This is a genomic window from Enterobacter sp. BRE11 (genome assembly GCF_031844285.1).
Lineage (GTDB): Bacteria > Pseudomonadota > Gammaproteobacteria > Enterobacterales > Enterobacteriaceae > Pantoea.
The window spans coordinates 1-56,334 of sequence record NZ_JAUZUX010000001.1 but is presented as its reverse complement, the minus strand read 5'-3'; the positions used below and the strand labels follow the sequence as shown (position 1 = coordinate 56,334).

Annotated in this window: 53 protein-coding genes (1 of these 53 only partly in view); 33 read left to right on the top strand and 20 right to left on the bottom strand. The window is 59.8% G+C overall.

What is annotated here, in order from left to right; translation table 11 throughout:
* A protein-coding gene (ybiB, locus tag Q9R34_RS00265; protein WP_485891977.1) for a DNA-binding protein YbiB crosses the window boundary here: on the top strand, positions 1 to 54 show its final stretch. It extends 915 nt beyond the left edge of the window; the window shows 54 of its 969 coding nt (coding positions 916-969); its start codon lies off the left edge, out of view; its stop codon occupies positions 52 to 54.
* Position 55: 1 nt separating this feature from the next.
* Here the strand turns inward: ybiB and Q9R34_RS00260 are convergent, their stop codons facing one another.
* From Q9R34_RS00260 to hutH, 3 genes are all read right to left on the bottom strand, one after another.
* Positions 56 to 1,213 carry a M20 aminoacylase family protein gene (locus Q9R34_RS00260; protein WP_434126647.1) on the bottom strand — a complete coding sequence of 386 codons (1,158 nt, stop codon included), beginning with the start codon at positions 1,211 to 1,213 and terminating at the stop codon, positions 56 to 58.
* 1,119 nt (positions 1,214 to 2,332) lie between these two features.
* Positions 2,333 to 4,018 (bottom strand): urocanate hydratase, encoded by a 1,686-nt coding sequence (gene hutU, locus Q9R34_RS00255; RefSeq protein WP_485891976.1) that lies wholly within the window; start codon positions 4,016 to 4,018, stop codon positions 2,333 to 2,335.
* Positions 4,019 to 4,028: 10 nt separating this feature from the next.
* Complete coding sequence (gene hutH, locus Q9R34_RS00250; protein WP_485891975.1) at positions 4,029 to 5,588, bottom strand: histidine ammonia-lyase; 1,560 nt, start codon at positions 5,586 to 5,588, stop codon at positions 4,029 to 4,031.
* A 263-nt stretch (positions 5,589 to 5,851) separates the two neighbouring features.
* Here hutH and hutC point away from each other — a divergent pair, with 263 nt between their 5' ends.
* Complete coding sequence (gene hutC / locus Q9R34_RS00245) at positions 5,852 to 6,607, top strand: histidine utilization transcriptional repressor HutC (protein ID WP_434124431.1); 756 nt, start codon at positions 5,852 to 5,854, stop codon at positions 6,605 to 6,607.
* Here the strand turns inward: hutC and Q9R34_RS00240 are convergent.
* The gene (locus Q9R34_RS00240) at positions 6,591 to 7,130 is read right to left on the bottom strand and encodes a HutD/Ves family protein (RefSeq protein ID WP_434124433.1); all 540 of its coding nucleotides are present in this window, start codon (positions 7,128 to 7,130) and stop codon (positions 6,591 to 6,593) included. The genes hutC and Q9R34_RS00240 overlap by 17 nt on opposite strands.
* Positions 7,127 to 8,482, bottom strand: a complete 1,356-nt coding sequence (locus Q9R34_RS00235) for a formimidoylglutamate deiminase (RefSeq protein WP_485891974.1) — start codon at positions 8,480 to 8,482, stop codon at positions 7,127 to 7,129. Before Q9R34_RS00235 ends, Q9R34_RS00240 begins: the two co-directional genes overlap by 4 nt.
* A gap of 84 nt (positions 8,483 to 8,566) precedes the next feature.
* Between Q9R34_RS00235 and hutI the strand changes: the two genes are divergently transcribed.
* Both hutI and hutG read left to right on the top strand, forming a co-directional pair.
* Positions 8,567 to 9,784 (top strand): imidazolonepropionase, encoded by a 1,218-nt coding sequence (gene hutI, locus Q9R34_RS00230; protein WP_485891973.1) that lies wholly within the window; start codon positions 8,567 to 8,569, stop codon positions 9,782 to 9,784.
* On the top strand, positions 9,781 to 10,572 hold the full coding sequence (hutG, locus tag Q9R34_RS00225; RefSeq protein ID WP_434124439.1) for an N-formylglutamate deformylase: 792 nt from the start codon (positions 9,781 to 9,783) through the stop codon (positions 10,570 to 10,572). Before hutI ends, hutG begins: the two co-directional genes overlap by 4 nt.
* Here the strand turns inward: hutG and Q9R34_RS00220 are convergent.
* Entirely contained in the window at positions 10,569 to 11,198 is a 630-nt protein-coding gene (locus Q9R34_RS00220) for a flavin reductase family protein (protein WP_434124440.1), read from the bottom strand. The two genes, hutG and Q9R34_RS00220, sit on opposite strands and share 4 nt — an antisense overlap.
* Before the next feature lie 141 nt (positions 11,199 to 11,339).
* Here Q9R34_RS00220 and rlmF point away from each other — a divergent pair, with 141 nt between their 5' ends.
* The gene (gene rlmF / locus Q9R34_RS00215; protein ID WP_485891972.1) at positions 11,340 to 12,260 is read left to right on the top strand and encodes a 23S rRNA (adenine(1618)-N(6))-methyltransferase RlmF; all 921 of its coding nucleotides are present in this window, start codon (positions 11,340 to 11,342) and stop codon (positions 12,258 to 12,260) included.
* A gap of 2 nt (positions 12,261 to 12,262) precedes the next feature.
* Here rlmF and ybiO read toward each other — a convergent pair whose 3' ends face one another.
* The 6 genes from ybiO to rhtA all read right to left on the bottom strand — a co-directional run bounded on the left by ybiO (position 12,263) and on the right by rhtA (position 18,971).
* Positions 12,263 to 14,536, bottom strand: a complete 2,274-nt coding sequence (gene ybiO / locus Q9R34_RS00210) for a mechanosensitive channel protein (RefSeq protein ID WP_485891971.1) — start codon at positions 14,534 to 14,536, stop codon at positions 12,263 to 12,265.
* A 174-nt stretch (positions 14,537 to 14,710) separates the two neighbouring features.
* Entirely contained in the window at positions 14,711 to 15,433 is a 723-nt protein-coding gene (glnQ, locus tag Q9R34_RS00205) for a glutamine ABC transporter ATP-binding protein GlnQ (RefSeq protein WP_434124444.1), read from the bottom strand.
* On the bottom strand, positions 15,430 to 16,089 hold the full coding sequence (gene glnP, locus Q9R34_RS00200; protein WP_434124445.1) for a glutamine ABC transporter permease GlnP: 660 nt from the start codon (positions 16,087 to 16,089) through the stop codon (positions 15,430 to 15,432). The genes glnQ and glnP overlap by 4 nt, the downstream gene beginning before the upstream one ends.
* A gap of 72 nt (positions 16,090 to 16,161) precedes the next feature.
* Complete coding sequence (glnH, locus tag Q9R34_RS00195) at positions 16,162 to 16,908, bottom strand: glutamine ABC transporter substrate-binding protein GlnH (protein WP_434124446.1); 747 nt, start codon at positions 16,906 to 16,908, stop codon at positions 16,162 to 16,164.
* Between the two features lie 322 nt (positions 16,909 to 17,230).
* On the bottom strand, positions 17,231 to 17,734 hold the full coding sequence (gene dps / locus Q9R34_RS00190) for a DNA starvation/stationary phase protection protein Dps (protein ID WP_434124447.1): 504 nt from the start codon (positions 17,732 to 17,734) through the stop codon (positions 17,231 to 17,233).
* Positions 17,735 to 18,059: 325 nt separating this feature from the next.
* The gene (rhtA, locus tag Q9R34_RS00185) at positions 18,060 to 18,971 is read right to left on the bottom strand and encodes a threonine/homoserine exporter RhtA (RefSeq protein WP_485891970.1); all 912 of its coding nucleotides are present in this window, start codon (positions 18,969 to 18,971) and stop codon (positions 18,060 to 18,062) included.
* A gap of 375 nt (positions 18,972 to 19,346) precedes the next feature.
* Here rhtA and ompX point away from each other — a divergent pair, with 375 nt between their 5' ends.
* A complete protein-coding gene (gene ompX / locus Q9R34_RS00180) occupies positions 19,347 to 19,859 on the top strand; it encodes an outer membrane protein OmpX (protein ID WP_434124451.1) in 513 nt (170 codons plus the stop codon).
* 193 nt (positions 19,860 to 20,052) lie between these two features.
* On the opposite strand, the gene Q9R34_RS00175 is transcribed toward ompX, so the two are convergent.
* Positions 20,053 to 20,247, bottom strand: coding sequence for a hypothetical protein (locus tag Q9R34_RS00175; protein WP_033751444.1), 195 nt, complete (start codon positions 20,245 to 20,247; stop codon positions 20,053 to 20,055).
* Between the two features lie 266 nt (positions 20,248 to 20,513).
* On the opposite strand from Q9R34_RS00175, the gene mntR reads away from it, so the two are divergent.
* From mntR to Q9R34_RS00135, 8 genes are all read left to right on the top strand, one after another.
* Positions 20,514 to 20,975, top strand: coding sequence for a manganese-binding transcriptional regulator MntR (gene mntR / locus Q9R34_RS00170; protein WP_434124453.1), 462 nt, complete (start codon positions 20,514 to 20,516; stop codon positions 20,973 to 20,975).
* Positions 20,976 to 20,992: 17 nt separating this feature from the next.
* Entirely contained in the window at positions 20,993 to 22,102 is a 1,110-nt protein-coding gene (locus Q9R34_RS00165) for an SLC13 family permease (protein WP_434124455.1), read from the top strand.
* Between the two features lie 146 nt (positions 22,103 to 22,248).
* Entirely contained in the window at positions 22,249 to 23,388 is a 1,140-nt protein-coding gene (locus tag Q9R34_RS00160) for an HlyD family secretion protein (protein WP_485891969.1), read from the top strand.
* Entirely contained in the window at positions 23,385 to 24,953 is a 1,569-nt protein-coding gene (locus Q9R34_RS00155; protein ID WP_434124457.1) for a DHA2 family efflux MFS transporter permease subunit, read from the top strand. The genes Q9R34_RS00160 and Q9R34_RS00155 overlap by 4 nt, the downstream gene beginning before the upstream one ends.
* Position 24,954: 1 nt before the next feature.
* Entirely contained in the window at positions 24,955 to 26,490 is a 1,536-nt protein-coding gene (locus Q9R34_RS00150) for an efflux transporter outer membrane subunit (protein ID WP_434124459.1), read from the top strand.
* A gap of 287 nt (positions 26,491 to 26,777) precedes the next feature.
* Complete coding sequence (locus Q9R34_RS00145) at positions 26,778 to 28,262, top strand: sugar porter family MFS transporter (RefSeq protein ID WP_434124461.1); 1,485 nt, start codon at positions 26,778 to 26,780, stop codon at positions 28,260 to 28,262.
* Between the two features lie 416 nt (positions 28,263 to 28,678).
* Positions 28,679 to 29,080, top strand: a complete 402-nt coding sequence (locus tag Q9R34_RS00140) for an H-NS family histone-like protein (protein WP_033751426.1) — start codon at positions 28,679 to 28,681, stop codon at positions 29,078 to 29,080.
* A 175-nt stretch (positions 29,081 to 29,255) separates the two neighbouring features.
* Positions 29,256 to 30,848, top strand: a complete 1,593-nt coding sequence (locus Q9R34_RS00135; protein WP_434124464.1) for an ABC-F family ATPase — start codon at positions 29,256 to 29,258, stop codon at positions 30,846 to 30,848.
* A 173-nt stretch (positions 30,849 to 31,021) separates the two neighbouring features.
* Here Q9R34_RS00135 and moeB read toward each other — a convergent pair whose 3' ends face one another.
* On the bottom strand, positions 31,022 to 31,786 hold the full coding sequence (moeB, locus tag Q9R34_RS00130; RefSeq protein ID WP_485891968.1) for a molybdopterin-synthase adenylyltransferase MoeB: 765 nt from the start codon (positions 31,784 to 31,786) through the stop codon (positions 31,022 to 31,024).
* A complete protein-coding gene (gene moeA / locus Q9R34_RS00125) occupies positions 31,786 to 33,021 on the bottom strand; it encodes a molybdopterin molybdotransferase MoeA (RefSeq protein WP_485891967.1) in 1,236 nt (411 codons plus the stop codon). Before moeA ends, moeB begins: the two co-directional genes overlap by 1 nt.
* Positions 33,022 to 33,246: 225 nt before the next feature.
* Between moeA and Q9R34_RS00120 the strand changes: the two genes are divergently transcribed.
* The 8 genes from Q9R34_RS00120 to Q9R34_RS00085 all read left to right on the top strand — a co-directional run bounded on the left by Q9R34_RS00120 (position 33,247) and on the right by Q9R34_RS00085 (position 42,400).
* On the top strand, positions 33,247 to 34,206 hold the full coding sequence (locus Q9R34_RS00120) for an isoaspartyl peptidase/L-asparaginase family protein (protein ID WP_485891966.1): 960 nt from the start codon (positions 33,247 to 33,249) through the stop codon (positions 34,204 to 34,206).
* 9 nt (positions 34,207 to 34,215) lie between these two features.
* Entirely contained in the window at positions 34,216 to 36,063 is a 1,848-nt protein-coding gene (gene gsiA / locus Q9R34_RS00115; RefSeq protein ID WP_485891965.1) for a glutathione ABC transporter ATP-binding protein GsiA, read from the top strand.
* 38 nt (positions 36,064 to 36,101) lie between these two features.
* On the top strand, positions 36,102 to 37,637 hold the full coding sequence (gene gsiB, locus Q9R34_RS00110) for a glutathione ABC transporter substrate-binding protein GsiB (protein ID WP_434124472.1): 1,536 nt from the start codon (positions 36,102 to 36,104) through the stop codon (positions 37,635 to 37,637).
* A 49-nt stretch (positions 37,638 to 37,686) separates the two neighbouring features.
* Positions 37,687 to 38,607: a glutathione ABC transporter permease GsiC gene (gene gsiC / locus Q9R34_RS00105; RefSeq protein ID WP_434124474.1), complete on the top strand. Its 921-nt coding sequence runs from the start codon at positions 37,687 to 37,689 to the stop codon at positions 38,605 to 38,607.
* A 9-nt stretch (positions 38,608 to 38,616) separates the two neighbouring features.
* Positions 38,617 to 39,522 carry a glutathione ABC transporter permease GsiD gene (gene gsiD, locus Q9R34_RS00100; protein ID WP_485891964.1) on the top strand — a complete coding sequence of 302 codons (906 nt, stop codon included), beginning with the start codon at positions 38,617 to 38,619 and terminating at the stop codon, positions 39,520 to 39,522.
* The gene (locus Q9R34_RS00095; protein ID WP_434124476.1) at positions 39,519 to 39,968 is read left to right on the top strand and encodes a DUF4385 domain-containing protein; all 450 of its coding nucleotides are present in this window, start codon (positions 39,519 to 39,521) and stop codon (positions 39,966 to 39,968) included. Before gsiD ends, Q9R34_RS00095 begins: the two co-directional genes overlap by 4 nt.
* 426 nt (positions 39,969 to 40,394) lie before the next feature.
* A complete protein-coding gene (locus Q9R34_RS00090) occupies positions 40,395 to 41,030 on the top strand; it encodes a carbonic anhydrase (protein WP_485892211.1) in 636 nt (211 codons plus the stop codon).
* Positions 41,031 to 41,266: 236 nt separating this feature from the next.
* Complete coding sequence (locus Q9R34_RS00085) at positions 41,267 to 42,400, top strand: PQQ-dependent sugar dehydrogenase (protein ID WP_485891963.1); 1,134 nt, start codon at positions 41,267 to 41,269, stop codon at positions 42,398 to 42,400.
* Here Q9R34_RS00085 and Q9R34_RS00080 read toward each other — a convergent pair whose 3' ends face one another.
* Positions 42,401 to 43,057, bottom strand: coding sequence for an HAD family hydrolase (locus Q9R34_RS00080; protein WP_434124479.1), 657 nt, complete (start codon positions 43,055 to 43,057; stop codon positions 42,401 to 42,403).
* Positions 43,058 to 43,324: 267 nt separating this feature from the next.
* Between Q9R34_RS00080 and Q9R34_RS00075 the strand changes: the two genes are divergently transcribed.
* The gene (locus Q9R34_RS00075; protein WP_485891962.1) at positions 43,325 to 44,524 is read left to right on the top strand and encodes a serine hydrolase; all 1,200 of its coding nucleotides are present in this window, start codon (positions 43,325 to 43,327) and stop codon (positions 44,522 to 44,524) included.
* Between the two features lie 146 nt (positions 44,525 to 44,670).
* On the opposite strand, the gene ybjG is transcribed toward Q9R34_RS00075, so the two are convergent.
* Both ybjG and Q9R34_RS00065 read right to left on the bottom strand, forming a co-directional pair.
* A complete protein-coding gene (gene ybjG, locus Q9R34_RS00070; RefSeq protein WP_434124481.1) occupies positions 44,671 to 45,276 on the bottom strand; it encodes an undecaprenyl-diphosphate phosphatase in 606 nt (201 codons plus the stop codon).
* Between the two features lie 327 nt (positions 45,277 to 45,603).
* Positions 45,604 to 47,292: an aspartate:alanine antiporter gene (locus Q9R34_RS00065; RefSeq protein ID WP_434124482.1), complete on the bottom strand. Its 1,689-nt coding sequence runs from the start codon at positions 47,290 to 47,292 to the stop codon at positions 45,604 to 45,606.
* A gap of 250 nt (positions 47,293 to 47,542) precedes the next feature.
* On the opposite strand from Q9R34_RS00065, the gene ybjM reads away from it, so the two are divergent.
* A complete protein-coding gene (gene ybjM / locus Q9R34_RS00060; RefSeq protein ID WP_434124483.1) occupies positions 47,543 to 47,899 on the top strand; it encodes an inner membrane protein YbjM in 357 nt (118 codons plus the stop codon).
* A 51-nt stretch (positions 47,900 to 47,950) separates the two neighbouring features.
* Here ybjM and Q9R34_RS00055 read toward each other — a convergent pair whose 3' ends face one another.
* Positions 47,951 to 48,208 (bottom strand): GrxA family glutaredoxin, encoded by a 258-nt coding sequence (locus tag Q9R34_RS00055; RefSeq protein WP_434124484.1) that lies wholly within the window; start codon positions 48,206 to 48,208, stop codon positions 47,951 to 47,953.
* Positions 48,209 to 48,403: 195 nt separating this feature from the next.
* Here Q9R34_RS00055 and Q9R34_RS00050 point away from each other — a divergent pair, with 195 nt between their 5' ends.
* The 9 genes from Q9R34_RS00050 (at position 48,404) to Q9R34_RS00010 (ending at position 55,980) form a co-directional block, all read left to right on the top strand.
* A complete protein-coding gene (locus Q9R34_RS00050) occupies positions 48,404 to 48,673 on the top strand; it encodes a DUF1418 family protein (RefSeq protein WP_485891961.1) in 270 nt (89 codons plus the stop codon).
* Complete coding sequence (gene nfsA / locus Q9R34_RS00045) at positions 48,673 to 49,395, top strand: oxygen-insensitive NADPH nitroreductase (RefSeq protein ID WP_485891960.1); 723 nt, start codon at positions 48,673 to 48,675, stop codon at positions 49,393 to 49,395. Before Q9R34_RS00050 ends, nfsA begins: the two co-directional genes overlap by 1 nt.
* An 18-nt stretch (positions 49,396 to 49,413) precedes the next feature.
* Positions 49,414 to 50,316 (top strand): 30S ribosomal protein S6--L-glutamate ligase, encoded by a 903-nt coding sequence (gene rimK, locus Q9R34_RS00040; RefSeq protein WP_485892210.1) that lies wholly within the window; start codon positions 49,414 to 49,416, stop codon positions 50,314 to 50,316.
* Positions 50,317 to 50,403: 87 nt separating this feature from the next.
* Positions 50,404 to 50,883: a YbjN domain-containing protein gene (locus tag Q9R34_RS00035; RefSeq protein WP_033789230.1), complete on the top strand. Its 480-nt coding sequence runs from the start codon at positions 50,404 to 50,406 to the stop codon at positions 50,881 to 50,883.
* A 380-nt stretch (positions 50,884 to 51,263) separates the two neighbouring features.
* Positions 51,264 to 52,370: a spermidine/putrescine ABC transporter substrate-binding protein PotF gene (gene potF, locus Q9R34_RS00030; RefSeq protein ID WP_033789231.1), complete on the top strand. Its 1,107-nt coding sequence runs from the start codon at positions 51,264 to 51,266 to the stop codon at positions 52,368 to 52,370.
* 117 nt (positions 52,371 to 52,487) lie between these two features.
* The gene (gene potG / locus Q9R34_RS00025; protein WP_485891959.1) at positions 52,488 to 53,621 is read left to right on the top strand and encodes a putrescine ABC transporter ATP-binding subunit PotG; all 1,134 of its coding nucleotides are present in this window, start codon (positions 52,488 to 52,490) and stop codon (positions 53,619 to 53,621) included.
* A gap of 9 nt (positions 53,622 to 53,630) precedes the next feature.
* On the top strand, positions 53,631 to 54,596 hold the full coding sequence (gene potH / locus Q9R34_RS00020; RefSeq protein ID WP_485891958.1) for a putrescine ABC transporter permease PotH: 966 nt from the start codon (positions 53,631 to 53,633) through the stop codon (positions 54,594 to 54,596).
* Positions 54,593 to 55,438 (top strand): putrescine ABC transporter permease PotI, encoded by an 846-nt coding sequence (gene potI, locus Q9R34_RS00015; protein WP_485891957.1) that lies wholly within the window; start codon positions 54,593 to 54,595, stop codon positions 55,436 to 55,438. The genes potH and potI overlap by 4 nt, the downstream gene beginning before the upstream one ends.
* A 74-nt stretch (positions 55,439 to 55,512) precedes the next feature.
* Positions 55,513 to 55,980 (top strand): YbjO family protein, encoded by a 468-nt coding sequence (locus Q9R34_RS00010; protein WP_485891956.1) that lies wholly within the window; start codon positions 55,513 to 55,515, stop codon positions 55,978 to 55,980.
* A 30-nt stretch (positions 55,981 to 56,010) separates the two neighbouring features.
* Here Q9R34_RS00010 and Q9R34_RS00005 read toward each other — a convergent pair.
* Positions 56,011 to 56,334 (bottom strand): glycosyltransferase family 9 protein (locus tag Q9R34_RS00005; RefSeq protein WP_485891955.1); only part of this gene is annotated, 324 nt, incomplete at its 5' end.

Here is a 56,334-nt window from a genome sequence, read left to right as displayed (position 1 = left end):
GAGAGCGCGTCGCTGGAGGCGGGCCTGGCACGCCTCAGCGCTGCCGGATATTAAGTTAGCCTTGCGGCAGCGCCTGTTCGACCAGGCGCTGCCAGAACGTCACGCCCAGCGGGATGAGCGCGTCGTTAAAGTCATACTCGGCATTGTGCAGCGGCGCAGAAGGCGTCGCGCCATCGGCGCCCAGCCAGAAATAGGCGCCAGGACAGACATCAAGCATGCAGGCAAAATCTTCTGAGGCCATGGAGGGATTGACCTGCCAGTGGACCTGCTCTTCGCCCAGCATCTGCTGCGCCGCCATGCGGACCTGCTCAGCGGGGTCGGCGTGGTTAGCGGTAACCGGATAGCCAGGAAACCAGTGAATCGCGCCGCTGACGCCGAACGGGCGCGGCAGGGTAGTGACAAATTCCTCGATCAGACCGCGCACCTTGTTGCGTACGTCGGTCTGCAAACACCGCACCGTACCGCGCAGCACCAGGGTCTCCGGAATGACGTTAATCGCTTCGCCGCCGTGGATCTGCGTGACGCTGACCACCGCCGAGGCGAGCGGCGAGAGGCGACGCGACGGAATGGTTTGCAGCGCCAGAATCAGTTCGGCGGCCACCACCATCGGATCGGCGCCGCTTTCCGGCATCGCCGCGTGGCAGCTCTTGCCGGTCAGGGTAATTTCAAACGAGTCGAGCGATGCCATCATCGCGCCGGGGTTGACTGCCAGCGATCCTACCGGCAAGCCCGGCCAGTTATGCAGCGCATAGACTGCATCCATGGGGAAGCGCTGAAACAGGCCTTCTTCGACCATTTTGCGCGCGCCGCCCAGATTCTCCTCGGCGGGCTGAAAGATAAAGTGCACCGTGCCGCGAAAGCGACGCGTGGCCGCCAGCTGCAGCGCCGCCGCCAGCAGTATCGAGGTATGGCCGTCGTGGCCGCAGGCGTGCATCACGCCCTGACGCGCAGAGCGCCATTGCGGGCAGCCTTTTTCGGTGATGGGCAGGGCGTCCATATCGGCGCGCAGCCCGATAACCGGGCCGTCGCCGTTGCGCAGCGTGCCAACCACGCCAGTGCCAGCCAGCCCGCGATGCACCTGCAATCCCGCCATCTCCAGCTCCTGCGCCACCAGATCGCTGGTTTTGTGCTCCTGATAACCGAGTTCCGGTTCGCGGTGCAGCTGATGACGCCAGTGTTGGGCTTTGTCGAGCAGGGCAGGGGATAGGGTCATGCGGGATCGCGCTCCTGTAGTGATGAGTCTCCACTTTAGTGGCAAGGCGCAGGCGCGTCTATCTTCCGGACTGGGAATTTGGCTATAGGTCAGAACCAAAGGGAATAAGGGGCAGCAGGGCGGCTGCGGGCGGTGCAGGTTTCGTTCGCCAGGCGGCGGCGCAGGTTTCGCTCGCTCGGCTGCAGCGCAGGTTTCGTTCGCCTGGCGGCGGCGCGGGTTTCGCTCGCTCAGCTGCAGCGCAGGTTTCGTTCGCCTGGCGGCGGCGCGGGTTTCGTTCGCTCGGCTGTAGCGCAGGTTTCGTTCGCCAGGCGGCGGCGCAGGTTTCGCTCGCTCGGCTGCAGCGCAGGTTTCGCTCGCTCGGCTGCAGCGCAGGTTTCGTTCGCCTGACAGGCGGACAGTTTCATTTCGCCCGCTGCGGGCGACCGAGCAGGGCCGGTGGCGCCGGCCCTGCACCCGCGCCCCGGGCCAGCTCACCCGCCCGCTGCGCGGGTCCCTTCGCTCCGGCAGGATTTCTGACGGACCGCGCAGGACAGGCCATCCCTGGCCTGGCCCGCGCTTTCGGCGACGTCCCGTCGCCTCATCCTGAAATCCTTCCTTCGCTCAGCGGCTGCGATGGCCCCCACAACCCCCGCTGCAAATCTTGATTATTGAAGGCGCAGCCTCATCGCTGAAAGCGCAAGCCATGTGCTCAGACGACACCGTCGTTAATAAAAAATAAGGAAACTCACAGGCGGGGCAGTCAGAGGCATCCGACACGCTGAGGCGCGCACGGCGGCCAGGACGAGCCGACAGGAGGTCGGCGAGAGGGAGGGCCAGGCCAGGACGGCCTGTCCCGACGGGTCCGTGCGGCCGACGTAAGCAACGAAGGCACCGCGCGCAGCGCGGCGTGGAGGCTGCCGGAAGCGGGGATTGTTAAGGGGCTGGCGAGCCCCTTAACACGCACGCCAGCAGCGGAGCGGCTGAAACTCCCTGCCGTCTGGCGGGCGGGACCCGCTCAGCCCCGCCTGCGCAGCAGGCCAACTACCCAGCGGGCGGAACCCGCTCAGCCCCGCCTGCGCAGCAGGCAACCCCGTCAGGCGGGACGGAACCCGCCGCCGCCCGCGCCCGGCCCGGCGTCCCTCACCTCATCATCGGCAGATTAAGCCCGTGCTCGGCCGCGCAGGCCTGCGCGCGCTCATACCCGGCATCCGCATGACGCATCACGCCCGTAGCGGGATCGTTCCACAGCACGCGCCCCAGACGCTGGTCAGCCTGTTCGCTGCCGTCGCAGACAATCACCACGCCCGCATGCTGCGAAAAGCCCATGCCGACGCCGCCGCCGTGATGCAGGCTCACCCAGGTCGCGCCGCCCGCGGTATTCAGCAGGGCGTTAAGCAGCGGCCAGTCAGACACCGCGTCGGAGCCATCCTTCATTGATTCGGTTTCGCGGTTCGGCGAGGCGACGGAACCGCAGTCAAGATGATCGCGGCCAATGACAACCGGCGCTTTCAGCTCGCCGTTGCGCACCATCTCGTTGAACGCCAGCCCGGCCAGGTGACGCTCGCCCAGCCCCAGCCAGCAGATGCGCGCCGGCAGCCCCTGAAAGGCGATGCGCGCCTGCGCCATATCGAGCCAGCGATGCAGGCTTTTATGCTGCGGAAACAGCTCCTTGAGCTTCGCGTCTGTTTTGTAGATATCTTCCGGATCGCCCGACAGCGCCACCCAGCGGAACGGCCCTTTGCCCTCGCAGAAGAGTGGGCGAATATAGGCCGGCACGAAGCCCGGGAAATCAAAGGCGTTCGCGACGCCCTCATCCAGCGCCACCTGACGAATATTGTTACCGTAGTCCACCGTGGGGATGCCCATATGGCAGAAGTCGAGCATCGCCTGCACGTGCACTGCCATCGAGGCGCGCGCCGCTTTTTCTACCGCCTTCGGCGCGCTGGCGCGTTCAGACTGCCAGCGCGCCACGTCCCAGCCGATCGGCAGATAGCCGTTTACCGGGTCGTGCGCGGAGGTCTGATCGGTCACGATATCGGGCCTGAGGCCGCCCGCGCGGGCGCGTTTTACCATCTCCGGCAGGATCTCGGCGGCGTTGCCCAGCAGGCCGACGGAGATCGCCTGTTTCGCCTGCGTCGCCTCTTCAATCAGCCTCAGCGCCTCGTCCAGCGTGTAGGCTTTATGATCGACATAGCGGGTGCGCAGACGAAAATCGATGCGCGACTCCTGACATTCGATGGCCAGCACGCAGGCGCCCGCCAGCACGCCCGCCAGCGGCTGCGCGCCGCCCATGCCGCCCAGACCGGCGGTTAGGATCCAGCGTCCGGTCAGATCGCCGTTATAGTGCTGGCGACCCGCTTCGACGAAGGTTTCATAGGTGCCCTGCACGATGCCCTGCGCGCCGATATAGATCCACGAGCCGGCGGTCATCTGGCCGTACATCATCAGCCCGGCCTTATCCAGCTCGTGAAAATGATCCCAGTTGGCCCAGTGCGGCACCAGGTTGGAGTTCGCCAGCAGCACGCGCGGTGCGTCGGCATGGGTGCGGAAGACGCCCACGGGCTTGCCCGACTGGATTAGCAGGGTTTCATCAGGCTGCAGCAGCTCCAGCGAGCGCAGGATCTGTTCAAAGCATTCCCAGTTGCGCGCCGCTTTGCCGATGCCGCCGTAAACCACCAGATCCTCAGGCCGCTCGGCCACGTCGGGATCGAGGTTATTCTGGATCATGCGCCAGGCGGCTTCGATCAGCCAGTTGGCGCAGTGCAGCGTAGTGCCGTGCGGCGCACGCACTTCGCGCGCCACGGCCTGGGAGAGAGTTTCGCTCATAGCAGATTCCTTATTCACCAGAAGAGACGGTCTGCTGGCTGGGCAGCAGTGCCGCGAGAAAATCGGGCCAGTCGCTACGGCTGGCCCACAGACGCATGGCGTCGATATCGGGCGCCAGCAGACGGTCTTCCTCAAGGAAGGCGACCTGCTGACGAATATGGCTAATCTCACGCTCGAGCAGCGCGGAGCTTTGCAGCGGACGGTGAAACTCGATGCCCTGCGCCGCCGCCATCGCTTCGATGCCGACGACCGCAGCGGTGTTAAAGCACATGCTGCCGAGGCGCCGCGCCGCATAGGTTGCCATTGAGACGTGATCTTCCTGATTGGCGGAGGTCGGCAGGCTGTCGACGCTGCCCGGATGCGCCAGCGATTTATTCTCTGAGGCCAGCGCGGCGGCGGTGACCTGCGCAATCATAAACCCGGAGTTGACGCCGCCGTCGCGCACCAGAAAAGGCGGCAGGCCAGAAAGGCCGGTGTCGAGCAGCAGCGCCATGCGGCGTTCGGAAATGGCACCGATCTCCGCTACCGCCAGCGCGATAATATCGGCGGCGAAGGCCACCGGTTCGGCGTGGAAATTGCCGCCGGAGATGACGTCGCCGCTGTCGCTGAACACCAGCGGGTTATCCGAGGCAGCGTTGGCTTCAATTTGCAGCACGCGCGCGGCGTGGGTGAGATTGTCGAGGCAGGCGCCCATCACCTGCGGCACGCAGCGCACCGAGTAGGGGTCCTGCACCCGGCCGCAGTTAGTGTGTGAGCCGAGAATTTCGCTGCCGGTGACCAGCGTCTCGACGGCGGCGGCCACCGCGATCTGCCCGCGCTGGCCGCGCGCCTGATGAATGCGCGCGTCGTAAGGTTTCAGCGAGCCTTTAATCGCCTCCAGCGACAGCGCGCCCGCTACCAGCCCGGCGGCCATCAGGTTTTCCGCCTCAAACAGGCCGCGCAGCGCCAGCGCGGTCGACACCTGGGTGCCGTTGAGCAGCGCCAGACCCTCTTTCGGGCCGAGCACGAAGGGTTCCAGCCCAACGGAGGCGAGGGCGTCGCGCGCGGGGATCAGCGCGCCCTCGACGCGCGCCTGGCCTTCGCCCAGCAGCATCAGCGAGAGATGCGCGAGCGGCGCCAGATCGCCGGAGGCACCAACCGAGCCTTTTTCCGGAATGCAGGGCATCACGCCCGCGTTAAACAGCGTCAGCAGCGCCTCGATCAGCGCGATACGCACGCCGGAGTGGCCGCGCGCCAGGCTGATAATTTTGGTCGCCATCACCAGGCGCGTGACGTTGTCGGGCAGCAGATCGCCCAGGCCGACGCTGTGCGACAGCACCAGGTTACGCTGCAGATCCGCAAGGCGGGCGGCGGGAATTTGCGTCTGCGCCAGCTTGCCGAAGCCGGTATTAATGCCGTATACCACCTTGCCGGAGGCGACGATCTCCTCCACGGTCTGCTGCGCGCGCAGGATCGCCTCCTGCGCCTGCTCATCGAGCATGAGCGTTACGCCGCCCTGATAAATCCTGCGCAGCGCGGCAAGATCCACTTCACCGGGAACCAGGCGCACCGCCTGAGCCAAACCTGACATAGTCTACTCCTGTCTATACAAGTAAGCGCGTTATGCGAAAAGCCAAACCGTTTTCACTCTGCGCAGCGAATGAAATCGAGTGAAACACAAGTGTCTATTCTTGTCTATACAACTGGCAAGCTATAAGCATTTGCTATGCCAGTGCGATCACAAATTAGCGCGCTCAGGCGGTGTGCAGGAGCAGGGCGAGGGGGCTGAGGATGTATATACATTCAGGCCGCGAGCCAGTAAACTTCAGGCATTATTGTGATAAGGAAATGAATATGGTCGAGCATTCGGCAATAGCACAGCTGGCGGCGGCGATGAGCGATGAGCCCGCCCCAATCTACCAGCGCGTCAAGCAGGCGATCGTCAGCCAGATCCGCGCGGGCAGCTGGAAGGCGAACCAGCGCGTGCCGTCCGAAAGCGAGCTGGTCAACGAGCTGGGCGTCAGCCGCATGACCATTAACCGCGCGCTGCGCGAGCTGACCAGCGAAGGTTTTCTGGTGCGTATGCAGGGCGTCGGCACCTTTGTCGCGGAGATGAAAGGCTACACGGCAATGCTCGAAGTGCATAACATCGCGGACGAGATCGCCCAGCGCGGCCACCAGCACCGCTGCCAGATCCTCGCCATCGGCCAGAATAAAGCCGATCCCGAGCAGGCGGCGGTGCTCGGCTTAAGCACCGGTCAGACCCTCTTTCATTCGCTGATCGTGCACTACGAGAACGATTTGCCGGTACAGCTGGAGGATCGCCTGGTCAATCCGCTGGTGGCGCCCGATTACCTGAGTCAGGATTACCATCGGCTTACGCCCTATACCTATCTGATGCAGGTAGCGCCGCTGACCGCAGGCGAGCATATCGTCGAGGCGGTGCTGCCGGACGCGCGCCAGCGTAAATATCTGTCGCTGGATGAGCACGAGCCCTGCCTGCTGATTCGACGCCAGACCTGGAGCGACACCAAAATCGTCACCTATGCACGGCTGCTCTATCCGGGATCGCGCTATAAGCTGCTCGGCCGCTTTAAGGGACACGGCTAAGGCGCGTCAGCAGCAGCTGCGCGTCCGGCGTGACTGGCGTCAGGCGCGTCTCCTCATCCAGCCACCAGACGCCCTGCGCGGCGCCTAGCCGTTTACCGTCATCCAGCCGCCATTCGCCGGCGATCGCCCAGGCGACGCCGTGCAGGCTGGCCTCCGGCTGTGCGGTCACCGCGACCTCCGCCGTCCAGCTGTCGCGCCGCGTCATGATGTTAAAGTCTCTGCTTTCCCCCTGCAGCGCGGCGTGGATCGCCCATTCGCCGGGAAAGCGCCAGGGCTGAAGCGGCGTCAGCCGGTGCGTGGCGGCGGGCGCGCTGAGCTGCACCTCATCGCCGCGCAGCAGGGTTATCACCCGATCGATGCCGGGAAAGCGCGAGAAATCGCCGTCGTGGGCGAGGGTGGCGATACTGGCGCGCCAGGCAAAATCCGCCTCGCCGGGCGGATAGCTGACGATTTCGCGCGTCTCGCCGCCGCCGTTGCGCCAGCGGCTGACCGGCAGATCGGCGTAGCAGAAATGCGTTCTCATCGCAGCGCCGCCATCGCCTGGCGAAACGCGGCCGCGCAGCGCGCTTCCGCGGCGTGGCGTCCCCCCTCGATTACCGCGCGGCCCGCGACCCACACATCGCGGATCTGTTCGCGCCGTCCGGCAAAGAGCCAGCGGTTGAGCAGCGCCTCATCGCCCACGCTGTCGAGCCATTCATCCTCCGCCAGCACCAGCCAGTCGGCGCGTTTACCGGGCGACAGTTCGCCGAGCGCGACGCCGCACGCCTGCGCGCCGCCGAGTGCCGCACCGCGCCACAGCAGATCGCCTACCGAGGGCTGTTCCGCCGTGGTGATGCGGTTGCGGCGGCGATCGCGCAGCCGCTGGCCATATTCGAGCCAGCGCAGCTCCTCCAGCGCGCTGAGGGAAACATGGCTGTCGGAGCCGATGCCCCAGCGTCCGCCCTGGGCGATAAAATCCGCCGCCGGGAAGATGCCGTCGCCAAGATTGGCTTCGGTGGTCGGGCAGAGACCGGCCACCGCGCGGCTGGCGGCGAGCTGCGCGATTTCGCGCGCGTCGAGATGCGTGGCGTGGATCAGGCACCAGCGCGCATCGACCTCAAAGCGGTTAAGCAGCCACTCCACCGGCCGCTCACCGCTCCAGGCCAGGCAGTCGTTAACCTCTTTCTCCTGCTCGGCGATGTGGATATGCACCGGCAGGGCGGTATCGCTCGCGGCCAGCGCCTCGCGCATCTGCGCTTCGCTCACCGCGCGCAGCGAGTGAAAACAGAGGCCGCGATTAAGCAGCGGCTTATCGCGCACGCTCGCCGCCAGCCGTTCCTGCTGCCGCAGCCAGGCGTCGGTCTGCTGAATAAAGCGTTTTTGTCCCGGCAGCGGCGGCTGCGCGCCAAAGCCGCTGTGGCTGTAGAGCACCGGCAGCAGCGTCTGGCCGATGCCGGCGATCTCGGCGGCCTGCATCAGCTGCTGCAGCATCGCGTCCTGCGCGTAGGGCGCGCCGCTGGGATCGTGATGGAGATAGTGAAACTCCGCCACCTGGGTATAGCCCCCTTTCAGCATGTCGATATAGAGACAGGCGGCGATAGCGCCGACCTGCTCCGGCGTCAGGCGCTGCACCATGCGATACATCAGGTCGCGCCAGGTCCAGAAGCTGTCCTGGGGATCGCCCGCGACCTCCGCCAGCCCGGCCATAGCGCGTTGAAAGGCGTGCGAGTGCAGGTTGGCGACAGAGGGAATAGTGGCGCCGGGCAGGCGGATAGCGTCGTGCGCGTCGCTGTCGGGCGTGACGCGCTCAATCACGCCAGCGTCGTTAACGGTAATGCGCACCTGATGTCGCCAGCCGTCGGCCAGCAGCGCGCGTGGAGCAAAAAAGGTTGCCATAGTTGATCCTCACCGGCGGTAGTTGTATATACATATACATACTTTAAAAGGCGGAGTAAATCGTCCGCAACGGGAGAGAGCGCAATGGCGGAAAGTAAAGCGATCGACAGCCTGTGGCTGGGGGCCGATCTGGTCACGATGCGCGAAGGCAATTATCACCTCATCGAGGATGGCGCGCTGGCGGTGGCGGGCGACCGGCTGGTGTGGGTGGGACCGCGCGCGGAGATGCCCGATTTTACGCCGCGTCGCCAGCACCGCTTCGACGGCGGTATCCTGACGCCGGGCCTGATTGACTGCCATACCCACCTGGTGTTCGGCGGCGACCGCAGCGCGGAGTTCGAGCAGCGCCTCAACGGCGTCAGCTACGCGGAGATCGCCGCGCAGGGCGGCGGCATTCTCTCGACGGTGCGCGCCACGCGCGAGGCGAGCGAGGCGTCGCTGGTGGCGTCGGCGCGCTGGCGGCTCGACCGATTGCGGGCGGAAGGGGTCACCACGGTAGAGATCAAATCGGGCTACGGGCTGGATGAGGCGAGCGAGCTGCGCATGCTGAGCGCCATCCGCCAGTTAGGCGAGAGCGCGCCCGTCGACGTGCTGGCGACCTGCCTGGCGGCGCACGCTTTTCCGCCGGAGTTTAAACAGGATCCCGATGGCTGGGTCGATCTGATTTGCCAGCGCATTCTGCCGCAGGTGAAAGCCAACGGGCTGGCGGACGCAGTGGACGCCTTCTGCGAGCATCTGGCCTTTTCGCCGGCGCAGGTGGCGCGCGTGTTTGATAAGGCCGTGGAGCTTGGCCTGCCGGTGAAGCTCCACGCCGAGCAGCTCTCTTCGCTGGGCGGCGCGCGGCTGGCGGCGGGCTACGGCGCGCTCTCCGCCGATCATCTGGAATACGCCACCGAAGAGGATGCGCGGGCGATGGGCGAGCGGGGCACGGTGGCGGTGCTGCTGCCCGGCGCCTTCTATCTGCTGCGCGAAACCCAGCGGCCGCCGGTGGCGCTGTTTCGTCAGCACGGCGTGCCCATGGCGCTGGCCAGCGACGCCAATCCCGGCACCTCGCCTGCGCTGTCGCTGCGCCTGATGCTCAATATGGGCTGCACGCTGTTTGGCATGACGCCGGAAGAGGCGCTGGCGGGCGTCACGCTCTGGGGGGCGAAAGCGCTGGGGCTGCAGCAGACGCACGGCTCGCTGGAGGCGGGCAAAGTGGCGAACTTCGTCCACTGGCCGCTGGCGCGTCCGGCGGAGCTGGTTTACTGGCTGGGCGGCGAGCTGCCCTGTACCGTTATCTATCGCGGAGAAGCGCAATGACACCTTTCGACTTTACGCCAGGCAGCCTGCCGCTGCTGGTAAGCATCCCTCACGCCGGCACGCAGCTGACGCCGGAGGTGGAGGCGGGGCTGAGCGAGGCGGCGCGCGGCCTGCCCGACACCGACTGGCATATTCCGCTGCTGTTCGATTTTGTGCGCGATCTCGGCGCCAGCGTGCTGATCGGCCGCTATTCGCGTTTCGTTATCGACCTGAATCGTCCACCGGACAATCAGCCGCTCTACGCCACGGCCACCACCGGCCTCTTTCCGGAAACCCTGTTCGACGGCTCGCCGACCTTCGCGCCGGGCAAAACGCCCTCTGCGGCGCAGCGCGAAGGCTATCTCCACGATATCTGGCAGCCCTATCATCAGCAGATCCAGCAGGAGCTGGCGCGCCTGAAGGCGGAACACGGCTACGCGCTGCTGTTTGACGCTCACTCCATCGCCAGCGTCATCCCGCGCCTCTTTGAAGGGCGTCTGCCGGATCTCAATATCGGCACCAACGACGGCAAAAGCTGTCGCCCTGAGGTGGCGCAGGGGCTGGAGGCGGTCTGCGCGGCGCAGAGCGACTACAGCTGGGTGGTGAACGGGCGCTTTAAGGGCGGCTACATTACCCGCGCCTATGGTCAGCCGGAAGAGCGGGTCGAGGCGGTGCAGCTGGAGCTGGCGCAGCGCAACTATATGGAGGAGAGATCGCCGTTTGCCTGGCGGCAGGAGCGGGCTTCAGCGCTGCAGAAGGTGCTGAAGCCGCTTGTGCAGTGTTTTATCGCGGGCGGCAAAACCCGCTAGCGGCGCGCGTCCGGACGCGTCAGGTTGAAGCGCTCGTTTTCGCTGATGCCATAATAGGCGCTCGGCCCGCCGGCGCGCAGAACAGGCTGCGCGCGCGCCGTCTGGTAAATTCCCTCATCCAGCAGCGACTCGTCGATATGAATGGCGATCGCTTCGCCCAGTACCAGCCAGCTGTCAAGCGGGTTGCCCTCGGCATCCTGCAGCTGGATCAGCTGCGTCAGGCGACATTCGAAGTTCACCGGGCTTTCCGCCACCAGGCTCGCCTTCACCTGCGAAGCGGCCAGCGGCGTGACGCCCGCCAGCGCGAACTCATCCTGCTCCGGCGGCACCGACGCCGAACTCTCGTTCATCGCTTCCGCCAGCGGGCGCGTCGCCAGGTTCCAGACGAACTCTTTGCTTTCACTGATATTGCGTACGCTGTCTTTCCAGCCGCTGCTGGCGAAGCCGATGATGGGCGGATGATAGTTAAAGCAGTTGAAGAAGCTGTAAGGCGCCAGATTGCGCTGGCCCGCCGCGGAAACCGAGCTGATCCAGCCGATTGGGCGCGGCCCGATGATGGCGTTCAGCGGGTCGTGCGGCAGGCCGTGGCCAGCGCGCGGCTGGTAGGAGTAGCGTTTATGCGTCATCTTTTATCCCGTAGCGAAGTGTTAACACTATCTTAGCGTGACAGCATCGGCCGCACTGGAAAGAAATGTGTAAGCGGATTGTGCGGCTTTCTTTTCCCGGCGCTGCGGCGTATTGTACGCGCCTGCAAAACGGGAGACGCCATGAACAAGCCAGCCAGTAATTTATTCCACGCCCGCAACCGCCATCAGGGCGAATATGACTTTGCCGCCCTGACCGCCGCGCATCCGCCGCTGGCGGCCAAAGTACGGCCCAACGGCTACGGCACGCAGTCGATCGATTTTGCTGATGCGGAGGCGGTCATGCTGCTCAACCAGGCGCTGCTGAAGCTTTTTTACGGCATCGAGTGGCAGCTGGCGCCCGGCGCGCTCTGCCCGCCGGTGCCGGGGCGCGCTGACTACCTGCACTATCTGGCCGATCTGCTGGCGCTGGACAATCGCGGCGCCATCCCGCAGGCGGATATTCTGGATATCGGCTGCGGCGCGAACTGCATCTACCCGCTGATTGGCCAGGCGGAGTATGGCTGGCGCTTTACCGGCACTGATATCGACGAGGCGGCGCTGAAAGCGGCAAATCGTATCGTGTCGGCCAATCCCGGTTTGCAGCGTGCGATTCGCCTGCGTCGGCAAAAAGATCCGCAGGCGGTGCTGGCGGGCGTAGTGAATAAAAATGAATTTTTTCACGCCGCGATCTGCAACCCACCGTTCCACGCCTCGGCGGCGGAAGCGGCGGGCGCCTCGCAGCGTAAAACGCGCAATCTGAAGCTGGAGAGCACGACGCCGCTCAACTTCGGCGGGCAGCATAACGAGCTGTGGTGCGAAGGCGGCGAAAAAGCCTTTGTCGGCAAGATGATCGCCGAGAGCGCGGCGCTGGCGCGCCAGTGCGTCTGGTTCACCTCGCTGGTGTCGCGCCGCGAGAACCTGCCCGCGCTGGAAAAACAGCTGCAGGCGCTCGACGCGGCAGAGGTGCGGGTGGTGAATATGGCGCAGGGGCAGAAGCAGAGCCGTTTTCTCGCCTGGAGCTTTATGCCAGCCGCAACGCGCGCGCAGCGGCTGGCGAAATAGCCTTACTCCGGGGCGGGCAGCGCGGGCAGGGCAGCCGCGCTCGCCACGCTGCTGCCGGTCTGCACCACCTCGACCGTCTGGCGCGGCGCCTTAATCCCGGCGGCATCGAAATGTTTCTTCACCATGCTGTCCAGCGCGAAGCGCACCGTCCACTGCTTCAGCGGCTGGGTGGTAAAGGAGACGCGCACGGTAAAGGCCTGGTTGGTTAAGCCCACCAGACCGGCGAAGTTCGGTTCGCCAATCACCATGCCGCGAATATCCGCGTTCTTCAGTAGCTCATCCACTGCCTCCTGCAGCACGCGGTTTACCCGCTCGCTCTCCTCGCCGCGCTCGACGTCATAGTTCGCCACAAAAGAGCCGATGCCGCGCACGAAGTTGGCAAAGGTGGTGATCGAAGACCAGGGAATAATGTGATAGGCGCCGGTATCCTGACGCACGCCGACTGAGCGAATCGACATCCGCTCTACTGTGCCGGTGATGGCGCCGATAGTCACCAGATCGCCGGTATTCATGCCGTTCTCGAACTGGATAAAGATGCCGGTGATAATATCCTTCACCAGGGTTTGCGAACCGAATGAGACCGCCAGGCCAAGTGCGCCGGCGCCCGCCAGCAGCGGCGCGATATTGACGCCGATTTCTGAGAGCAGAATCATGATGGTAATGGTGCTGATCACCACCGCCAGCGCGTTGCGGAACAGCGTCAGCAGCGTGCGGGTACGGGCGCTCGGCATCGGGCGGCCGTGCGAGTCGGAGGCGAGCCGGCTCTCAATCAGGCTCGCCAGCAGCGTCCAGCCTATTGCTGAGAGCAGCAGGATCATCACGATACGGATCAGCACATCCACCATCTTCTCTCCGGCGCCCGCCGTGAGCCAGTGCCAGAGATCGAACAGGTTCCAGGCGTTAAGCAGCAGCAGCAGCGTGGCGAACACCGTGACAACGCGCGCCAGCATCAGCAGCGCCTTTACCCAGTCGTTGACGCGCTTTTGCAGCGCCGGATAGTTGCGGCGCAGGTCGGCCGACAGCGTAATGGTTTTGCCTATCCAGCGCGTCAGGAGGCCGGAGACGAGGGCGGCGATGCCGATAATCGCCAGCGTGCGCACCGTGGCCGCCATCATAAATTTCAGGCTATCGCCGGGATTGAAAATAGAGAGCAGGAACAGCGCGATAAAGTAGGCGCTCGCCAGCCAGTGCCACACCAGCGCGAAGGCGCGGATAAAAAAGGCGAAAAAGGCCAGGCTGCGATCCGACAGCGCCTGCAGTGCGGCGTGGATCGCGCGGCGATTGGTAAAGATAAGAAACAGCGCCCAGCCGGTCATGATCCCCATAATCACCACGTTGGCCAGGGCCGCGATTTGCACGTTAACCTGACTGGACACAATCGGCACGATCACCAGCAGCCCGTAGCCAATCAGGCCGGAGAGCCAGCTTAAGCGCGTACTCCAGTAGCGGGCGCGCCCGTCGCTGAGATGAAAAAAGCGCAGGTCGGCGAAGCCGGGACAAAAAATCAGGCGCAACACCGCTTTAAAAAACTCAATCAGCGCGAAGGCGTTGAGGAACAACCCCTGCTGCCTGGCGATAGTGCGGCTGTCGCCGTGATAGTTGTCGCTAAGTATCTGACCGATAAACAGCGTCAGCGCCAGCATTATCAGGTCGATAACGAAGGCGCCGATAATCGCCGCCGGCAGCTGCAGCCAGTTATGCTGCTCGTGATTCTTTGCGCGCCCCCAGCGCCCCATACGGCGATAGAGCGGCGACACCGCGCGGCGCAGCAGCCAGTATAAGGCGAACAGGGCTGCTGCCAGCGCCATAAAATGGTGCAGCGCGTTAAAGAAGGTGTCCGGGTTGAACGCCTTGTGCGGCGCGGCGACGATACTGTCATGCAGGCGGGCGAACTTTTGCACCACGCTGCCGCCGAACGCGCGGGTGACGTCCGTCACGCCCTGCAGCACGGTTTTATCCTCATCTTCGGTCGGCGGCGTCAGCACAGGCGCGTTGTCTTTCGCCGCTGCGCTGGAGGCGCCGCGCAGCTGGTTAATCAGCTCTGCGCGTGACCGATCGTCTTCCAGAATATTCGCCAGCGCGGCGTAAGCGGCTTTTTTTTCGTCGAGCGTCGGCGCATTTTGCGCGCTGCTGGCGCCGCCGGACGACTGCTGTGCCGCCACCGCCGCCTGCGGCAGCGTGACCGCCTGTGCGGCGGGCAGCAGCGTAATACAGCAAAGCAGCAGCAGGGCGATCCCTTGCCGCACCCGGCGACAATAATTGTGGGCTGACGACATGGCTTTCTCCTTAGCAACCTCTGGCTCACAGGTGGAGAAGTATAGTCAGGCGTCGGGCGTGAAAGGGTTGAAAGGCATTAATCGTACGGTTCAGGAAAGGCGGGGGCAGGGTCCGATCGCAAAGTCGCTCAAGGGGGAATAAAGCGACGGGCCGACAGATGCCGGCCCGGAAACTCAGGAGACGTGCTGCAGGAACTCGCGCAGGCGATCGCTCGGCGGCTGGGTGATCAGCGCGTCGGGATCGCCATCTTCCGCGATGGTGCCTTTATCAATAAAGATGAGGCGCGATGCGACTTTTTGCGCAAAGCCGACTTCATGGGTGACGATCACCATGGTCATGCCTTCCTCGGCCAGATCCTGCATGACCTTCAGTACCTCGTGGCGCAGTTCAGGATCGAGCGCGGAGGTCGGCTCGTCGAACAGCATCAGCTTCGGCTTTACCGCCAGCGCGCGGGCGATAGCAACGCGCTGCTGCTGCCCACCGGAGAGTTCAGAAGGGAAATGATTTGCGCGCTCGGCCAGGCCGACCTTCGCCAGCAACTCGCGCGCCAGCTTATGCGCATCCTCTTTCTTTGTGCCGCGCACGCGAATCGGGCCGAACGCCACGTTGTCCAGCGCGCTCATCTGGGGGAACAGATGAAACTGCTGAAACACCATGCCCGCTTCCTGACGGATCAGGCGCTCGTCCACGTTGGGATCGTTAACCTTCAGGCCATCAACAATGAGATCGCCGCTGGAGATCTCTTCCAGCTTATTGATGCAGCGCAGCAGCGTCGATTTGCCGGAGCCGGACGGCCCGATAATCACCACCACTTCGCCCTGGTTAATTTTCAGGTTGATATCGTGCAGCACATGGGTGGTGCCGAAGCTCTTTGAGACGTTTTTAAATTCAATCACAGGATTTTCATCCTTTTTTCGATGCGGCGCAGCACAAAGCTCAGCACCAGCGTAATCACAAGGTAGATAATCGCCACGGCGCTCCAGATCTCCAGCGCGCGGAAGTTGCCGGCGATGATCTCTTGGCCCTGACGCGTCAGTTCCGCCACGCCGATAACGATAAACAGTGAGGTATCTTTGATGCTGACTATCCACTGGTTGCCGAGCGGCGGCAGCATACGGCGCAGCGCCAGCGGCATAATAACGTAGCGCAGGGTTTCGCGACGCGACAGTCCCAGCGCCAGGCCCGCTTCGCGGAAGCCTTTATTGATCGACAGCACCGCGCCGCGCGTGATCTCGGCGATATAGGCGCCGGAATTGATCATAATGGTCACCACCGCGGCGGTGAAGGGATCGATGCGTAGATCGGGGAAGGCCATCGGCAGCGCGAAGTAGATAAACATCACCTGCACGACGATGGGGGTGCCGCGGATAATCTCAATAAAAACCAGCGCGAGATTGTTGGCGATCCAGCCGCCGTAGGCGCGGGCAAAGCCGGCGACCAGGCCAATGATCAGTCCGCCGACCAGGCCGAGCACCGAGATCAGCAGGGTCATTTTTGCGCCTTCAATCAGCGCTGGCATCGCGGGCCAGATGGCGCTCCAGTCAAACTCCATGGTGTGACTCCAGTTGTGTTGCGGTGGAAAAAGCAGGGCACGCGTCCCTGCTCAAAAAGAAGCAAAAATTTATTATTTAGGTTCGCTGCCGAACCATTTTTTGTAGATCTGGTTGTAGGTGCCGTTCTCTTTCAGGGTCTTCAGCGCGCCGTTGACTTTCTCACGCAGCTCGTCGCTGCCTTTCGGGAATGCGACGCCGTACTGCTGCGCTTCGATAGAGTCGCCTACCGCTTTAAAGCGGCCTTTGCCTGCGGTGTTGATAAAGTAAAGGATATTCGGCGTATCATGCAGTACCGCGTCGGCGCGGTTGGTGCCCAGTTCCATATAGGCATTATCAATGTTCGGGAACTGGCGCAGATCTTTGGTTTTGATATGCGCTTTAGCGTAATCCACTGAACCGGTGCCGCTCTTCACTGCGACCACTTTGCCGTTCAGGTCGTTGATGCCTTTAATGTCATTTTCATTGTTGCGAACCATCACCAGCAGACCACTTTTGTAGTAGCCGTCAGAAAATTCGATCGCTTTTTTACGCTCGTCGGTAATGGTAATGCCCGCCAGCGCCAGGTCGATATTGCGCGTTTGCAGGGCAGGGATAATGCCGCTGAAGTCCATTGGCTTCAGGGTATAGTCCAGCTTCAGCTCTTTAGCGATGGCGTCCCACAGATCGATATCGAAGCCGACATACTTATCACCCTGTTTGAATTCAAAGGGAACAAACGCGGTATCGGTGGCAACGATCAGTTTTTTTTCTGCTGCGGTGGAAGAGAGTGAGAAGGCCAGCGCCAGCGCGGCCACAGAGACTTTAAACAGTGACTTCATCATTTTTCCTTATTGCTACCCGACCTGAAGGCGGTGTTTACGGCTTACCATATGAAAAAATTATGCCAACTTTTCATTTTCACCATAATCAATGGGTTAAACCTTAAAGCTGACACGATTTTGCACAGGTAAAAACTTTTGCACCAAAATAGATCACCAAAATGGTGCATAGGATTATTCTGGTGCAATGCACCTTTGCATGCAGCATTCGGCGTGGGAAGAAGAGGCGTTCAGAAATGTTATGAAGGTCAAAAAATAGTAATTTTGCTGTTAAGCGAACATAAAAAAGGCGGGTTTCCCCGCCTGATGCATATGTTTATGATTATTCAATGTTGGACTCGATAAACCACAGGAATTTATCCAGGTCGCGCGATGCTGCAGTGAAAATATCTGCGGTGTCTTCATCTTTCACTTCAGTGATCGCTTTACGGGTATCGTTCGCCACGATGGCGTAGCGGTCGGCCAGCGCTTTCAGATGATCCTGCACGCTGTGAATATTTAGCGGATAGCTTTGCAGCGGCGTTCTGTCGTTAACGACCTGAGTCGTACCCAGCGCCACGCCGCCTAACTGCACAACGCGTTCAGCGATGGTGTCCTGATGATCGGTAATGGTGGTACGGAAACCGTCCAGCATTTCATGTACGCCGATAAAATTAGCGCCGCGCATGTTCCAGTGCGCCTGCTTGGTGATCAGCGACAGATCGATAAATTCCACTACCAGACGGTTGAGCACCTCAATGGTGGCTTTTTTCTCGTCGTCAGCCACATCGTTACGGGTGTAAAGCAGATCGGAAGCGTTCGTTTTAACCAGTTTTGCGGTACTCATCGTATGAATCCTCTCTTTGATGGGTTGTCCTAATCAAGCACGGGAATAAGTATAGCAGCGATTTATTGGGTTGCAGGATTGAGCTTATCAATGGCTGAAATAGATAGCATTTACGGATAAATCGTAAGGGGCAATAACGGCGAACAGGCATATCGTCGCAGTGAGTGAGAAAAAAAGATTAAATATCTGTTACTTAGATATTAGCCCGAGCTTTGATCATTGGGTGTGTTTCAGAATGATAATAATTATGTTTACCATTGGTTAAAATAAATCCGCCCGCTGCGACGAAATAATATCCGCCTGTGTTATACGCAGGCGGAATAGGTTATTGCGGCGGTGGTGAGGTTATTTCAACTTCTTTAAGCGCCTTATTTCTGGGCCTGAGCGTCAGCGTCGCGCCAGCTGACGCCAGTATGATCGCCAGTAAGCCGAGGCTCTGCGTCAGCGACAGCGTTTCACCCAGGAACAAAATGCCCGACAGCGCGGCGACCGCCGGCTCCAGGCTCATCAGCGTGCCGAAAATACGCGCCGGGAGACGCGTCAGCGCCACCATTTCCAGCGCGTAAGGGATGGCGCTGGAGAGCAGGGCGACCAGCAGCGCGACAGGAATGACGCTCCAGTGCCAGATGCCAGGCTCGGCAAACGTCAGCCCCAGCGGCACGAAAATGGCGGAAGCGATTAACGAGCCCATCGCTACGGTCGCTGGGCCGTGCTGCGCGCCGGCACGCTGGCCCGCCAGAATATAGAGTGCCCAGCAGGCACCCGCGCCTACCGCCAGTGCCGCACCCAGCGGATCGATGGTTTTCATGCTGTCGCCAAACGGCAGCAGAAACCAGAGCCCGCTCACCGCCAGTACCACCCAGATGAAATCGAGCAGGCGTCGCGTGCCCAGCAGCGCCAGCGTTAGCGGACCGGTAAACTCCAGCGCCACCGCGACGCCGAGCGGCACGGTGCGCAGCGACAGGTAAAACAGAAAGTTCATACAGCCCAGCGCCAGTCCGTACAGCAGCAGCGGCAAGCGCTGTTCGCGGGTAAAGCGCAGCCGCCAGGGTTTAAAGATTACGCATAGCATCAGCGTGCCCAGTCCGAGACGCAGTGCGGTAATGCCAGTGGCACCGACTGTAGGGAAGAGTGATTTAGCCAGAGAGGCGCCGCCCTGCAGCGACAGCATCGCTATCAGCAGCACGGCGACCGAGACGGCCGGAGTAGGGGTTTTACCTGAAAGAGAAAGTGACATCCTGTAAACGCGTCCTGATAGTCAGCAGAGGGGCAATAAGAGGCTCAGTCTAATCGAACCAGCAGTAAAAACAGAGATGACAATCAGAAAGAGGCGAAGGCGACTGAACGAAATTCAGACAATTTCAGGGCCAGTAGCGTAAAGAAATGTCAGGTTTTTTTAGGATTTAACTTAAAGGACAATTTTTATCGCGAGAAATTCATTGCAGTTTAATGACGGAAATTATAAGTAAAATGAATAGCATAGGATGCTTCATTAACTTTCTGTTACACCAAACATTCTGTTAGACAACAATTTGCGGGCAGAGTTTCTTGCTAAGTTTTGTTATATTTTCAGCGTTGTCAGGAGAGAAGTATTATCACATTTGAGGTGGTTATGAAAAAAATTGCATGTCTTTCAGCACTGGCTTGTGTTCTGGCAGTTTCTGCGGGTTCCGCAATGGCGCAGAGCACAGTCACCGGCGGTTACGCTCAGTCCGACTATCAGGGCGTGGCTAACAAAGCGAACGGTTTCAACCTGAAATACCGTTATGAAGACGGCTCTAACCCGCTGGGTTGGATCGGTTCTTTCACCTACACCGAAAAAGATCGCACTGAATCTGGCGTGTACAACAAAGGCCAGTACTACGGTTTCACCGCAGGTCCTGCTTACCGTCTGAACGACTGGGCGAGCATCTACGGCGTGGTAGGTATCGGCTACGGTAAATTCCAGCAGAACGACACCACTTTCCGTTCTAACTCTGATTCGAGCGACGTAGGCTTCTCCTACGGTGCCGGTCTGCAGTTCAACCCGTACCAGCAGTTCGCTATCGACGTGGGTTACGAGCAGAGCCGTATCCGTAATGTCGACGTAGGCACCTGGATTGCTGGCGTAGGTTACAGCTTCTAAGTTTTGCTTAGACCAGTTGCAGAAAAAAACGGCCCTTCGCGGCCGTTTTTTTTATCTTTTTTTTAACGCCTCTTATTGTCGGAGCGACGCGATCGCTTTGCTCAAGAAGGGAAGCGGCGCTAAAAGGCATGAGAAGGGCGAACAGCAAAGCAGCCCAGGCAAACAGCAGAGGCTGCATAAGGAAGATTGCGCGTTAGCCGCGCCAGATAAGATTTGGGCAGTTGCGACTGCTGCGTTTTTCACCCAGCAGTTTTTCAACCAGCATCAAACGAAGCGAAAACGGGGAGCGGCTTAGCAGGCAAAGCCAGGATTTCAGCGTTGCGGATGAAGCCGGTTTTTCAGTCTGGAAGCATTTGCCGCAGTCAAGACAGCATTTCAGGGTGCTCATATCGACCTCCCAATCAGTAACGTCGTAACAGCAGACAAAGGCCGGCGATAAACAGGAGAAAAAGCAGTAATAACAGATAAGGATCCTGCACGATCGTCTCCTGATTGTCTGCGCGTTTGCCTACAATATCGACAAATATAGCACTGGCTATACCCTGTAGCCAATGCTATTTACGAAAAATTTGAGCTTCTTTGTGCCTGGTTTACAATGAGCGCAGCAAATCCGTCTCGCCGTGCGGGTACGGAGAATAATAAAGAGGAAGATGAATGAGTCGTCGTGCCAAAAGTGGGGCGTCCGCGTCGCCTGGACCCCTGAAAGATATTGAAGAGCATGTCGAAGGATTCCGACAGGTTCGCGAAGCGCATCGTCGCGAACTGATCGATGACTACGTTGAGTTAATCTCAGATTTAATCGGTGAATTCGGCGAGGCGCGTCAGGTCGATATGGCGGCACGCCTGGGGGTCTCGCAGCCTACCGTCGCTAAAATGTTGAAACGTCTCAGCAGCGCCGGGCTGGTGGAACAGGTTCCCTATCGCGGCGTCTTTCTGACCCGCGAGGGCGAAAAGCTGGCGGCGGAGAGCCGCGCCCGCCATCATATCGTCGAAACCTTCCTGCTTGCGCTGGGCATCAGCCCGGAAACCGCGCGTCGCGATTCCGAAGGCATTGAGCATCACGTCAGCGATGAGACGCTTGCCGTCTTCCAGAAGTTTTACGAAAGCCGTCACTAACTACCGGACTCGCTACCATGCTCACCGTGCTGCGCCCGTTTTTGCATGATCGTATTCTGCATTTGCTGTTAGCGCTCGGCGCGGTGTTGCTGCTGCTGGCGAATTTCCGCTGGGCGGATCTCCCTGGCGCGGTCGACTGGCACACTATCGTCACGCTAACAGGGCTGCTGCTGTTAACCAAAGGGCTGGAGAGCAGCGGCTACTTCGACGTGTTGGGCGCGCGCCTGATTGGCCGCTTCCACCATGAACGCGCGCTGGCGCTGTTTATGGTGCTGGCCGCCGCGCTGCTCTCTACCTTTCTGACCAACGACGTGGCGCTGTTTATTCTGGTGCCGCTGACCCTGACGCTACGTAAATATTCACGCCTGCCGCTGTCCCGACTGATCATCTTTGAAGCGCTGGCGGTAAATGCCGGCTCGCTGCTGACGCCGGTGGGCAATCCGCAAAATATCCTGCTGTGGAGTCACGGCAAGCTCAGCGTAGCCGGGTTCATCGGGCAAATGACGCCGCTGGCGGTCTGGCTGCTGGTGACGCTGCTGGCGCTGACGTGGTTCAGTTTCAAGCCGCGTGCTATCCAAAAGCAGGGCAGTGACGCGCCCCGCGCCTGGCAGAAGCCGCTGTTTGCCGTTAGCGTGCTGCTCTATCTGCTGTTCGTCGCCGCGCTGGAGTGGCAGATGACCGGCTGGGCGCTGCTGCTGATTATGGGCTGCTATCTGATCATGGCGCGCAAGGTGCTGCTCGCTATCGACTGGAGTCTGCTGGCGGTGTTTATCGCCATGTTTATCGACGTCTACCTGCTTACCCATCTGCCCGTAGTGCAGCGTCACTTCGACGCCGTGTCGCACTTTAGCGACGGCGCAATTTATCTGCTGGCTATCGGCCTGTCGCAGGTTATCAGCAACGTGCCCGCCACCATTCTGCTGCTGCAGAAGATACCGCCTTCCGACGTCGTTGCGTGGGCGGTGAATATCGGCGGTTTCGGCCTGTTGCCCGGTTCCCTCGCCAACCTTATCGCGCTACGCATGGCGAAAGATCGCGCCGTCTGGTGGCAGTTTCATCTCTTTTCTGTACCGATGCTCGCCTGGTCGATGCTGAGCGGCTGGCTGCTGCTGCGCCTGCTGCACTGACTTCCGCTGCGTTTAAAAAAATGTTGCAGCTTGTGCCTCTTTTGTCGGGAAAGGTCAAGAAACGCTGGAAAATGTCAGTTTACCATCTACTGTTTAACTGACCATTTATGCCCTGGAATTAGGGCGTTAGCCATGCGGAACTGACTATGAGCGAGAATGAAAAAGAGAAATCTCATCAGGATGATGCAGAGAAAAAGCAGGATACATCCAGTGAGCAATCTGACCAGAATAACGATGAGCCCGAACGTAAAAGACCCGGCAAAAAACCGCTGATCATTCTCGCCGTCGTGGTGGTGATCATGCTGATTGTGGGCTTCTGGTTCTGGTTTAGCACGCGTAACGAAGAGACCACCGATGACGCCTTTACCGAAGGTGACGCGGTCACCATCGCGCCTAAAGCGTCCGGCTACGTGGTCAAGCTGCTGGTTAAAGATAACCAGCGTGTGAAAAAAGGCGATCTGCTGGTGGAGATCGACCCGCGCGATACCCTGGCGCAGCGCGATCAGGCCAAAGCACAGCTCGGCCTGGCTCAGGCGCAGCTGCACCAGGCGCGGGCGCAGCTGGCGCTGTCGAAGGTACAGTATCCGGCACAGCGCGACCAGGCGCTGGCCGATCAGGCGAAAGCGCAGGCGAACCTGCTCAACGCCGAGGCGGACTATCGCCGTCAGCGCGGCGTCGATCCGCGCGCTACCAGCCAGCGCAATATCGATACCGCCGCCGCGCAGCTGCGTTCGGCCCAGGCGCAACTGCAGAGCGCCAAAGCGCAGGTAGAAGTTGCCTCGCAGGTCGCGCTGCAAATTCGCCAGCAGGAAACCAACGTCGAAGCGCGTCAGCAGCAGGTCGCACAGGCGCAGGCACAGCTGAACACTGCCGAGCTGAATCTCTCCTATACCCAGGTGCGTGCGCCGTACGACGGCTTCGTCACCAAACGCAACGTACAGCTCGGCACCCTGGTGCAGGCAGGCAGCTCGCTGTTTTCACTGGTATCGCCTGATATCTGGGTCACCGCCAACTTTAAAGAGTCGCAGCTGACGCGTATGAACCCAGGCGACAAAGTGGCAATCAGCGTCGATGCCTGGCCCGATATGAAGCTGGAAGGGCATGTCGACAGCATTCAGATGGGTTCAGGCTCGCGCTTTTCAACCTTCCCGGCGGAGAACGCGACTGGCAACTACGTGAAGATCGTCCAGCGCGTACCGGTGAAAATCGTTATCGACAAAGGGCTGGATCCAAACCATCCGCTGCCGCTCGGCCTGTCAGTAGAGCCTAAGGTTACCGTAGAATGAGTCAGGCGCAGAGCTGGCAACCCTCCAGCAATCCCTGGCTGGTGGCGGTGACCGTTACGCTGGCGGTGTTCATGGAGATTCTCGACACCACCATCGTTAACGTGGCGCTGCCGCACATTGCCGGTTCGCTCTCATCCAGCTATGACGAATCGACCTGGGTGCTGACCTCCTATCTGGTGGCCAACGGCATCGTACTGCCGATTTCCGCCTTCTTCAGCCGACTCTTTGGCCGCAAACAGTTCTTCCTGATCTGCATCGTGATGTTTACCGTCTGTTCGTTCCTGTGCGGTATCGCCACCGAGCTATGGCAAATCATCCTGTTCCGCGTACTGCAGGGCTTTTTCGGCGGCGGCCTGCAGCCGGTGCAGCAGTCGGTATTGCTCGACTACTTTAAGGCGGAAGATCGCGGCAAAGCGTTTGGCCTCTCTTCTATCGCCATCATCGTTGCGCCCGTTATCGGGCCGACGCTGGGCGGCTGGATCACCGACAACTACAGCTGGCGCTGGGTGTTCTTTATTAATATTCCGGTGGGCATCCTGACGGTATTGGCGATCTACCAGCTGCTGGAAGATCCGCCCTGGGAGCGCAAGTGGGCGAAAGGGCGGCTGAAAATCGACTATATCGGCATCGGCCTCATCACGCTGGGGCTCGGCTGCCTGCAGGTCTTTCTCGACCGCGGCGAAGATGAAGACTGGTTCGCTTCCCACTTCATCGTGCTGTTCGCCACTCTGGCGCTGGTTGGCATTGTCGGGGCCGTTTACTGGCTGATGTATGCCCGTAAGCCGGTGGTGGATATCCTGGTGATGAAAGACCGCAACTTCTGGGTCTCCGGCCTGCTAATGGCAGGCATGGCGATGATCCTCTACGGCAGCTCTGTGGTACTGCCGCAGCTGGCGCAGCAGGATCTTGGCTATACCGCGACCTGGTCGGGACTGGTGCTGTCGCCGGGTGCGGTGCTGATTGTGCTTACCATTCCGCTGGTGCTCGCCCTGATGCCGCGCGTGCAGACGCGCTACATCATCGCCTTCGGCTTTACCTGCCTGACGCTGGCGTTTATGTACTCCGCGACCCTGACGCCCGACGTCGACTTTAAAACGCTGGTGCTGATGCGCAGCGCGCAGTCCATCGGACTGGGTTTCCTGTTTGTTCCGCTGACCACCATCGCCTTTATTACCATCCCACAGCGCCTTAACGCCGACGCCTCGGCGCTGTTTACCATGTTCCGCAACGTGGCGGGCTCTATTGGCATCTCGCTCTCGACCGCGGCTATCACCGAGCGCGAGCAGGTGCGTTCGGCGCATATGGTGCACAACATGACGCCGCTGAACGAGCAATTCAATATTACCGTGCAGCACTGGGCGCAGGCGATCCGCGACTTTACCGCGGCGGTGGGCGATCCGGCTACGCTGGCGGCCGGGCAGCTCTATCAGGAGATGGTGGCGCAGTCGCGCATTCTGGCCTACATCGACGTCTTTACGGGCCTGAGCATCGTTGCTCTGATCTTGATTCCATTTTGTTGGCTGCTGTCGCCCATTAAGAGCGAAGGCAGCGCAGGAGCACACTGACATGAAGGTTATCTCTACATGCGCGCTGGCAAGACCGCTCAGTCTGCTGACGCTGGCGCTCTGGCTGGCGGGCTGCGCCGTGGGTCCCGATTACGAGGCGCCGAAGCCGCAGCTTCCCGGCGCATATCACCTGATGGATGCGCAGCAGGCGTCGAAAACGGCCTCCGGCGCCGTTAACACGCGCTGGTGGCAAACCTTTAACGATCCGCAGCTCAATAGCCTTATCGACCGCGCCATTGAGGGCAACCTGACGCTACAGCAGGCGGTGCTGCGCATCGCGGGCGCGCGGCAGGAGCTGGCACAGGCGCGCGGCGGCCTCTTTCCCAGCCTGAACGGCAGCGCGAAGGTCACGCGCCAGCAGCTGGGGCTGGAAGGCCTGCTAAAAGCGAACGGTGCCACTGACCAGCTGGACAGCGACACCGCCAGCCAGCTCAGCAGCCTGGAGCAGCCGGTGACGCTCTATCAGGGCAGCTTCGACGCCAGCTGGGAGTTGGATCTCTGGGGCAAAGTTCGCCGCCAGGTTGAGCTGGCCGATGCACAAACTCAGGCAGCTATTGAGCAGCGCAACGACGCGCTGGTCTCGCTGGAGGCTGAAGTGGCGCGCGCCTACCTGCAGCTGCGCGGCGCGCAGGCGACGGTCGCCACGCTGGAGCAGCAGATTGCGGTGGCGCAGCAGAGCTGGGAGCTCACGCAGAGCCAGCAGCGCAACGGTCTGGCACCGCTGACCGATGTGGAAAATGCGCGCGCGCAGCTCAGTTCGCTGCAGGCGCAGCTGCCGCAGTATCAGTCGCAGGCGCGCCAGGCGATGAACGGGCTGGCGGTGCTGCTGGGCAAAACCCCCGGCGCGCTGGATAATGAACTCTTTGCGCCGAAAGCGATGCCTGTTTTGCCGCAGATTGTACCGGTCGGCATTCCCGCCACGCTGGCGCGCCGCCGTCCCGATATTCGTCAGGCGGAGGCGACGCTGCACGCGCAGACGGCGAACATCGGCGTGTCGGTGGCGCAGCTGTTTCCCAGCCTGTCGCTTACCGGCCAGCTTGGGGTGCGTAATACCGACGTCAGCTATCTCGACAACTGGAGCAGCCACTTCTATTCCGTCGGTCCCTCGCTGTCGATTCCCATTTTTCAGGGCGGTCGGCTGGTCTCCAGCGTGAAGCTGGCGCGCGCGCAGCAGGCGAGTGCGGCGCTCGACTATCGTCAGACGGTGCTCACCGCGCTGCAGGATGTGGAAAACGCGCTGGTGAGCTATCGCGCCGATCAGGCGCGGGTTACGGCGCTGGATGAAACCACCGGGTCGCTGCAGCGCGCCTTCGATCTGGCCAGCGACAGCTATCGTCAGGGCATCTCGACCTTTATCGATGTGCTGGACGCACAGCGTCAGCTGGCGCAGGCGCAGGAGCAGGCGACCCAGGCGCGCATGCAGAGCGCGCTCGATTTGGTGGCGCTCTATAAAGCGCTGGGCGGCGGCTGGGAAACTTACCAGAACGTCACGCTACCGCAGTTCGACGTTTTCGGCCCGGCCGCCAGCGCCAGCTAACGTTTTCTCTCTGCTTACGGCTGCGGCACCTGCCGCAGCTTCTCCCAACAGGCACGCCAGCCGTGCCGCTATAAATGAAATAAAAATTCTCTTTTATCACTTCGATGGGTTTTATGTGCGGCGCCATTAAGGGGGGCAGGTAAAGGGTTATAGCGAATAAATGTGATCGAGCATGCAAAAATAAGCGGAGCCTATGATTCACCGCTCAAAACTAATATTTCATATATTATCTTTGCGATAAAAATAATCTATTTTCACTGGACATCTGCACACCATCGGGAGAAGACATGTCCAGAGAATCTTACCTTACGCTGAATAAGGCCTCAGGGCCGAACAGCAATGCCCGCACCGAACCTTTTGTTAAAGTCATCGCCGTGGTCGCTACGCTTGGCGGTCTGCTGTTTGGCTACGACACCGGCGTGATCTCGGGTGCGCTGCTGTTTATGGGCCCGGAACTCCATCTGACGCCGTTCACCACCGGTCTGGTGACCAGCAGCCTGCTGTTTGGCGCCGCTTTTGGCGCGCTGCTCTCCGGCCATTTCGCGGCAGCGGCCGGACGGAAAAAAATTATTCTGATTTTGGCCGTGATCTTCGCCACCGGCGCCCTGGGCACCTCGATGGCGCCAGATGTGGGCTGGATGATTTTCTTCCGTCTGGTGCTGGGCGTCGCCGTGGGTGGCGCTGCGGCGACCGTACCGGTCTATATCGCTGAAATCGCGCCAGCGAACCGACGCGGCCAGCTGGTGACGCTTCAGGAGCTGATGATCGTCTCCGGCCAGATGCTGGCCTATATCTCCAACGCCGGTTTCAACGCCGCCTGGGGGGGTGAAACCACCTGGCGATGGATGCTGGCAGTGGCGACGCTGCCGGCGGTACTGCTTTTCTTTGGCATGATGTTTATGCCAGACACGCCGCGCTGGTACGCGATGAAAGGGCGCCTGGCCGATGCACGCCGCGTGCTGGAGCGGACGCGCGCGCGCCAGGATGTCGAATGGGAATTGACGGAAATAGAAGAGACGCTGTCGGAAGAGCAGCAGCAGCGCCCGCGACTGAGCGAGCTGCGCAAACCCTGGCTGTTTAAGCTCTTTTTGATCGGTATGGGCATTGCGGTTATTCAGCAGCTAACGGGCGTTAACACCATTATGTATTACGCGCCGACCATGCTAAAAGCGGTCGGCATGGATGACAGCGCAGCGCTGTTCGCCACCATCGCCAACGGCGTTATCTCAGTATTAATGACCTTTGTCGGCATCTGGCTGCTGGGAAAAATGGGACGACGAACGCTGACCATGATTGGTCAGTTCGGCTGCACCGCCTGTCTGGTTTTTATCGGTGCGGTGACGCTGTTTATGCCGGAAACCGTTAATGGTCAGCCTGACATGTGGCGCAGCTATATGGTGCTGTTCGGCATGCTGCTGTTTTTAAGTTTTCAGCAGGGCGCGTTATCGCCAGTCACCTGGCTGCTGCTCTCGGAAATATTCCCAACGCGTCTGCGCGGTATTTTTATGGGGGGGGCGGTATTTGCTATGTGGATCGCCAATTTCCTTATTTCGCTGATGTTTCCGGTGCTGCTGGCAAGCGTGGGGCTGGCGGGCGCCTTCTTTATCTTTGCGCTGGTGGGGATTGCGGGGGCGATATTTGTCATCAAGTGCGTACCGGAAACGCGTAACCGTAGTCTGGAGCAGATTGAACACTATCTGCATGAAACCCTGTCGAATGACGATGAGTTTGTGCGCGAACCCCTGAGACAGCCAGCAAATAAAACTTCATAATAAAAGGTTATCAATTTGAGTCTGAGCCGGCGCCCGCGCCGGCTTTTTTTTATCCATTCGTGCCGTAGATTAACCTTTTGACACGCGCTTCTGCCTAAACTCCATGCTGTGATCTGTTCAGATACTATTTGTAAAAAGTCATCTAAAAAGCACTTTATATCACCTGTCACCCGCAGGCGGCAGGCTATTAAACCCTTCAACCTTCAATGAAAACGATTTCAGCCTCCCGCTTTTATCCAGGCCTGAGCTGTTAATTCATCGTTAATAACACCGTGAGAATTTACTTAAGTTTCAGCTACGGAATTTGCCTGCGCGCTTCAGAATTTTCTGGAGACGAAAATTAATTTATTTTTTTATTTGAATTGGGTAATCTTGGCGCTACAGTTTTATTAAACCCCTTAGTCAAGGACAGTATAATGAGTGACGCATTTAAAGTTCTGAACAACATTCGCACATTACGTGCTCAGGCGCGTGAACTGCCATTGAGCGATCTGGAAGAAATTCTGGAGAAATTAACCGTCGTCGTCACAGAACGTCGTGAAGAAGTGGAAGCTGAAGAAGCGCAAAACCGCGAAAAAGAAGAAAAGCTCTCTAAATATCGCGAAATGCTGCTGGCTGACGGTATTGACCCGAACGAATTACTGGGCGCGCTGGAAACCGGTAAAAAACGCGCCAAGCGTGCGCCGCGTCCCGCCAAGTATTCTTATACTGACGAGAACGGCGAAGTTAAATCCTGGACCGGCCAGGGGCGTACCCCAGCGGCAATTAAAAAGGCGCTCGATTCCGGCAAAAGCCTTGACGATTTCCTGATCGGCTAAATTTACCCAATCCTTGCAAGTGGGAGCCGGTGGCCTGAACAGCCACCGGCTTTTTATTTTTCCCCCACTGCCAGCGGCTTGCCTCAGGCCGCACGCCTGGCGCTGGCATGCGTAAGGCGATGTCTGGCATAATGGCCGCCGTTTTTCCCCTCACTCAGCCATAAAGGTCAATGCCGTGTTAGTAAGCAGCAATATCACCATGCAGTTTGGCAGCAAGCCACTGTTCGAAAATATCTCCGTAAAATTTGGCGGCGGTAATCGTTACGGTTTAATCGGTGCAAACGGCAGCGGTAAATCCACCTTTATGAAAATCCTCGGCGGCGATCTGGCGCCCACCGGCGGTAATGTCTCATACGATCCTAACGAGCGCATTGGTAAGTTAAGACAGGATCAGTTCGCGTTTGAAGAATATAGCGTGCTGGACACCGTCATCATGGGTCACCATGAATTGTGGGAAGTAAAGCAGGAGCGCGACCGCATATATGCTTTGCCGGAGATGAGCGAAGAGGAAGGCTATAAAGTCGCGGACCTTGAAGCGCTTTACGGCGAAATGGATGGCTACAGCGCCGAATCGCGCGCTGGCGAGTTATTACTCGGCGTTGGCATACCGGTTGAACAGCATTATGGCCCGATGAGCGAAATTGCGCCGGGCTGGAAATTACGTGTGCTGCTGGCGCAGGCGTTATTTTCAAATCCTGATATTTTGTTACTGGATGAACCAACCAACAACCTGGATATTGATACTATCCGCTGGCTGGAGCAGGTGCTGAACGAGCGTGAAAGCACCATGATCATCATCTCGCACGACCGTCACTTCCTGAATATGGTTTGTACACATATGGCGGATCTCGATTACGGCGAATTACGCGTTTATCCAGGTAACTATGACGAGTACATGACGGCGGCTACCCAGTCGCGCGAACGTTTATTAGCAGACAATGCGAAGAAAAAAGCGCAGATTGCCGAGCTGCAGTCTTTTGTTAGCCGCTTTAGCGCCAACGCCTCTAAATCGCGTCAGGCGACGTCGCGCGCGAAACAAATTGATAAAATCAAGCTGGATGAAGTTAAAGCGTCCAGCCGCCAAAACCCGTTTATTCGTTTTGAACAAGATAAGAAACTGTTCCGTAATGCGCTGGAAGTTGAAGCGCTGACTAAAGGTTTTGATAACGGTCCGCTGTTTAAAAATCTCAACCTGCTGCTTGAAGTCGGTGAGAAGCTGGCGGTTATCGGCGCCAACGGTATTGGTAAATCCACGCTGCTGAAAACGCTGGTCGGCGAACTTGAGCCAGACAGCGGCAGCGTTAAATGGTCGGAAAATGCGCGTATTGGTTATTACGCCCAGGATCACGCCGCCGACTTCGCCGATGACCTTAGCGTCTTCGACTGGATGAGCCAGTGGAAGCAGGAAGGGGATGACGAGCAGGCGGTACGCAGCATTCTTGGACGTCTGCTGTTCAGCCACGACGACATCAAAAAACCGGCGAAGGTACTGTCGGGCGGGGAAAAGGGACGCATGCTGTTCGGCAAGCTGATGATGCAGAAACCCAATATCCTGATTATGGACGAACCGACCAACCACCTGGATATGGAGTCGATCGAGTCGCTGAATATGGCGCTGGAGATGTATGAAGGCACGCTGATTTTCGTTTCGCACGACCGTGAATTCGTCAGCTCGCTGGCGACGCGCGTGCTGGAGATCAAAGAGGACCGCGTGGTGGACTTTACCGGCACCTACGAAGACTATCTGCGCAGTCAGGGTATTTACTGATTCAACAGACTATGTGGGGTAGCGAGAGTTACCCCATGGCGGTTAGCTCGGGCGCGAACGCAGGTGGCATGGCCCGATCGCAAAGTCGCTTAAGCATCCATGCCGCTCGGCCCGCACCATCCCTGGCGCGGGACGCTTTGCTTTTCGGTCCATGCCACCTGCTTTGAAGCTTATTAGCTGGCTGTCGGCAAACCACAGACTTCGCAGTGCGCATCTTGCGCTACCTTCACGCTGCGAAACTCCGCGCTCATTGCATCATACATCAGCAGCCGCGAGGCGGCGGGCGTGCCGAAGGCCGTCAGCACTTTAATCGCCTCCATCGCCTGCATGGCGCCAATTACCCCGACCAGCGGTGCCATCACGCCCGCTTCGACGCAGCTGAGCGTCTGCTCGCCGAACAGGCGGCTAATGCAGCGATAGCAGGGCGTGCCCGGCTGCCAGGTAAAGACGCTAATCTGGCCTTCCATACGAATCGCCGCGCCGGAAACCAGCGGCACGCCACGCGACCGACAAAGGCGGTTGAGCTGTTCGCGGATCTGCACGTTGTCGGTACAGTCGAGCACCGCCTGATGCCTGGCGATCAGCGTTTCAAGCGCCTCATCTTCCAGCACGCCGTTAACGGTATCAATCTGCACATGCGGATTGATGGCGGCGAGACTCTGCGCCGCCGAGTCGACCTTGGCGCGGCCAATATCCGCGTCGTGATGCAGGATCTGACGCTGCAGGTTCGACAGCGCGACGGTATCGAAATCGAGCAGGGTCAGCGCGCCGACGCCCGCGGCGGCCAGATAGGGCGACGCGGCGCAGCCCAACCCGCCAAGACCGACAATCAGCGCGCGGCTCGCCTTGAGCTTTTCCTGCCCGTCGAAGTCGAAGCCGCGCAGCACAATCTGGCGGTTATAGCGCAGCATCTCTTCATCGCTGAGTTCAGGCAGCATTATCCCTCCAGCAGCGTATTGAATGGCTCAACCTCGACCCATTCGCCCGGCTCGACCGCGCCGCGATCGCGTTCCAGCACGATAAAGCAGTTGGCGGCGGCGAAAGAGCTAAAGACGTGCGAGCCCTGGTGGCCGGTAGTGTGCACCTCCAGCTCGCCGTCCTCGCCGCGACGCATGATGCCGCGCTGGAAATCGAGGCGGCCAGGCGATTTTTTCAGGCGGGAGGCGGCACGCGCGCGCAGGCGCGGCGGCAGCGGCGACGCGCTCTGGCCGGTCAGGGCGGCGAGCAGCGGCTGCACCAGCTGATAGAAGGTGACGGCGGCCGACACCGGATTGCCCGGCAGCCCGCAGAACCAGCTGCTGGCGAGGCGGCCGAAGGCGAAAGGCTTACCTGGCTTGATAGCCAGCTTCCAGAAGGTGATAACGCCGAGCTCGTCCAGCATGGTTTTGGTGAAATCCGCTTCGCCGACTGATACGCCCCCGGTGCTGATCACCACGTCGGCCTGCCGATCCGCTTCTGCGAACGCGCGGCGCAGCGCCTGCGGATCATCTTTAATGATGCCCAAATCGATCACTTCGCAGCCGAGCTTGCGCAGCATCAGCGAGACGGCAAAACGGTTCGTGTCGTAGATCTGACCGGGCGCCAGCGGCTGGCCGACAGGCTGCAGCTCGTCGCCGGTGGAGAAAACCGCCACGCGCAGCTTGCGCAGCACGCTGACTTCGGCAAGGCCGAGCGAGGCGAGCAGCGGCAGCTCCGCTGCGCCGAGCCGTACGCCTGCCGCCAGCACCGGCTGGTCGCGACGGATATCTTCGCCGATCCGGCGGATATTTTGTCCCGCCCGCACCGGCGCGTTAATTACAATGCCATCGTCGACCTCGTGCGTCTCTTCCTGCATCACCACCGCTTCGCACCCTGGCGGCACCGGCGCGCCGGTCATAATGCGTACCGCGCTGCCCGCTGGCCAGTCGCCGTCAAAAGGGGCGCCGGCAAAGGCTTTGCCAGCAATCTTCACCGGTTGGTCCGATTGAATATCGGCCAGTCGCACGGCGTAGCCGTCCATCGCCGAGTTATCAAAGGGCGGCACGTCAATCGGCGAGGTGACCGGCAAAGCGGTAATGCGGCCAGCCGCATCCGCCAGCGGCACGCTGACGCGATCGCGCAGAGGCTGAAGCTGCGCCAGCATTTTTGCCTGCGCCTCCTCCAGAGAAATTAATCCTGCGGTAAAGCTTTCCATCGTATGAGCAACCTGAGTAAAGAACGTTGCGGACTATTATGGTGCTAATTGCCAGCAGAGTCACATTTCCGCCGCGGCATAAGCCACAATAAAAGGTTATGGCTGACGCGCCAGTTTCTCCTTTACAAGCTCAGAGAGGCTTTCTATAGTCAAAAATCATTTAAATTGGCTGAAAACCATTTTAAATCAGTGTTTTCACTCCGGTAAAAGGACAGGGCAAGCGTTATGGTTAAAGCAGTCATCGCCATTCACGGTGGGGCAGGCGCCATTACGCGCTCGGCAATGAGCGCAGAAAAAGAGCAGGCGTATCGTCAGGCGCTGAGCGATATCCTCAGTGCGGGACAGCAGATGCTGGCGCAGGGCGCCAGCGCGCTGGACGCCGTGACCGAAGCGGTGCGGCTGCTGGAGGAGTGCCCACTGTTCAACGCCGGCAAGGGCGCGGTCTTCACGCATCAGGGCACGCACGAGCTGGACGCCTGCGTGATGGACGGCCGCACGCTGGCGGCAGGCGCGGTGGCAGGCGTGTCGCGCCTGCGCAATCCGGTGCTGGCGGCGCGCAAGGTGCTGGAATCGAGTCCGCACGTGCTCTTTATCGGCGCGGGCGCGGAGCAGTTCGCGCGGGATAACGGGCTGGAAGAGGTCGATCCCGCTTTCTTTTCGACGCCGGAACGCTGGGAGCAGCTTCAGCGCGCGCTGACCAGCGATGAGATGGTGCTGGATCACGATGGCGCGGCGAAAGCTGACGACCCGCTCGATCCCGACCGCAAATTCGGCACCGTGGGCGCGGTGGCGATCGATGCGGAGGGCAACCTCGCCGCCGCCACTTCGACCGGCGGCATGACCAACAAACAGGCGGGACGCGTTGGCGATTCGCCGCTGCCGGGAGCCGGCTGCTACGCCAGCAACGACACGGTGGCGGTCTCCTGCACCGGCACGGGCGAGGTCTTTATTCGTACCCTGGCAGCCTACGATATCGCCGCGCAGATGCGCTACGGCGGTCATTCGCTGCAGCAGGCGTGCGTTAACGTTATCCACGACGCCGTTCCCGAGCTGGGCGGCAGCGGCGGCCTGATCGCTATCGATCGCTTCGGCAACGTGGCGCTGCCGTTCAACAGCGAAGGCATGTACCGCGGCGTGGCGCGCGTGGGCGAAGAGATTGAGGTCGGCATCTATCGCGAAGGCTAAGGAGCAGGCATGACGCAGCAAATGGCGCCGGATCAGGTTCTGGCGGTACGCAATCTCAACGTACGCTTCAGCCATGAAGGGCGCGTGACGCACGCGGTGCGCGACCTCTCGCTCGAGGTGCAGCGCGGCGAAACCCTGGCAATCGTCGGCGAGTCCGGCTCCGGTAAATCGGTCACCTCGCTGGCGCTGATGCGGCTGATCGAGCAGGCGGGCGGCGAGGTCAGCGGCGATATTTTGCTGCGCCGCCGCAGCGGCGAACTGCTGGACGTGATGCGCGCAGCGCCAGGCGTAATGCGCCGCGTGCGCGGCGCCGACATGGCGATGATTTTTCAGGAGCCGATGACCTCGCTCAACCCGGTTTTTACCGTTGGTGAGCAGATTGCCGAGTCGATTCGGCTGCATCAGGGCAAAGGCCATCAGCAGGCGCTGGCGGAAGCGCGGCGCATGCTCGATCTGGTGCGCATTCCCGAGGCGCAGAGCGTGCTGGCGCGCTATCCGCATCAGCTCTCTGGCGGCATGCGCCAGCGCGTGGTGATCGCCATGGCGCTCTCCTGCCGTCCCGCGCTGCTGATCGCCGATGAGCCGACCACGGCGCTCGACGTCACCATTCAGGCGCAGATCCTGCAGCTGATCCGCGTGCTGCAAAAAGAGATGCAGATGGGGGTGATTTTTATCACCCACGATATGGGCGTGGTGGCCGAAATGGCGGACCGCGTACAGGTAATGTATCGCGGTGATGGGGTGGAGAGCGCGCCGGTGCAGCAGCTGTTTGACGCGCCGCAGCAGCCCTATACTCAGGCGCTGCTGGCGGCGGTGCCGAAGCTTGGCGCGATGAGCGGTCAGCCGCTGCCCGCACGTTTTCCTCTGCTGCGCGCTGGCGGTCAGGCGGAGCCGGAGACGCCGCAGGACACCGCGCGTCGCGATCTCGACCCGATTTTGCAGGTGCGCGATCTGGTGACGCGCTTCGATATTCGCGGTGGCCTGCTTAACCGCGTCAGGCGTCGCGTGCATGCGGTAGAGAAGGTGAGTTTCGATCTCTACGCCGGTGAGACGCTGGCGCTGGTGGGTGAATCGGGCTGCGGCAAATCGACCACCGGGCGGTCGCTGCTGCGGCTGGTGGCGAGCCAGGGCGGCACCATTACCTTCAACGGCCAACGCATCGACAGGCTCGCCGGCGCGGCGCTGGCGCATCTGCGGCGCGATATCCAGTTTATCTTTCAGGATCCCTACGCCTCGCTCGATCCGCGCCTGACGGTGGGCTTCTCTATTATGGAGCCGCTGCTGGTGCATAAGGTGATGCCGCGTCGCGAGGCGGAGCAGCGCGTCGCCTGGCTGCTGGAAAAAGTGGGGCTGCTGCCGGAGCACGCGCAGCGCTATCCTCATGAGTTTTCCGGCGGCCAGCGCCAGCGCATCTGCATCGCGCGCGCGCTGGCGCTCAATCCCAAAGTGGTTATCGCCGATGAGTCGGTGTCGGCGCTCGACGTGTCGATTCAGGCGCAGATCGTCAATCTGATGCTCGATCTGCAGCGCGAATTCGGTATCGCCTTCCTGTTTATTTCGCACGATATGGCCGTTGTCGAGCGCATCAGCCATCGCGTGGCGGTTATGTATCTGGGACAGATCGTTGAAATGGGGCCGCGCCAGGCGGTGTTCGAGCAGCCGAGGCACCCCTACACCCGCAAGCTGATGGCTGCCGTGCCGGTGGCGGATCCGGCGCACCGTCGACGCGAACGCGCATTGATGGTGGATGAAATACCCAGCGCCGTGCGCGCGCTGGGCGACGAGCCTGAAGTCGCGCCGCTGATGGAGGTGGCACCGGGCCATTTCGTCGCGCGTCATGCTATCAGCAGCACCTGACATCACAATCACACTAAGCAGGGATACAGGAGAACACGATGCACAACGCAATGCGTAAAGGGTTACTGGCTGCGGGCGTCATGAGCGCCATGGCGGCGCTGCCCGCCTGGGCGGCAAAAGATGCGGTTATCGCCGTCGGCTCCAACTTCACCACGCTCGATCCTTACGACGCCAACGACACGCTGTCGCAGGCGGTGGCGAAATCCTTCTATCAGGGGCTGTTCGGCTTCGATAAAGAGATGAAGCTGACTAACGTGCTGGCGGAAAGCTATCAGGCAAGCCCGGACGGCCTGACCTACACCATTAAGCTGCGTCCGGGAATCAAGTTCCAGGACGGCACTGACTTTAACGCCGAAGCGGTCAAGGTCAACCTGGAGCGCGCCAGCAATCCGGATAACCACCTCAAGCGCTATAACCTGTTTAAATATATCGCCACCACCGAGGCCGTCGATCCCACCACGGTCAAGATCACCCTGAAGCAGCCGTTTTCGGCCTTTATCAACAACCTGGCGCACCCGGCCGCCGCGATGATTTCGCCCACCGCGCTGAAAAAATATGGCAAAGAGATCGGCTTTCACCCGGTCGGCACCGGCCCATATGAGCTGGTGACCTGGAACCAGACCGACTATGTGAAGGTGAAAAAGTGGGACGGCTACTGGAAGAAGGGCTATCCGAAACTCGACAGCATCACCTGGCGTCCGGTGGTGGATAACAACACCCGCGCGGCGATGCTGCAGACTGGCGAAGCGAACTTCGCGTTCCCGATCCCCTTCGAGCAGGCCAAACTGCTGGAGAAGAACGCGAAGCTGAAGGTGGTGACCTCGCCGTCGATCATGCAGCGCTATATCAGCCTGAACGTTACCCAGAAGCCGTTCGACAACCCGAAGGTGCGTGAGGCGCTTGAGTACGCCATCAACCGCGAGGCGCTGACCAAAGTCGCCTTCGCCGGTTATGCAACGCCGGCGACCGGCATCGTCCCGCCGTCAATCGACTTTGCGCAGCGCTACCCGGCGATTCAATATAACCCGGCCAAAGCGCGCGAGCTGCTGAAGGAAGCGGGCTACCCTAACGGCTTTGAAACCACGCTCTGGTCGTCGCATAACCACAGCACTGCGCAAAAAGTGCTGCAGTTTACCCAGCAGCAGCTGGCGCAGGTGGGCGTGAAGGTGAAAGTCACGGCGATGGACGCTGGTCAGCGCGCCGCCGAGGTGGAGAGTAAAGGCCAGAAAGAGAGCGGCGTCCGCATGTTCTACACCGGCTGGTCCGCCTCTACCGGCGAAGCCGACTGGGCGCTGACGCCGCTGTTCGCCACCACCTCCTGGCCGCCCGCCATCTTTAACACCGCCTTCTACAGCAATCCGCAGGTGGATAAAGACCTGGCCGATGCGCTGAAGACCACCGATCGCGATCGCAAAGCCAGCCTCTATAAAGACGCGCAGGATAAAATCTGGAACGACCATCCGTGGATCCCGCTGGTGGTGGAGCAGCTGGTTTCCGCCAACACCGCGTCGCTGACCGGGTTCTACGTGATGCCCGATACCTCATTCAGCTTTGACGAGGCCGACCTGAAGTAACCCGACCGGCCAGCCCGCGCGGGCTGGCCGCCGCTGCGCAGGATTTCGCATGCTTAACTATTTTATTAAACGTCTGCTTGGGCTCATCCCGACGCTGCTGATTGTCGCGGTGCTGGTGTTCCTGTTTGTGCACCTGCTGCCGGGCGATCCGGCGCGCCTGATCGCCGGTCAGGACGCCGACGCCACGGTGGTGGCGCTGGTGCGCCAGGAGCTGGGGCTGGATCAGCCGCTGCCGCAGCAGTTCTGGCACTTTATGCTGAATGCGCTGCAGGGCGACTTCGGTCATTCGCTGGTGTCGAAGCGGCCGGTCGCCGAGGAAATCGCCACCCGCTTTATGCCGACGCTGTGGCTGACGCTGGCCAGCATGATCTGGGCGGTGATTTTCGGCATGACGATCGGCATCGTCTCCGCCGTGTGGCGCAACCGCTGGCCCGATCGCCTCGGCATGACGCTGGCGGTTTCGGGCATCTCTTTTCCCGCCTTTGCGCTCGGCATGCTGCTGATGCAGGTTTTTTCGGTGGAGCTGGGCTGGCTGCCGACCGTCGGCGCCGACAGCTGGCGGCACTATATTCTGCCGTCGATTACGCTGGGCGCCGCCGTGGCGGCGGTGATGGCGCGCTTTACCCGCGCCTCGTTCGTTGAGGTGATGCAGGAAGACTATATGCGCACCGCGCGCGCCAAAGGGGTGCGCGAATCGCTGGTGGTGGTCAAACATGGCCTGCGCAACGCCATGATCCCGGTGGTCACCATGATGGGCCTGCAGTTCGGCTTTCTGCTTGGCGGCTCCATCGTGGTGGAGGTGGTCTTCAACTGGCCTGGCCTCGGTCGCCTGCTGGTGGATTCAGTGGAGATGCGCGACTACCCGGTGATCCAGGCCGAAGTGCTGCTCTTTTCGCTGGAGTTCATCCTGATCAACCTGATTGTCGACCTGCTCTATGCGGCAATCAATCCCGCTATTCGCTACAGGTAAGGAGTCGCAATGAAAAACTGGCGACGCGAAGCGGTGCTGAAAAGCCTGCCGCTGACGACGGAAAATCGGGTTCGAACGCCCTGGAGCGAGTTCTGGCGACGCTTTCGCCGCCAGCCGGTGGCGATGACCGCCGGGCTGTTCGTGCTGCTGCTGATCGTGCTGGCGTTTATCGCGCCGCTGATCGCGCCGTTCGACGCTGAGAACTATTTCGACTACGACCGGCTCAATCAGGGGCCTTCGCTGATGCACTGGTTCGGCGTCGATGCGCTGGGCCGCGATATCTTCAGCCGCGTGCTGGTCGGCACCCGCATCTCGCTGATCGCCGGCTTCTTTTCGGTGGCGATCGGCGCGACCATCGGCACCTTCTTCGGCCTGCTGGCGGGCTACTACGAGGGCGCCTGGGATCGCATTACTATGCGCATTTGCGACGTGCTGTTCGCATTTCCCGGCATTCTGCTGGCGATTGCGGTAGTGGCGATTATGGGCAGCGGCATGAGCAACGTGATTATCGCGGTGGCGATTTTCAGCATCCCGGCGTTCGCCCGCCTGGTGCGCGGCAATACGCTGGTGCTGAAGCATCAGACCTATATTGAGTCGGCGCGCAGCATCGGCGCCTCGGACGCCACCATTCTGCTGCGCCATATTCTGCCCGGCACGGTGTCGTCTATCGTGGTCTACTTCACTATGCGCATCGGCACCTCGATTATTACCGCTGCCAGCCTGTCGTTTCTTGGCCTGGGCGCGCAGCCGCCGACGCCGGAGTGGGGCGCGATGCTCAACGAGGCGCGCGCCGATATGGTACTGGCGCCGCACGTGGCAATTTTTCCCAGTCTCGCGATTTTTCTCACGGTTTTAGCATTTAATTTGCTTGGCGACGGGCTACGGGACGCACTCGATCCTAAACTCAAGACATGAAAAAATTCGATTACGAGCAGGACTTTAAAACCATCGACTTCCGCAAACACCCTGAACGTTATCAGGTCGGGCGCGGCGAGCAGGGCGTGCTGATGGTGGAGCCTTATAAAAGCGAGATCTTGCCGCACTGGCGCTTCCGCACCGTGCCGATTGCCGAAGCGTCGGCGGCGAAGATCATGGCGCTGTTTGAAGCCTACCGCGCGCAGGATGATTTTGTCGGTATGGATATGGCGCGCAAGTTCATTCAGATGGGCTATACCCGCGCGCGCCGCTACAGCAATCATAAGGGCGGACGCAAGTATGACGCCGACGGCAACGAGCTGCCGCGCGGCGTCGACGAAGAGAAGGCCGCTGCGGCGGCCGTTTTCAAGGCCTACTGGGATCGCCTGCGCGAAGATGAAGACTATCTGACGCGCAAGCAGGCGCATCAGAAGCTGTACGGCTAAAGCAACCTGCACGTCGCTCCCCATCTTACCGGACGCTGGCCTGTTCGCCGCGCTGACGCTTGCGCGGGTTTCGCCATGTCACGCTGACATTGCCGCGCTTTTTGTAGGGAGATTATGGCGTCTTTTCAGTGAGATAAGCGACGATTCTGTCTGGTAAAGGGCGGCGATTTCTCCCCTGTATTACGTAAATAAGTGCAAACGTGGCGGCCTGCGGGTCAGAGGCTAACCCACGGGAATTTCAGCGAAAATTTCTGGCCGCTAAAGGCGTACCTTTTGTCAATAATCAGAACAGGGTTGAGTTTAGCGCGGCCTGGTGCTTAAATCCTGAATTCAAATTTGCTGTGAATTCAACAATAAGCAGTTAACAAGGCAGCTGCGGACACCTGTCGCCGCAGTCGACTAAGTGGATAATGTGAGAGCGCAATGATGAAAGAGATCGTTAACGGATTTCTGAGTTTTCAACAGAATGTGTTTCCTGAAAGGAAGGATCTTTTCAAAAGCCTGGCGTCGAACCAAAATCCGAAAGCGCTGTTTATCTCCTGTTCCGACAGCCGTTTAGTACCGGAGCTGGTGACCCAGCAGGAGCCGGGCCAGCTCTTCGTGATCCGCAACGCGGGTAATATCGTGCCGCCGTTCGGGCCGGAGCCGGGCGGCGTATCCGCCACCATTGAATATGCCGTCATGGTGCTGGGCGTTAGCGAAATTATTATTTGCGGTCACTCCAACTGCGGCGCGATGAACGCCATCGCCTCCTGTCAGTGCATGGATAATATGCCGGCGGTCGATCACTGGCTGCACTACGCGGATGCGGCGAAAACCGTGGTAGAAGAGCGCCAGTATGAGACGCCAGAAGCGAAGCTGAACGAGATGGTCAAAGAGAACGTCATCGCCCAGCTGAACAATATCAAGACACATCCGTCCGTGGCGCTGGCGCTGCGTAAAGGCAAAGTACGCCTGCACGGCTGGGTCTACGATATCGAGTCAGGCAAAATTATCGCCCTGACCGAAGGGGGCAAGCGCTTTATTTCGCTCTCCGATAACCCGGAAACCTGCTTCGAGTAAGCTTCCCGCCCGCTGCACGCGCAGCGGGCGTTTCCTTTCTGTTCCTCCCTGGCGGGTTCCCGACGGGCTGCCTGCGCGATTCACCTTCGACTTCCTTTATCTGCGCTGAGCGGTATCCGCAGCGACTACGCGCCTCGCTGAAAGCGACCTCTCTTCTTTAATCTTTTGTAAAGCCTGAACATTATTTGGTCGTGCTGGCTACGCTTAAGCTCATCCCCTGACGACTGGAGCACACTATGGCCCGACTGACTGCCGCGCTGCTACTCGGCGGCGCGCTGTTTACTCTCCCCGCGCTGGCGGAGGAAGTGCAGGTTCAGGTTTTGCAGGACAAGCTGAATCATCCCTGGTCGGTGGCGTTTCTGCCCGATAATCAGACGCTGCTGCTGACTGAACGCAGCGGAGAGCTGCGTAGCTGGCGGCCCGACAGCGGCCTGTCGCCGCCGATCGAGGGGGTGCCGAAAGCGGCGGTGCGCCGACAGGCGGGGCTGCTTGACGTGGTGCTGGCGCCGGACTTTGCGCAGAGCCGCCGCGTGTGGCTCAGCTATACCGAAGCCAGCAGCGGCGGTGAACTGGGCGCGGTGGTGGGTTATGGCCAGCTCAGCGCAGACAACCGGCGGCTGACCGGCTTCAGGCCGGTGATCCGTCAGACGCCAGCGCTTTCGGCGGGCAATAACCTCGGCACGCGCCTGGCCTTCGATCGTGACGGCTATCTCTACATCGTTTTTGGCGATAACTTTCACAGCAGCAGCGCGCAGGATCTCGATAAGCTGACCGGCAAAATGCTACGGCTAAACCAGGACGGCAGCGTGCCGAAAGATAATCCTTTCGTCGGCCGCAGCGGCGCGCGTCCCGAGATCTGGGCCTACGGCCTGCGCAATCCGCAGGGGCTGGCGCTGAATCCCTGGACGCAGCAGATATGGGAAAGCGAGCACGGCCCGCGCGGTGGGGATGAGGTGAATATTCCGCAGAAAGGCAAAAATTACGGCTGGCCGCTGGCCACCTGGGGAATTGATTACAACGGCAGCAAGGTGCCGGAATCGAAAGGATCGCACGCTGAGGGCACTGAGCAGCCACTATTCTACTGGAAACAGTCGCCTGCGGTGAGCGGCATGGCCTTTTATAACAGCGCGCGCTTTCCGCAGTGGAAGAATTCGCTGTTTATCGGCGCGCTTAAGGATAAGAGCCTGATACGGCTCAGCGTCAACGGCGAAAAGGTCGTCGAGACGCAGCGTCTGCTTAAGGATCGCGACGAGCGTATCCGCGACGTGCGTCAGGGGCCGGACGGCTATCTCTACGTGCTTACCGACAGCGACAACGGCAAGCTGCTGAAGGTGGGGCTGGTCGAGACAGCCGGCGCGTCACGCGGCTAGTCAGCGCGCCCAGCGGCAGACTTGCCAGCCGCGGTTCAGCGCCTCCTGATGCAGCAGCGCATCCGGGTTAATCACGAGCGCATGATCGGCCTGCGCCAGCAGCGGCAGGTCGTTCATCGAGTCGCTATAGGCCCAGGTGTGGGCGAAGTTCTGCTCCTGCTGCAGGGCGCGCCAGTCGGTCAGCCGCGTAACTTTTCCCTCTTTATAGGTCATGGTGCCGTAGGTTTGTCCGCTGTAGCGGTCATCCACGACCTCGACGCCAATCGCCAGCGCGCCGTGCGCGCCCAGCCGTTCGGCAATCGGCGTCACCAGATGTTCGCCGCTGGCGGAGCAGATCACCACTTTGTCACCGCGCTGCTGGTGCCAGCTGATGCGGTCGCGCGCTTCAGGATAGACGCGCGGCAGAATGTCGCGCTGTATCCAGCGGCGTACCCAGCCCGCGACGGTCGGCGCCGCCAGACCGGCCAGCGGCGAGAGCGTTAGCGCCATATAATCTTCCATCGCCAGCGTGCCCGCGTAGTAGTGCGCCATCAGCGCCTGCTCTTCAGCCAGCAGCGCTTCACGGGCAAAGCCCTGCGAAACCAGCCAGCGCAGCCAGAGGCCGGTGCTGTCTTCGCAGATAACGGTTTCGTCGAGATCGAATACGGCTAAGTCCATGGTGGGTCTCCTCTATAGACTCCCATCAGCCTGGCAGAATTTTGTGACACTCTTGACCCTTCTGCGAAAAATCGGAATTTCACCGGCTTTTCCAGACGCTCGCCGGGCGCGACACTGGTCAGCGCGCCCGGCCGATGCCAGGGTTACTCTACTAAACTCTATAAAACTTTACGGTTGAGCGGTTTTTTTCATGCTCTGCAGAGAGTAGCGTTTTACTCTGTCGATTTTTGCCTTAAAACCGCGATTTAACATGGAATTTCCTCGCACATGACCACTATTCGTTCCTCATGCCGCCTGCGGCACGCCGCCGCCTCGCTACTGCTGTTTATCGCCCCTGCTGCTTTTGCCGTGGATGCCCCTGCGCCCCCTCAGGTCGAAGCCAAAGCCTGGATATTAATGGATTACGCCAGCGGCAAGGTGCTGGCGGAAGGCAATGCGGACGACCGGCTCGATCCCGCCAGCCTGACCAAGATGATGACCAGCTATGTGGTCGGCCAGGCGCTGAAGTCGGGCAAAATCAAGCGCGACGATATGGTGACCATCGGGCAGGATGCCTGGGCCACCGGCAATCCCAAACTGAAAGGCTCGTCGCTGATGTTCCTCAAGCCCGGCGACCGCATTCCGGTGTCGGAGCTGAATAAAGGCATCGTCATTCAGTCCGGCAACGACGCCTGCATCGCGCTGGCGGACTATGTCGCCGGCAGCCAGGACGCCTTTATCGGGCTGATGAACAACTACGTTAAGGCGTTTGGGCTGAAGAATACTCACTTTATGACGGTGCACGGGCTGGATGCGGAAGGGCAGTACAGTACGGCGCGCGATATGGCGCTGATTGGCCAGGCGCTGATCCGCGACGTGCCGGAAGAGTATGCGCTGAATAAAGAGAAAGAGTTCACCTTCAACCGTATTCGCCAGATGAACCGTAACCGGCTGCTCTGGAGCACCAACCTGCAGGTCGACGGTATCAAAACCGGCCATACCTCGGGCGCCGGTAATAACCTGGTGGCCTCCGCCACCGAGAACGATATGCGGCTGATCTCCGTGGTGCTCGGCACCGCCACCGACGCCGCGCGCTTCCGCGAGAGCGAGAAGCTGCTGACCTGGGGATTCCGCTTTTATGAAACCGTGACGCCGATTAAGGCGGATAAACCCTTCGCCCAGCAGCGCGTCTGGTTCGGCGATCGTAAAGAGGTCAACCTCGGCGTCGAGAAGGATGCCGCGCTGACGCTGCCGAAAGGTCAGATGAAGAACCTGAAGGCGAGCTATACCCTTACCACGCCGCAGCTTGAGGCGCCCTTAAAGAAAAATCAGGTGGTGGGTACCATCGACTTCCAGCTTGACGGCAAAACCCTTGAGCAGCGGCCGCTGGTGGTGATGGAGGAGGTGCCGGAGGGCAATTTCTTCAGCCGCATCGTCGATTTCGTGCTGATGCAGTTCCACTCGCTGTTTGGCAAGTGGTTTAGTTAAAGCACACTCTGGTAGCGTTGAGCAGACGCGGATGGCATGGGCCGCTCGCAAAGTCGCTCAAGGCTTCCCTGCGCGCTCGGCCCGCGTGGTGACGCACCTCATCCCTGAGGTGCGCCCGTAAACGGGCCAGCGCGCTGCCCGCTTGCTTAATCCTGGATCCAGCCCTTGCGTATCGGCAGGGCGAAGAGCGCGCGGTAGGCGGCGTTAAAGATCGCCAGCATGCGCACGCCATATCCCTGCCAGGCGAGATGCGACGCCAGGCAGCCGAGCAGCCCCACCAGAAATCCGCCTAGCATATCCATCGGCCAGTGCACGCCGAGATAGACGCGCGACCAGGCGATGGCGGTGCCAGGCGCCATCAGGATCACACCTGACCAGAGGCGATGCCAGAAGATAAACGCCAGCGCAAAGGTGAAAATAGTGGTGCCGTGGTCGCTCGGGTAGGAGTCGTCAGGCGCATGATGCAGAAACTGATAGCCAAGCCCGATAGCAAAGGGCCGCGGATGGGGGAAAAGCTGGCCAACGCACCAGGAGATAGCAAGGGCGTAGATCAGCGCCATACCGGTTTTCAGCACCAGCACGCGCTGCGATTTCACCTGGTCACGCGGCCCCCAGAGCCAGAGAGCGACAATCAGCAGCGGCACGATGGCGATCAAATCTTTGGCGATAAAGGTCGCCAGCGCCAGCAGCCAGCCGGGCGAATCGGGCGTGGCGTTAATAGCTAAAAACAGAGAGTGGTTCAACGCTTCCATAGGGTAAGAAATCCTCGTCGTAGGTCTGCGCCCGTTCGCCGTTGCGCACAAAATGTCAATGAAGCGACCTATTCTGGCGATGCGGTGCGTCGGGAGATATAGCGCCGGTTCCTAAATGACGCGCAGGTTTCAGAACGGTTTAAGTTCAGTGACGAGGTGCGCGCCCCTTGTCCGCTCTGCCTGTGGCGGTCGGGCAAACCGCAGGCATAAAAAAACCCGTCAGCAAAAAGCTGGCGGGCTCCACAATTTGGGGATTTCAAAGAAAAGCAGTGGCACTTATTCAGACTCACCCTGAATAAAAAAGTTCTGGACGGAGCCGAAAAAATTTTATAAGGGCAAAATCGGCCAGATAATCACAATCAGCGTGCCCGCCAGCGTCAGCAGCACGTTGGCGATGGCGTAGGTGCCCGCATAGCCCAGCGCCGGAATATTGCTGCGCGCCGTGTCGCAGATAATTTCCATCGCCGGCGCGCAGGTGCGCGCGCCCATAATCGCGCCGAACAGCAGCGCGCGGTTCATGCGCAGCACGTAGGCGCCGAACAGATAGCAGATTACGACCGGCAGCAGGCTCACCAGCAGACCGCACAGCAGCATCAACGCGCCTTCGCTGCCGAGGCCCTGGTTGATGCCGCTGCCAGCGCTCAGCCCGACGCCCGCCATAAACACCATCAGCCCGAACTCTTTCACCATGGTCAGGGCGCCCTGCGGGATATAGCCGAAGGTGGGATGGTTGGCGCGCAAAAAGCCGAGCATAATGCCAGCAAACAGCAGTCCGGCGGCGTTGCCGATGCCGAAGCTGAAGTTGCTGAACTGAAAGGTGATCAGCCCGATCATCAGCCCGACGATAAAGAAGGCGCAGAACGCCAGCAGATCGGTCATCTGGCTGTGAATCGCAATAAAGCCGATGCGATCCGCCACGCTTTTGACGCGTTTTGCTTCGCCGCTGACCTGCAGAATATCGCCTTTGTGCAGCATAATGCTGTCGTCGATTGGCATTTCGATCTGACTGCGGATGACGCGGTTCAGGAAGCAGCCGTGATCCGTGAGGTTGAGTTTGCTGAGACGCTTATTCACCGCATTGTGGTTCTTCACCACAATTTCCTCAGTCACGATGCGCATATCGAGCAGATCGCGGTCAAATACCTCTTTACCGTTGCGGAAGCTGGCGTCGAGCCGCGCGTGAGCGTCTGGATAACCTACCAGCGAAATGTCGTCGCCGAGCTGAAGCACCGCGTCGCCGTCCGGACTGGCGAGAATGCCGTTGCGGCGAATACGTTCGATATAGCAGCCGGTCTGGCGATAGATACCCAGCTCGCGCAGATTCTTGCCGCCGCTCCACGCCACCAGCTCTGGGCCAACGCGGTAGGCGCGGATCACCGGCAGAAAGACTTTACGCTGGCTGTCGGCATCCAGGCCGCGCTCGCGCGCGATTTGCTGAGCGCAGGTGGGCAGATCCTGATGCTGCAGGCGTGGCAGATAGCGGGCACCGAAAATCAGGCTCACCAGCCCTATCAGATAGGTGAGGGCGTAGCCAAGAGAGAGGTGATCCTGCATCAGTGCCAGCTGGCTGGCGTCGCTGATGCTCTGCCGCAGCGTATCGCCCGCGCCGACCAGCACCGGCGTCGAGGTCATTGAACCCGCCAGCATCCCGGCTGTCATGCCGATATCCCAGCCGAAAAGTTTGCCAAAGCCGAGCGCCAGCAGCAGAGCGCTGAGCACCATCACGATGGCCAGCAGAAAATAGTTTTTACCGTCGCGGAAGAAAATAGAAAAAAAGTTGGGGCCCGCTTCCACACCGACACAAAAAATAAACAGCATAAAGCCGAGACTCAATGCGGCGGTATTTATCGCAAAGTGTTGCTGGCCGAGTAATAAAGAAACAACTAATACGCCAATGGAATTTCCCAGCTGCACTGAACCCAGGCGCAATTTACCCAGGCAAAGACCCAGTGCCAAAACGACAAATAATAACAGAATGTCATTTCCGCTTAACAAATTTGCGACGTTTATGTTCACTGTTTAACTTCTTGTTTACTTGTAACCTGTTGATGGAAGGCCTGTTTTTCGCTATCTTGTGCAAGCCGCGCAGTGAGCCTGCTGGTTGATTTAAACCGCTCACTCTTAAACGGCAGCTATTCTAATCATAAAAATCACCCTCAGCCATTAGCTTTAATTTTCATATCGCTAACGGCCTGTTTCATTTAATTTCCACCAGAGATCGCGGCAGGTTGTTGTCATTGTGATGATTTTCAATAAGTGGGGTGATATGCCACAGCGTTCCCTACGCTGGACCAGTGCGATGCTTGGCGTTGCGCTCTACGGTCTGGTGTTTATTTATGCGCATCGTTACTGGCTGGTGGGCAATGCGCCGCTGGGCGGGCAGCCTGAACTGTTGCTTTTTTTATTACCGGGCGCGGTTATGGCGCTGCTGCATGCAGAGAGCCCGCTAAAAAGCACGCTGTTGATGGCATTTTGGGGCACGCTGCTTGGCATTGTGCTGCTGAACAGCACGTTGCTGGCACACACCACCTGGCTCACTCTGCTGGTCTGGAGCCTGAGCGCTCTCTTCTGGGCGGGCAGCGGCGCGCTGCTGGTGCGCCTGGCGCGCATCGTCTGGCGCTGACGCCAGAAACGAAAAACGGGCCGCGATGGCCCGTTGCGCTGGCGAAAAAGCTTACGCGCTCAGGTTTTCTTTGGTCCAGGCGGCGAAATCGGTGTAGCCGCCGATATGCTGCTCGTCGATGAAAATCTGTGGAACGGTGCTGACCGGTTTGCCCGCGCTTTTCTCCAGATCCGCTTTGGTAATGCCTTCCGCCTGGATATCCACATACTGGTAGCTAAAGTCGTCGCGCTCGGCGCTGAGCTTGTCGGCCAGCTCTTTCGCACGTACGCAATAGGGGCAGCCAGGACGACCAAAAATGACAGTAACCATGAAAAGCTCCTTAATTCAGGCTATTTAATGTGACCCATGTCACACAAGCTCAAGGTAGATGGTCAACATGATGCCCGCTCAAACCGCTTAAAGAAAGCAGGAAATGCCTGTTAGTCTGATGCGCGTCGTCTATGCAAGTCTGTAAACCTTGACCATAATTGACGGCCTGAACCCGGTGCGACCCAGGAGAATGCTATGCCGAATCTGGCGCGTTTACCTAAAGTTCTGCTGATCATGGAGGCGCTCGGCGGCCTGCTGACGCTGTGCGCCCTGCTGCTGGCCAACCGCTGGCTGCCGTTGCCCGCGCAGGCTGATGGCAAGACGCTGGCGACCGCGCTGCTGGTTATTGGCATTCTGCTGATGCTGCCCGCCGCCTGGCTGATGATATGGCGCACCGCGCAAGCGATGGTGCCGCAGCTTTTTGGCCGCACCAATACTAAAAATGAGACTCGCCGGAGACCTTAATGACACCGACCATCGATCTATTGTGCAGCCACCGTTCCATTCGCGCCTTTACCGACCAGGCGATCGGCGCGGAACAGCGTGAGGCGATTCTCGCCGCAGCGCAATCGGCGTCCACCTCCAGCTTTCTTCAGTGCTCTTCCATTATTCGCATCACCGATCGCGCGCTGCGCCAGCAGCTGGTCACCCTGACCGGCGGCCAGCAGTGGGTGGCGGACGCGGCGGAGTTTTGGGTATTTTGCGCCGACTTCAACCGCCACCTGCAGATTTGTCCCGATGCGCAGCTGGGCCGCGCCGAGCAGCTGCTGCTCGGCTGCGTCGATACCGCGCTGATGGCGCAAAACGCCATGGTCGCTGCCGAATCCCTTGGCCTTGGCGGCGTTTTTATCGGCGGTATCCGCAATAACATCGCGCAAGTCACCGAACTGCTCGGCCTGCCGAAATTCGTGCTGCCGCTGTTCGGCTTCTGTATCGGCTATCCCGATGCGGTGCCCGACGTTAAACCGCGTTTGCCGCAGGCGATGCTGGTGCATGAAAACCGTTATCAGCCTGTCGATCCGCAGGTGCTGGCCGACTACGATAGCCGCACGGCGATCTACTACGAGCAGCGCGACAGCAATCAGCGCAGCGAGACCTGGAGCGAGCTGATTCAGCGTCTGATCGTCAAAGAGACGCGCCCCTTTATGCTTGACTACCTGCACCAGCAGGGCTGGGCGACGCGTTAATTCCAGAGAGGGCAGATGATGAAAATCGCTATCCTGTCGCGCGACGGGCAACTTTACTCCAGCCGACGCTTGCGCGAGGTTGCCGAGCTGCGCGGGCATGAGATTCAAATCATCGATCCGCTCTCCTGCTACATGAATATCAACCCGGCCTCCCCAGCGGTGCACTACCGCGGCGAGCCGCTCGGCCATTTCGATGCGGTCATTCCGCGCATCGGCTCCGCCGCCACCTTCTACGGCACGGCGGTGCTGCGCCAGTTCGAAATGTGCGGCAGCTATCCGCTAAACGAGTCGCTGGCAATCGCCCGCGCGCGCGACAAGCTGCGCTCGCTGCAATTGCTGGCGCGTCAGGGCATCGATATGCCGGTGACCGGCTTCGCCTCGTCGCCCGACGATACCCAGGATCTCATCGCCATGGTCGGCGGCGCGCCGCTGGTGGTGAAGCTGGTAGAGGGCACGCAGGGCATCGGCGTGGTGCTGGCGGAGACGCGGCAGGCGGCGGAGAGCGTCATCGACGCCTTTCGCGGCCTTAACGCGCATATTCTGGTGCAGGAGTTTATCCAGGAGGCAAAAGGACGCGACGTGCGTTGCCTGGTGATTGGCGGCGAAGTGGTGGCGGCGATCGAGCGCGAGGCGAAAGAGGGTGATTTCCGCTCTAACCTGCATCGCGGCGGCAAAGCGCATCCGGTGGAGATTACGCCGCAGGAGCGTGCCATCGCGGTTAAAGCGGCCGCGACGCTGGGGCTGGACGTGGCGGGCGTCGATATTCTGCGCGCGCATCGCGGACCTCTGGTGATGGAGGTAAACGCCTCACCCGGCCTGGAAGGGATCGAAACCAGCACCGGCATCGATATCGCCGGCCTGATGATCGGCTGGACAGAGCGCAACGCTCTGCCCGGTTTCACTCTTAAAACCGGCGGTTGACGCGCGCTTTTCAGCGGTTTTCGTAGCGTCAGGCGCATTTTTTCCGTAAGCTTAGTCGCCTGTTTATTCACCCCTTGGGACACTACGATGGATTCTCTTGTCGTTCCGGATATCGACCTGTTGCGTCGCTGGCTGGATCAGCAAAATATCACCTGGTTCGAATGTGATGCCTGTCAGGCACTTCATCTGCCGCACATGCAAAATTTCGATGGGGTGTTCGACGCCAAAATCGATCTGGTCGACAACGTTATTCTCTTTTCCGCGCTAGCGGAAGTGAAGCCGACGGCGCTGATCCCGCTGGTCGGCGATCTGTCGCAGATCAACGCCAGCTCGCTGACGGTAAAAGCCTTTGTCGACATTCAGGACGACAACCTGCCGAAGCTGATTGTCTGCCAGTCCCTGGCGACCAGCGCCGGGTTGACCTTCGGCCAGTTCGCCAGCTTTATGAAGCAGAGCGAAGAGCAGGTGTCCATGGTCATTATGGAAGCCTTTGCCAACAATCTGCTGATGATGGGCGAAGAAGAAGAGCGCGCGCCAGTGAGCTTCAGCCACTCGCTGCTGCATTAATCCCGCCTTTTTCCGCCCTGATTTTACTGCCGCGTAATGCGGCAGTTTTCATTTCAAGCCCACCATTTTTTATTCTGCACTTTGCCCTTTACTGCCAGATATTTCTCGTGGTTTGTGCCGTTCCTGCCAGACCACATAGCACAAACATGCATAACCTGTCGCTAAAAGGCGTTTTTTACGCTGGGGTATGGTAGCCGCAGGGGAGCGAGGCTATTCTTGCGGGGCTGCATGAGACGTGGATTCGCAGCGCAGGTATCAGTTTTTACTATTAAACTCTCAATGAATATTGATTCATTGTGTCTGTGAATTGACGTACAGCTCGCAGCACTGGCCTCAGGCTTTGCCAGGCTGTGACGATCCGCTCAGGAGGAAATAAAAAGATGTTTAATCAAAAAAAATGGTTATCAGCTGCGGTTACCGGCGTACTGATGGTCGCCTCTGCAGGATCGATGGCGGAAGATAAAACGCTGCACGTTTATAACTGGTCAGATTATATCTCGGCGGACACGGTGCCGAATTTTGAGAAAGCCTCCGGCATTAAGGTGGTCTACGACGTCTTCGACTCCAACGAAGTGCTGGAAGGCAAACTGATGGCGGGCAGCACCGGCTACGACGTGGTGGTGCCATCCTCCAGCTTCCTGGCGCGCCAGCTGCAGTCCGGCGTATTCCAACCGCTTGATAAGAGCAAACTGCCGAACTACAAGAATCTCGATCCTGAGCTGATGAAGAAAGTGGCGCAGCACGATCCCGATAACAAATACGCCATTCCTTATCTCTGGGGCACGACCGGCATCGGCTATAACGTCGATAAGGTGAAGGCGGCGCTGGGCGCTGACGCGCCGGTCAACAGCTGGGATCTGGTGCTGAAGCCAGAAAACCTCGAGAAGCTGAAAAGCTGCGGCGTCTCTTTCCTTGACGCGCCGGAAGAGATCTTCGCCACCGTGCTGAACTACCTTGGTAAAGATCCCAACAGCTCAGACGCGAAAGATTATTCTGGCGCGGCGACCGATCTGCTGCTGAAGCTGCGCCCCAGCATTCGCTACTTCCACTCATCGCAGTACATCAACGATCTGGCGAACGGCAACACCTGCGTCGCTATCGGCTGGTCAGGCGATATTCTGCAGGCGAAAAACCGCGCTGAACAGGCGAAAAACGGCGTGCACCTTGCCTACAGCGTGCCGAAAGAGGGGGCGCTCGCCTTCTTCGACATGATGGCGATCCCGAAAGACGCGAAGAACCTCGACGCGGCCTATCAATGGCTGAACTACATCATGGATCCGAAAGTGATTGCCGACGTTTCCAACAAAATGTCCTACGCTAACGGTAACAAGGCGTCGCTGCCGCTGATCAACGCTGATATCCGCAACAATCCGGGCATCTTCCCGACGCCGGAGGCGATGTCGAAGCTGTTCGTGCTGAAGGTGCAGGATCCGAAGCTGGATCGCGCACGCACCCGTGCATGGACGCGCGTGAAAAGCGGGAAATAAGCGGCTTTTTGCCTGTTCGCCAACTTACAACCTGGAACAGAGGCGCTGCGCTGGCCTCTGTTTTCTCTTTTTTAGCGGCTGGCTTAGCCGTTCCGCGTAGACCGGAGTGAACTGTTAGTGAATGACGCGATCCCTCGTCCCCAACCTAAAACCGCAAAGGCGCTTACGCCCTTGCTGGAGATCCGCAATCTGACCAAATCGTTCGACGGACAGCACGCCGTGGACGACGTCAGCCTGACCATTTACAAAGGCGAAATTTTTGCGCTGCTTGGCGCCTCGGGCTGTGGCAAATCGACGCTGCTGCGCATGCTGGCGGGCTTCGAGCCGCCGACCAGCGGCCAGATTGTGCTGGACGGTCAGGATCTCTCTCACGTGCCGCCTTACCAGCGTCCGGTAAACATGATGTTCCAGTCCTACGCGCTCTTTCCGCACATGACGGTAGAGCAGAATATCGCCTTTGGCCTGAAGCAGGACAAACTGCCAAAGGGTGAAATTACGGCGCGGGTGCAGGAGATGCTGGCGCTGGTGCATATGCAGGAGTACGCGAAGCGCAAGCCGCATCAGCTCTCCGGCGGCCAGCGGCAGCGCGTGGCGCTGGCGCGCAGCCTGGCGAAGCGTCCCAAGCTGCTGCTGCTCGACGAGCCGATGGGCGCGCTCGATAAAAAACTGCGCGACCGCATGCAGCTGGAAGTGGTGGATATCCTGGAGCGCGTCGGCGCCACCTGCGTCATGGTGACGCACGATCAGGAAGAGGCGATGACCATGGCGGGGCGCATCGCCATTATGAACCGCGGCAAGTTTGTGCAGATCGGCGAGCCGGAAGAGATTTACGAGCATCCCACCACCGTTTACAGCGCCGAGTTTATCGGCTCGGTGAACGTCTTCAGCGGGCTGCTGCGCGAACGTCAGGAGGATGGCCTGGTGATCGACAGCCCCGGCCTGGTGCATCCGCTGAAGGTCGACTCCGACGTCTCGGTGCTGGACAACGTGCCGGTACACGTCGCGCTCCGCCCGGAGAAAGTGATGCTGTGCGACGAGGTGCCGGCGGACGGCTACAACTTTGCCGTGGGGGAAGTGGTGCACATCGCCTATCTCGGCGATCTCTCTATCTTTCACGTGCGCCTGAAAAGCGGGCAGATGATCAGCGCCCAGCTGCAGAACGCCCACCGCTTCCGCAAAGGATTGCCGACCTGGGGTGACGAAGTGCGCCTCTGCTGGGATGTCGACAGCTGCGTCGTGCTGACTGCCTGAGGAGATGCGATGAGCCAACTTTTTCACTCCAGCAAACCGGCGCGCGCCTGGCTGGCTGGCACGCCGCTGCAGCGCTGGGGGACGCGCATGAAAATGCGCCACGGCCGCAAGCTGGCGATTGCGCTGCCCTACGTCTGGCTGGTGCTCTTTTTCCTGCTGCCATTTTTAATCGTGCTGAAGATCAGCTTCGCCGATATTGCGCGCGCGATCCCGCCCTATACCGAGCTGGTTAGCTGGGCCGACGATCAGCTCAACGTGGTGCTGAATTTTGGTAACTACCTGACGCTCACCGACGATCCGCTCTACGTGGACGCCTACCTGCAGTCGCTGAAGGTGGCGGCGATCTCGACGCTGATCTGCCTGCTGGTCGGCTACCCGCTCGCCTGGGCGGTGGCGCACAGCAAACCTTCGATGCGTACCATCCTGCTGCTGCTGGTGATCCTGCCGTCGTGGACCTCATTCCTGGTGCGCGTCTACGCCTGGATGGGACTGCTCAACAACAACGGTATCCTGAACCGTTTCCTGATGTGGCTGGGGGTGATCGATCATCCGCTGGTGATCCTCTATACCAATACGGCGGTCTATATCGGCATCGTTTACTGCTATCTGCCCTTTATGGTGCTGCCGATCTATACCGCGCTGACGCGCATCGACTACTCGCTGGTGGAGGCCTCGCTCGATCTTGGCGCGAAGCCGCTGAAGACCTTTTTCAGCGTTATCGTGCCGCTGACTAAAGGGGGCATTATCGCCGGTTCGATGCTGGTGTTTATTCCGGCGGTGGGCGAGTACGTGATCCCGGAGCTGCTGGGCGGCCCGGACAGCATTATGATTGGCCGCATCCTGTGGCAGGAGTTCTTTAACAACCGCGACTGGCCGGTCGCCTCGGCGCTGGCGGTGATTATCCTGCTGATTTTGATCCTGCCGATCGTCTGGTTCCACAAGCATCAAAACCGTGAAATGGGAGAGAAGGAATGAATCAGCTGCCTGCGATTCGCTCGCCGTGGCGCACCGCCATTCTGATCTGCGGCTTCCTGTTTCTCTATGCGCCGATGCTGCTGCTGGTGGTTTACTCCTTCAACAGCTCGCAGCTGGTAACGGTGTGGGAGAGCTTCTCGTTTCACTGGTATCGCGTGCTGTTTCAGGACAGCGCCATGCTGGACGCGGTAGGCCTCAGCCTGACTATCGCCGCGCTGAGCGCTACCATGGCGGTGGTGCTCGGCACCCTGGCGGCGGTGGTGGTGGTGCGCTTTGGCCGCTTCCGCGGTCATACCGGCTTCGCCTTTATGCTGACCGCGCCGCTGGTGATGCCCGACGTGATCACCGGCTTGTCGCTGCTGCTGCTGTTCGTCGCGATGGGCAACGCCTTCGGCTGGCCGAGCGACCGCGGCATGCTGACCATCTGGCTGGCGCACGTCACCTTCTGTACCGCCTATGTGGCGGTGGTGATCAACTCGCGCCTGCGCGAGCTGGATCGCTCGATTGAAGAGGCGGCGATGGACCTGGGGGCGACGCCGCTCAAGGTGTTCTTTGTGATTACCGTGCCGATGATCGCCCCGGCGATCGTCACCGGCTGGCTGCTCGCCTTTACGCTGTCGCTGGACGATCTGGTGATCGCCAGCTTCGTCACCGGGCCGGGCGCGACCACCTTACCGATGGCGATCTTTGCCACGGTGCGGCGCGGCGTAAACCCGGAGATTAACGCGCTGGCGTCGCTAATCCTCTTTGTGGTTGGACTGGTGGGCTTTATCGCCTGGCGCTGGATGGCGCACGAAGAAAAGCAGCGTATTCGTGATATTCAGAAGGCGAGACGTGGCTGAAATCCTCAACCTTTGCCACTATAGATGCGGGCGGATTTTTTCCGCCTCGCACAGGTACGGTTACGGAGTCAGCCATGTCGGAAATCCTGAAAAAAAGTGATTTTATCTCTCTCGCGCCCGTACCGGTGACGGTTGCGGGCATCGCGATTATTGCGACACGCTGCCTGAGCGTGCTGATGCTGGCGAATGAGCTGGGTTTCGAAGAGATGGTCAACTTTGTTCACCGTAGCGCACAGGCGTGGGACTCCACCTTTATCTTTATCGCCAGCCAGCTGATCTTTTTCTACGAGCTGCGCTGCGCCTTTATGCTGCTGCGTGGCAGCAATCAGAGCCGCTGGGGCTTTGCGGCAACACAGCTGCTGGTGCTGCTCTACATGCTGACGGCTTCCACCGGCGGCATCTATCCGGAAATTTTCAGCATCAGCGGCGCGAATAACGCGCAGATCGTTCACCATACGCTGATGCAAAAGCTGCCCGATCTGCTGGTGCTGGGGCTGCTGTTTCTTCCAGCCAGCAGCCGCGCATTTTTCCGCAAGCGGTGAGACTATTGCGCTCCGCTTGTGAGGTATCGTTCAGGCTTTTTCTAATAACGACCTTTTGTCGATTTCCACTGCAATAGCCTCTTCAATTTTCGCCACCTGGGATAATTGACGGCGATGAAATATAATCTGGCTGGCATTCGAGTAGCCTGGCGCCCATAGCATATTGTTATCGTCGATGTCCTTATAGATTGAAATGAGCGGTTTTTCCCATGCGGCTGAAATATGGACTATCGATGTGTCTGGAGTGATGATCAAATCAGCGGAGGCAATCAACGCCATAGCGTGATGTAACGTCTTAAAGGGATTAATCACCGCAAAATCACTCATGTATTTATCAATTTTATTTAAGTGGTC

Excerpts from the sequence above, each read along its gene's own strand:
- Q9R34_RS00260 (WP_434126647.1), bottom strand. The coding sequence starts at position 1,213 with ATGACCCTATCCCCTGCCCTGCTCGACAAAGCCCAACACTGGCGTCAT.
- hutU (WP_485891976.1), bottom strand. The coding sequence starts at position 4,018 with ATGAGCGAAACTCTCTCCCAGGCCGTGGCGCGCGAAGTGCGTGCGCCG.
- hutH (WP_485891975.1), bottom strand. The coding sequence starts at position 5,588 with ATGTCAGGTTTGGCTCAGGCGGTGCGCCTGGTTCCCGGTGAAGTGGAT.
- hutC (WP_434124431.1), top strand. The coding sequence starts at position 5,852 with ATGGTCGAGCATTCGGCAATAGCACAGCTGGCGGCGGCGATGAGCGAT.
- Q9R34_RS00240 (WP_434124433.1), bottom strand. The coding sequence starts at position 7,130 with ATGAGAACGCATTTCTGCTACGCCGATCTGCCGGTCAGCCGCTGGCGC.
- Q9R34_RS00235 (WP_485891974.1), bottom strand. The coding sequence starts at position 8,482 with ATGGCAACCTTTTTTGCTCCACGCGCGCTGCTGGCCGACGGCTGGCGA.
- hutI (WP_485891973.1), top strand. The coding sequence starts at position 8,567 with ATGGCGGAAAGTAAAGCGATCGACAGCCTGTGGCTGGGGGCCGATCTG.
- hutG (WP_434124439.1), top strand. The coding sequence starts at position 9,781 with ATGACACCTTTCGACTTTACGCCAGGCAGCCTGCCGCTGCTGGTAAGC.
- Q9R34_RS00220 (WP_434124440.1), bottom strand. The coding sequence starts at position 11,198 with ATGACGCATAAACGCTACTCCTACCAGCCGCGCGCTGGCCACGGCCTG.
- rlmF (WP_485891972.1), top strand. The coding sequence starts at position 11,340 with ATGAACAAGCCAGCCAGTAATTTATTCCACGCCCGCAACCGCCATCAG.
- ybiO (WP_485891971.1), bottom strand. The coding sequence starts at position 14,536 with ATGTCGTCAGCCCACAATTATTGTCGCCGGGTGCGGCAAGGGATCGCC.
- glnP (WP_434124445.1), bottom strand. The coding sequence starts at position 16,089 with ATGGAGTTTGACTGGAGCGCCATCTGGCCCGCGATGCCAGCGCTGATT.
- glnH (WP_434124446.1), bottom strand. The coding sequence starts at position 16,908 with ATGAAGTCACTGTTTAAAGTCTCTGTGGCCGCGCTGGCGCTGGCCTTC.
- dps (WP_434124447.1), bottom strand. The coding sequence starts at position 17,734 with ATGAGTACCGCAAAACTGGTTAAAACGAACGCTTCCGATCTGCTTTAC.
- rhtA (WP_485891970.1), bottom strand. The coding sequence starts at position 18,971 with ATGTCACTTTCTCTTTCAGGTAAAACCCCTACTCCGGCCGTCTCGGTC.
- ompX (WP_434124451.1), top strand. The coding sequence starts at position 19,347 with ATGAAAAAAATTGCATGTCTTTCAGCACTGGCTTGTGTTCTGGCAGTT.
- Q9R34_RS00175 (WP_033751444.1), bottom strand. The coding sequence starts at position 20,247 with ATGAGCACCCTGAAATGCTGTCTTGACTGCGGCAAATGCTTCCAGACT.
- mntR (WP_434124453.1), top strand. The coding sequence starts at position 20,514 with ATGAGTCGTCGTGCCAAAAGTGGGGCGTCCGCGTCGCCTGGACCCCTG.
- Q9R34_RS00165 (WP_434124455.1), top strand. The coding sequence starts at position 20,993 with ATGCTCACCGTGCTGCGCCCGTTTTTGCATGATCGTATTCTGCATTTG.
- Q9R34_RS00160 (WP_485891969.1), top strand. The coding sequence starts at position 22,249 with ATGAGCGAGAATGAAAAAGAGAAATCTCATCAGGATGATGCAGAGAAA.
- Q9R34_RS00155 (WP_434124457.1), top strand. The coding sequence starts at position 23,385 with ATGAGTCAGGCGCAGAGCTGGCAACCCTCCAGCAATCCCTGGCTGGTG.
- Q9R34_RS00150 (WP_434124459.1), top strand. The coding sequence starts at position 24,955 with ATGAAGGTTATCTCTACATGCGCGCTGGCAAGACCGCTCAGTCTGCTG.
- Q9R34_RS00145 (WP_434124461.1), top strand. The coding sequence starts at position 26,778 with ATGTCCAGAGAATCTTACCTTACGCTGAATAAGGCCTCAGGGCCGAAC.
- Q9R34_RS00140 (WP_033751426.1), top strand. The coding sequence starts at position 28,679 with ATGAGTGACGCATTTAAAGTTCTGAACAACATTCGCACATTACGTGCT.
- moeB (WP_485891968.1), bottom strand. The coding sequence starts at position 31,786 with ATGCTGCCTGAACTCAGCGATGAAGAGATGCTGCGCTATAACCGCCAG.
- moeA (WP_485891967.1), bottom strand. The coding sequence starts at position 33,021 with ATGGAAAGCTTTACCGCAGGATTAATTTCTCTGGAGGAGGCGCAGGCA.
- Q9R34_RS00120 (WP_485891966.1), top strand. The coding sequence starts at position 33,247 with ATGGTTAAAGCAGTCATCGCCATTCACGGTGGGGCAGGCGCCATTACG.
- gsiA (WP_485891965.1), top strand. The coding sequence starts at position 34,216 with ATGACGCAGCAAATGGCGCCGGATCAGGTTCTGGCGGTACGCAATCTC.
- gsiB (WP_434124472.1), top strand. The coding sequence starts at position 36,102 with ATGCACAACGCAATGCGTAAAGGGTTACTGGCTGCGGGCGTCATGAGC.
- gsiC (WP_434124474.1), top strand. The coding sequence starts at position 37,687 with ATGCTTAACTATTTTATTAAACGTCTGCTTGGGCTCATCCCGACGCTG.
- gsiD (WP_485891964.1), top strand. The coding sequence starts at position 38,617 with ATGAAAAACTGGCGACGCGAAGCGGTGCTGAAAAGCCTGCCGCTGACG.
- Q9R34_RS00095 (WP_434124476.1), top strand. The coding sequence starts at position 39,519 with ATGAAAAAATTCGATTACGAGCAGGACTTTAAAACCATCGACTTCCGC.
- Q9R34_RS00090 (WP_485892211.1), top strand. The coding sequence starts at position 40,395 with ATGAAAGAGATCGTTAACGGATTTCTGAGTTTTCAACAGAATGTGTTT.
- Q9R34_RS00085 (WP_485891963.1), top strand. The coding sequence starts at position 41,267 with ATGGCCCGACTGACTGCCGCGCTGCTACTCGGCGGCGCGCTGTTTACT.
- Q9R34_RS00080 (WP_434124479.1), bottom strand. The coding sequence starts at position 43,057 with ATGGACTTAGCCGTATTCGATCTCGACGAAACCGTTATCTGCGAAGAC.
- Q9R34_RS00075 (WP_485891962.1), top strand. The coding sequence starts at position 43,325 with ATGACCACTATTCGTTCCTCATGCCGCCTGCGGCACGCCGCCGCCTCG.
- ybjG (WP_434124481.1), bottom strand. The coding sequence starts at position 45,276 with ATGGAAGCGTTGAACCACTCTCTGTTTTTAGCTATTAACGCCACGCCC.
- ybjM (WP_434124483.1), top strand. The coding sequence starts at position 47,543 with ATGCCACAGCGTTCCCTACGCTGGACCAGTGCGATGCTTGGCGTTGCG.
- Q9R34_RS00055 (WP_434124484.1), bottom strand. The coding sequence starts at position 48,208 with ATGGTTACTGTCATTTTTGGTCGTCCTGGCTGCCCCTATTGCGTACGT.
- Q9R34_RS00050 (WP_485891961.1), top strand. The coding sequence starts at position 48,404 with ATGCCGAATCTGGCGCGTTTACCTAAAGTTCTGCTGATCATGGAGGCG.
- nfsA (WP_485891960.1), top strand. The coding sequence starts at position 48,673 with ATGACACCGACCATCGATCTATTGTGCAGCCACCGTTCCATTCGCGCC.
- rimK (WP_485892210.1), top strand. The coding sequence starts at position 49,414 with ATGAAAATCGCTATCCTGTCGCGCGACGGGCAACTTTACTCCAGCCGA.
- Q9R34_RS00035 (WP_033789230.1), top strand. The coding sequence starts at position 50,404 with ATGGATTCTCTTGTCGTTCCGGATATCGACCTGTTGCGTCGCTGGCTG.
- potF (WP_033789231.1), top strand. The coding sequence starts at position 51,264 with ATGTTTAATCAAAAAAAATGGTTATCAGCTGCGGTTACCGGCGTACTG.
- potH (WP_485891958.1), top strand. The coding sequence starts at position 53,631 with ATGAGCCAACTTTTTCACTCCAGCAAACCGGCGCGCGCCTGGCTGGCT.
- potI (WP_485891957.1), top strand. The coding sequence starts at position 54,593 with ATGAATCAGCTGCCTGCGATTCGCTCGCCGTGGCGCACCGCCATTCTG.
- Q9R34_RS00010 (WP_485891956.1), top strand. The coding sequence starts at position 55,513 with ATGTCGGAAATCCTGAAAAAAAGTGATTTTATCTCTCTCGCGCCCGTA.